The following is a 49,169-nucleotide window of genomic DNA, read 5'->3' on the forward strand; positions in this document are numbered from 1 at the left end:
CTGCAGATTACTTCATCACCAATTGTGAAGCTTTTATCTTTTACTTTTCCAGATATAGTGTATGAAACGGTATGATTTGTAGAATCAACAGTAACGTTGAATGTATCTACTGTTACGATATTACTGTCAAACATAGATGCACCAGTACCTGTTCCTGTAGCATTCTGGTAAACCCTTCTTATGATATTGTTGCTGTTTAAGTAATATTCAATTTTATATTTACATACCGGATTTGCGGTACTCCATGTTTGATTGTCACAATTGTTCGCAGTATCTGTATAGTCTATATAGTATATAGTTAGTGGATCGGTAGCACTTCCGTTTCCACTAACAGGTGTTATTCCTGCGGCAGCCACACCTCCATATCCTGCTTTTCTTAAATCTGAATCTATGATTTCTACAACATTAAATACAGATATGTTGCCCCTGGAGGTTTTCATGGTCGTATCAAGCTGCTTGTATCCATAAGAGAAAAAAATAACAGCAGCAGCCATAATGATGATGCCTATCACCATGGCTACTACAACTTCTAAAAGTGTAAATCCTGACCTTGAAGTTTTCATTACCAGTTTCCTTTTATATATTCTAATGTAACATTTCCGTGGTAGTTTTGGTATGAAAAATTGCTGATTACCTTTATCTTTTTGGTATTTGGATCCACTCCATTATCAACTATCCATTCGATATTGGCATCACCGCTGAATCCATCACAGCATGTATCAGGATCGTTGTCACAGGTCTCATCAGTTCCTACAGTTAGGCAGGGATCAGTATAGTTGAGGCTTGCAAGGTGTTCAAGAACTTTGTTGGCTTTATAGAGAGCCGCTTCTCTTTCCTGGTTTATTTTTGAGTATTTAATGTTGAATATAATAAGCATACCTATTCCGAGTATTGCGATAGCAAATATAGCCATTGCTATTAAAGTTTCAACGACAGTAAAACCTTCCTTTTTCAATTTATAACCTCTGCAAATAGATTCTTCCGCTCGTTTGATTTACGGTTATTCTATAAGATATTCCATATCCGGAAATGTCAATGTGCCCACTTGGATAAAGGAGTTTATTCCTTTTAAAAACAACGATAGGTAAAGCTGTTGGAAGAGTGCCATTGAAATCGTCTGTTATAGAAAGACTAAAAACAGGTGTTAGCGTTATTTCACTGGGGAGAGAGACCTGTTTTATCAATACAGGGGTGGTACCGGAACCATAAGGAGCGGCTATGTAATAAGCGTTGGTATCAAAAGCTACAGCACTTCCACCTTTTTCCATTGCAAGGCTTTGTGCCCACATTAAGTCAGAAGTAAGCTCTTCTGCAATTTGCTTAACTTTAATTTGGTGTATCCATGTACTTATTTGAGGAACTGCTATAGCTGATAAAATTAATACTACAGCAATGGCCACAATTAATTCAGTAAGGGTAAATCCTCTGTTTTTCATTTTTTTATCCTTTTTTATGCCGTGTTCTTTTTATGCATTTTATTCTCTATACTGAGGTTAATTAGTTCTATTATATATTATACTCTATACTTCATATCTGGAGAAATGTACGAATACGCTATAAGAAAGAAAACCTTTCGAAAATCTAATATTCCGGAAAGTTAGTTCCGAGTTAGGGTCTCTATACGACGTGCTAAAGAGTCTGTAGAAATAGGGACTGATTGAAAATTTCTGGATTATGGATGTAAGATTGGGAAAGTGCTACGGACTCACGGAGCTGGAAAGAGAAGTTCTGAAAGAGTTGAAGGATGGGATAACTCTCCTGAAAGGAGTAATTGAAAACCTTGAGGAGGTGGAAAAATGAACTACCAGATTAATTATCAGATTGCTGTTTCCATCCTTTCCATACTGATGGGTGTACTGCTCTACGCTTTCAGAAACACTCCCAATCCGTACATAGGTATAAGGATAGGGTACACGTACCTTTCAAAGGAAGCCTGGAGGAGGGCGAACACTTTCGCCGGTATTTACTGTATGGTATCCGGTTTTGTCCTCCTGGCAGTATCTTTAATCTTTCATCCCTCCAGATCCGTCTTTCTGGCGATAATCCTGATTCTGGCTGCAGTACTCGCAGTTCAGAGCTACAGAATAGCAAAGGAAACCTACAAAAGGGAAGGCCTGAAAACCCATGTAAGTGCTGCGAGACTGAAAAAGATGGAAGCAAAATCCACAGACGTGAAACTGTATCTGCTCGTCCAGCTAATTCCCGTCGTTGTTTACCTGATTCTCGCTTTGGCTCTGTGGAATAAACTTCCGGATACCGTTGCGATACACTTCAGTGCGAGCGGTAGACCTAACGGTTACGCCAGCAAGTTCTCCGGAGCTCTCACAATTCCACTCACTGTTATGGCTATAGTTCCGGTAATTACGGCAGTGTCCTTAAAGGAGCCGATGCTCGTCCGCTATCCGAAGGGAAGTCAGGTAGCAGTCTTTAAAGTTCTCACGGGTGTGCAGTTTATCGTTGCAACTGCTGTAACGCTTGCTCTGCTCTACAATGCGGGTATGATCTCAGGCAATTCAATTGTATTGCTCGTAACCTGTTTTATCGTACTGCTGATAGTCTGGATAGCATGGGTTTGGCGCTGCGAGGTGATTGCGTGATTTTGCAACTTTTCATTTTTAATCCACCTATTAACTAATGAGGTGTAAATAATCTTATTAACAATGGTTCGGTGATTAGCAAAATTTTCCTTGTCTGTAAATTTGTTTAAGTCAGGCCAAGTATCTAAAAAGTCGTTTTAAATTTCTTGACAATTTCATTCAAAAATCCTAAATTAACAATCAGAAGGAGGCGGTGGGAATGAAGGATGAACATACCCCAGTATATATGATAAGTGTTGTGGCTAAGCTTGCTGGAGTTCATCCCCAGACTTTGAGGTTTTATGAAAATGAGGGACTTTTAAAACCTTCAAGAACGGAAGGTAAAACAAGGCTTTATTCTGAGGCGGACCTTAAGCGGGTGAAGCGTATAGTTGCTCTTACTCGAGATAGAGGTGTTAATGTAGCGGGTGTTGAACTTATTCTTAATATGGAAGATGAGCTTAACCGTTTATTTAAACTTCTCTCTCAGCTTCTTGATGAAACGTTAAAACAGGCATTTGTTGAACGTCTTGAAGAGGAAGATTTTAAAGAGCTTAACGTGAAAAAGCTTATAGAAATTCTCTCTGAATAACTTGTGCGGACGGTTTTGGCTGCCTGAATTGTAAGGCGACGAATAAGAAAAAATTTTTCTACAGGGAGGTAGATTATGAACATCTGGGATCTTTTAAGCGGAAGGGCAAAAGATTCTATTATGCTTTCTCAGGAAATTGCAAGACAACTTGGCGAGAGGTATGTTGATACAGAGCATTTGCTGCTTGCTCTTGTTGAAATTCCGGGTTCACCTGTTGTGGATATTTTTACTATAGCTGGTTATGACCCGATAAAGGTTAAGAAGTTCATAAGAGAACATGTTGATAGGCTTGGAAGACTTGGACTCTCTACTGGTTACACTGGATATGAAGAGATTTACATTACGCCGACTCTTAAAAAAGTCCTTGATTCAGCAATAGATGAAGCGAAAAATATGAAAGCAAGAAACGTGGATGTTGAACATCTTTTCCTTGCACTGTTTAATGTTCCTGAAGGAATGGCTGCCAGAATTTTGAACAAGCTTGGTATGACCAAAGATGAAGCTGTTAAGGCGGTTGAAAAGTATAGATCTGGTAAGAAGAAACTCTCCAGGGATATTACTGGAAAGAAAGGTGGAAAGCAGCTTCCAGAAATTCTTCGCAAATACGCTATTGATCTCACGGGACTTGCAGAAGAGGGTAAACTTGACCCCGTAATTGATAGAGAAACAGAGATGAAAAGGGTTATTCAGATTCTTTCAAGGAGGACAAAAAACAATCCTGTTCTTGTAGGTCCTGCTGGTGTTGGTAAGACCGCAATTGTTGAAGGTGTCGCTCAAAAAATTGTTAACGGTGAAGTGCCTGACGATTTGAAAGATAAAAGGATAGTTACACTTGATATGGCGTCGCTTGTTGCTGGAACAAAGTATCGTGGAGAGTTTGAAGAGAGACTCAAGCAGGTGCTTGATGCTGTTAAAAATGAAGGCAACATTATTCTCTTTATCGATGAGCTTCATACAGTTATTGGCGCTGGTGCTGCAGAGGGTTCCATGGATGCAGCTAACATTATGAAACCGGCACTTGCAAGGGGTGAATTTAGGGTTATAGGCGCTACAACAACCGATGAGTACAGAAAGCATATAGAAAAAGACCCTGCCCTTGAGAGGAGATTTGCACCGGTTTGGGTTGACGAGCCGGATGTGGATACTGCAATTCTTATGCTTAAGGGTTTAAGACCAAAACTTGAAGAGCACCATAAGGTTAAGATAACCGATGAAGCTATAGAGGCAGCTGTTAAGCTTTCTAAAAAGTACATTCAGGGAAGATATCTGCCTGACAAGGCTATAGATGTTCTTGATGAGGCGTGTGCAAGGAAGAGAATTCAGGCTACTTATGTTTCACCTGAAATGCACGAGCTTAAGGAAAAGCTCCATGAGCTGAGAGCAGAGCTTGATGAAGCTGTTAAGAAAGAAGAGTTTGACAAGGCTGCAAAGCTCAAGGCTGAAATTAAGAAGATAGAAGAGAAGATCAAGGAGCTTGAAGAGAAGCAGGCCAAGATGAAAGAGGAGTCAAAAGGCGACAGGCCTGTTGTAACGGCAGAAGACATTGCAGAAGTTATCTCTGAAATGACAGGTATCCCTGCTTCAAAGCTTCAGGAAGAAGAGATACAAAAACTCTTAAGAATGGAGAAAGAGCTTCACGAAAGAGTTATTGGCCAGGAGAGAGCTATAAAGGCCATTTCAGAAGCTATAAGAAGGGCAAGAGCGGGACTTCAGCCTGCAAACAGGCCGCTTGGAAGCTTCCTCTTCCTTGGACCGACGGGTGTTGGTAAGACAGAGCTTGCGAAAACACTTGCAGAGTATCTCTTTGGCGATGAGACGGCAATTATAAGACTTGACATGTCTGAGTACATGGAAAAGCATGCAGTTTCAAAACTTATCGGTGCACCTCCGGGATATGTTGGTTACGATGAAGGCGGTCAGCTTACAGAAGCTGTTAGAAGGAAACCTTACAGTGTTATTCTTCTTGACGAGATTGAGAAAGCCCATCCAGATGTGTTTAACATCCTTCTCCAGATACTTGACGATGGAAGGCTAACAGATGCAAAGGGTAGAACTGTAGATTTCAGCAATACAGTGATAATTATGACCTCTAATGTTGGTTCTGAATATTTGATGCACCTTTCTAAAGAAGAGTTTGAGAAGAATTATGACAAGATTAAAGAGCAGATAATGAACGAGCTTAAGAAGAGGTTTAGGCCTGAATTCCTCAATAGAATTGATGAAATAATCATCTTCCATCCGCTTGCAGAGGAAGAGATTAAGCAGATTGTTGACTTGCTTATCAGGCAGCTTAACAGGAGACTTGAAGAGCGGGGTATTAAAATCAGGCTTACAGAAGAGGCCAAGAAAGAGCTTGCCAGGCGTGGTTATGTTCCCGAGTTTGGCGCAAGACCGCTTAAGAGAACGATACAGAGAGAAGTTGAGACACCGCTTTCTGTTGAGATACTGAAGGGCAACGTTCAGGAAGGTGACACCGTTAAGGTTGATTATGATAAGGAAAAAGGTGAATTTACCTTTAGCGTTGAAAAACCTGAACTTCCAGAGGCTACAAAAGCTGAGATAAAAACAGAAGGTGAAGAAGAGAAGAAAGCTGACGATGGCAAGGAAGAGGGTGAAGATAAAGAGTGATTGACGTTGTTCGTGAAAATTGAAAGGGGGCTTTAAAGCCCCCTTTTTTATTCTGAAATTACCATTTCTGCTGTTTTTAGTGAGTTATAGACACAATCGTTTACGCCAACGCCTCTGTAGGCGTTGGCGTTTAAAAATAACCCGCCATGGTTTGAAGCAAGTTTAAAGATTTCATTTACCTTTTCAACGTGTCCTACAGTGTAGTGGGGGATGCCCTTTGGATGTTTAAAAACGGCTGTCATAATAGGTCTGTGGCGAATTTTCATAATTCTTTTAATGTCTTTATAAGTCATTCTTGCTATTTCTTCTTCTCCTGCCAGTGCAAGGTGAGGTTGTCTTGCACCACCCACCATAGCCCTTATAAGTGCTTTTCCTTCCGGTGCTCTGTTCGGGAAAACACTTGAATCCCAGAGAACGCCTAATATTTTTCTGCCTTCAGATCTTGGAACCAAAAATCCAAAGCCATCAAGATTGTGTCCCAATCCTTTTTTTATGAACCCGAAAGCTATTACGGCTATCGGTGAATATTCTATTTCGTAGAGCTTCTCTGCAAGTTTTTCGTCAAAATTTTTAACAAGGGCTGCTGCAACGTAAGAAGGTGTTGATAAAACTACTTTATCAAAGCTTTCTTCAAAGATTTCATCATCCTTTTCATAAACAATTTTCCACTTTCCGTTTTCCGGTATCAGTTTTTTGACGGTAGTTCCAGGGTGAATTTCACCTTTTATGTTTGCAACGAGGGCGTCTATCAGGTCTTTAACGCCGCCTTTAAATGATGTCAGAACACCACCGGGCCCTGCCGTTGCATCTTTTTTTTCTTTTTTCATTGCTAAAAGACCCTTTATCAAGCCGCCGTACTTTTTCTCGAGATGCCATACGGCAGGGAAGGCTGCTTTTACACTTAGTTTATCGGGATCACCGGCGAATATTCCGGCAGCCATGGGGTCTATGAGTTTTTCAAGTGCCTCTTTGCCTATTCTTCTTTTAACAAACGATGAGAGGCTTTCGTCAGAATCGTCTTTTTTGGGAGGTATAAAGTATTCTGCCGCAAGTCTGAGTTTTCCTTTGAAAGACATGACGTAAGATGAAAGGAAAGCTATGGGATTTTCCGGAAGGCGAACCAGTTTACCGTTAACAAAAACAAAACGCTTTCTTGCCTTGTCAGAACTTCTATAAAGTCTATCCTCTATCTTTAAGTCTTTTACAAGGTCGAGTGTATAAGGTTTATTGTCTAAAAAGCCGTTTGGTCCTGTTTCTATGATAAACCTATCTTTTTGGACGGTTAACATTTTTCCGCCCGGCACGTTTTCCTTTTCAAAAATAGTTACTGAAACGTTATCACCGCCGAACTTTTCAATGTAAAATGCCGTTGAAAGTCCTGAAACTCCTGCACCTACGACTGCAACCTTTTTCATCTGTTAACCTCTTAAAAGTTTTTGGCACTCCTGCGATATGGCAGTTATCAGGTCTTTGTCGCGATGGTTTAGTGGTACTCTAATGTATTTTTCAATGCCTGCCTTTTCTGCCACTTCTCTATATTCTACATCAAGTTCAAACAGTGTTTCTATGTGTTCAGAGATAAAGCTTATCGGGAAAACAACCAACTCTTTAATGCCTTCTTTTCCTAACTTTTCTATCACTTCTTCCGTTGCTGGTTCGAGCCATTTTATTGGTCCAACTTTACTCTGGTAGGAGATGGAAAAAGGTATGTCAAGTCCTTTCATGACAAGGGAAACGGTATCTTCTATTTCTTTTATGTAAGGATCGCCTCTTTCAATCAGGTATGCCGGCAAGCTGTGGGCACTGAAGAGTATAAAGGGATTTTTCGTGTTTTTAAGGCTGTTTTCAAGCTGTTTTCTTATCCAGGTTATGTAGTGAGGATTTCTGCACCACGATTTTACGGTTTTCGCATTTTTGAAATGGTTTTTAACGTCTCTTACACAGGCGCCTGCCGTGGCAAAAGAGTAGTGAGGATACAGAGAGATAGCTGCAATCTCTGTGGCGCCATAATCTTTGATTTCTGCAGCAACCTCTTTAAGCAATGGAGCTGAATAGAGCATTCCTGTAAATGTCTTTACACCTGTTATTTCCTCAACAGCTTTTGCTATTTCAATGGCGTATTTAACGGTTGGTGAGCTTCCGCCAATTGCCTGGTAGTTTGGTGCTACTTTTTTCGAACGGATTGTGGCTATTATGTAGGCAAGAGGTTTCTGTAAAAATTCTGGAACACCAAAGTTTATAAGGTCTCTGTCGGAAAACAGACGGTACAAGAAAGGTTTGATCTCTTTTATATCGGAAGGTCCGCCCATGTAAACTATTAGATTTGCCTTCTTCAACACCTCACCTCTTGGAATCTTGAATAAGAGGAATGATAGCAGTTTTTAAGGTATATTTAAATGTAAGAGGTCTTGTTTTGGAGGGGCAATGAAATTTATAACAGAACCTGAAATTTATGAAATTCTTGGTAAAGTGGGACTGCCGGTGGTACGGCATAAGGTTTTTCACAGTGTGGATAGTCTTGATTGGAATTACTTTCCCGCTATAGTTAAGCCTGTCGTTAGAAAACCTATTCACAAAACGGAAGCTGGCGGAGTTATTGAATGTTCTGATGATAGAGCTGTGAAATAGGCCATTAATACTCTTTCAATGCGTTTTCCCGATGCAGAATGCTTTATAGTAGAGGAAAAAGTAGAAGGTATAGAGGCTTTTCTAACTCTTAAGAGAGATTCTTCTTTTGGTTTTGTTGGAGGTTTTGGAACGGGTGGTTTCTTCGTTGAGTTTTTAGATGATGTCGTTTTTCTGCCGGCGTTTGCCACACGTAGTGAGATTGGAAAGGCACTTAAAAAGACAAGACTTTTAAAACTCATTAAAGGATACAGGAATAAAAGAGGTAATGAAGAGCTTTTTATAGATTTTGTTTTTAATTTTTTAAAGATTCCCGGAATTTTCCCGGAGATAGAAGAAATTGAGATAAATCCCCTTTTTATAGGAGGGGATTTTGTCCTTCCTGCCGATGGTAAGGGCTTTATAGGGGATGTTTTTGAAAAAGAAAAAGAAGCAACGCCTGTTCCTTCTGATATCTTTTGTCCTGAGTCAGTTGCCGTTATAGGTGCTTCAAAGAGGGAAGGTTCTGTAGGCTATGCCCTTTTAAAGAATCTTTCAGATTTTTCGGGAAAAGTGTTTGCAGTTAATCCAAAGTATAGTGAAATAAATGGAAAAAAGTGTTTCCCGTCTGTTTTATCAGTCAAAGATAATGTGGACTGTGCTGTTATAGCTGTCCCTGCGCCTTTAGTTCCTGAAGTTTTGAGGGAGTGTGGTGAGAAAGGCGTAAAGCTTGCAGTTATCATTTCTGCCGGATTTGGTGAGAGAGGAGAAGAGGGAAAGCTACTTGAGAAAGAAATAAAGGATATAGCCAGAAATTACAGTATAAGGATTTTAGGTCCTAACACGCTTGGTTTTATAATTCCTTCTATTGGTTTGAATGCTTCATTTTCAAAGGTTATGCCCGAAAGAGGTAATGTGGCTTTTATATCCCAGAGTGGTGCAATCATTACCGCTATTTTGGATAAAGCACTTGAAGAGGATTTTGGTTTTTCTTCTGTTTTCAGCCTTGGAAATCAGGTTGATATTTCAGTTACCTCTTTGCTTCAGTCCCTTTCAGATAGTGAAAGAAACCGTGTTTTTATGGTCTACGTTGAAGAAATAAAAGACGGAGAGTTGCTGTTTTCCATTTTAAAGAGGAGACCGGTTGTTTTTATAAAAGCCGGTAGAAGTAGTGAGGGAAAAAGGGCTACATCTTCCCACACAGGTGCCCTTGCCGGTGATTATAGAGTTTTTAAAGATGTGGTAACGTTAAAGGAAGGTATTGTTGTTGATAGTGTTGATGAAGCTCTTGAGTGTTCACGAGTTTTATCATGTTATGGGAAATTAAAGGGTAATAGAGCGGTTGTTATCACTAATGCAGGAGGATTTGGGGCACTTCTTGCCGACTACCTTTCTTTGTATGGATTTTTGCTGATTGATATTGAACCGATTAAGAAAAAGCTTAGCTCTTTCCTTCCTAAAGGGTGGAGCCGCATAAATCCAATAGATATACTTGGTGATGCCACTTCTTTAAGGTATGAAAAAACGTTTAAAGCAGTTGAAAACCTTGATTGGGATGTTGCCTTTGTGGTTGTGACGCCTCAATACATGACCGATATCCACTTTATTGCACGTGAGATAGTAGATTTTCAAAAAAGGGTAGCTAAACCCGTTTTTCCCTGTTTTATAGGAGGATTTTCTGTAAAAAATGGCATAAAGTATGTTGAGAAAAACGGCATTCCCGCATTTACAGAGCCGCTTCTCATGGCGAAAGTGGTCTCTTTTTTAACAGAAAGGTAAAGCCGGAAAAAATTCCGGCTCTTATCTTATAAATTTCAAATTTTCAAGGTCTTCAAGGAGGGCCTGAAGGTCCTCTTCGTGTTCAACCTCATCGGTAAGTATTTGAAGGACAAGATTGTAAGTGATAGGATCTATATCCTTTGTAAATTTCAATATTTCACTGTAGGTATCAATTGCACACTGTTCTCCCCTTACGTTCTGTTCAAGGATTTTTCTCACAAACGGGTCATCGGGTGTTTCATATCCGCAGTTTGTCTTTTCAAACCATTCTTTTGGCGTTAATATCGGTGTTCCGCCGAGCTCAAGAATTCTTGTTACAAGCATATCGGCATGCCTTAGCTCATCGGTTGCGTGCTGAACCAACTCTGCTATTACTGCATCTTTCATGGGTCCCTTTACAACTTTTGAACCTATCCAGTACTGATAATAGGCAAGCCATTCATCACACAGGGCTTTGTTGAGCATTTCAACAATTTTGTCCGCATGTTCGCCAACAAGTGCTCTTCCTCTCGTTCCCATGATTCCTCCAGATTTCTTTTCTATTTTTAAATTTAAGATATCAGCTCGTATCCGCCAAGGAGTATAAGCACTAAATTTGCAGTGAACAGAATTTCTCTTTCAAATTTTGAAAGTTTATCAAGGACACGTTTGTTGCCAAAAAAGAGAGAAACCAAGTTCCACATTATGAAACTTGTTGCTACTATTTCCGCACCGAAGAGAAGTTTCACAGGCGCTGGTGTTTGAGGCGGTATTAGCTGGGTGAATATACCTAAAAGTATAAGGGGCAACTTGGGATTTAAAATGTTGCAGAAAAATCCTTCACGGAAATTTTTTCTGCTCGATGTTAAAGTTTTTTCACTTTTTATTTCAAATCTGTCTATTCTTTTTCTCATTTGAAGAAATCCCGATATGCCTATGTATATAAGATATAAAGAACCAGCCGATTTAACGATTTTAAACAGCGTCGGGTTTTGTGATAGAAGGCAGATACCAAATACTGCAGTAAGTGTATGGATGACAATACCTGTTGTAATTCCCAAAATTGTTAGAAAACCGTTTTTGTAGCCACCGCTGATGGTGTTTTTCATAACTAATATGAAGTCCGGCCCCGGTGTTAAGAGGAGCAGGGTCCAGACTATAAACAGAGTAGCTGCTATTTTTATCATTTTAATAACCTTTCACATTCTTTTATGGTTTTAAATACGTAGTCGGGACGAAGGTTCTCATCGATTGAGTTTAAAATGTCCGGTGAAGAGTACTTTCCGGAAAGGACGAAAACAGTTTTAAAGCCAACAGCTTCTTTTCCACCAGCAAGGTCCGAGAACGGGTCGTCACTTACCATATAGATTTTTGAAGGCTCCTTTATTCCTACAAGTTCAAATGCTCTTTCAAAGTAGAGTTTTGAAGGTTTTCCAAAGGATACAACGGGGCAGTTTCCCGCATACGAAAGGCAGGTCGCTATTGCACCGACACTTGGACTTACAAGGCCGTCCCTGTCAAGGATAATTCTGTTCATGTGATACGAGAAAAGCTTTGCGCTGTTTAAAACGATTGCCGATGTGGCCGTTTTTAGTTTTTTAAAGTCAACTTCTTTGTCCCTTCCAACTACCACTGCATCAACGTTGTAGTCATCTTTTACTTCAAAGCCGCTTTCTCTCAGGAACGATTTTATTTTTTCTGTGCCCAAGAAGTATATGGATTTTACGCCTTCCTTTTTCAATGTATCCACTGCAAGAAATGATGGCGATAAGAGTTTCTTTTCGTTTACGTTAAAACCTTTACTTTTCAGTATTTCTATTAGTTCTGAAGGTTTTTCGGTTGAGTTGTTGGTTGCGACTATCCATGGTATGCCCATGGAGTCAAGTTTTTCGGTGAATTCAAGAGCTTCAGGGAAAGGTGTATAGGATTTATCTTTTACAAGTGTTCCCTCAAGATCAAGCAGGAAGGCCACTTCCGCCATTGATAGTCCTCCGATTTTGAGAAGATGTATTGATTAAGTTAGTAATCTATCAGTTTGAGCCGCTCTTCGGGTGTTACAATCTGTGTTATTTTTATTCCGTATTGGTCTTCCACAACGTAAAGTTCACCTTTTGCAACTAACTTTCCATTAACCTTTATGTCAACTGGTTCGTTTATATGTCTGTCAAGTTCAACGATGCTGTTTGGGTGAAGGTTCAAAATATCTTCTAATGTCATCTCTGTGTTGCCCACTTCCACGGATATTTCAACAGGTATGTCTGCTAAAAGTTCCATCTTTTCAAGTTCCGGACAGGCTATTTTTTCAGCTTCCTGTTGTTCTGCTAAAGCTTGAGACCAGTCAGCCATTACGTCTTCAGCAGGTGTTTCCTTTGATGAAGAGTCTTCAGTTTCAGCAGATTTCTCTTTCTGCTCTTTATCCGCTTCCTGCTGAGAAAGAGCCTGCTCCCATTGCGCGGCAATTTCTTCTTGAGATAACTCACTCTGTTGATTCTGTTCCGTTTGATTTTGGTTCACTTCCTGTTGATTCTGCTTCTCCTCTGCCATTTCTGTTCCTCTCAATAGCTGTGTCTGTTATAAGTGCTGCGTATTTATCCTTTATTTTACCCATTTTTGCCCTAAATTTTGGTTTATCCTCCACGTAAAGTAAAATTTCATCGCCTTTTGTTACAGAAAGAAGAATCTTATCACCAGCTTTCCAGTTAACAAGTTCTTTGACTTTTACTTTTTTCTTTTCAAGTTCAAGGTAAAGATTGAGTTTAAGATGTTTTAACTTTCTTATAAGTTCTCTATCCCACACAGGATCTTTTTTGGTAAACCCTGTCTCTGAAAAGATCATGTCTTTTATGGGCAGGAACAAATCCTGTGGGAAACAGAAGAAAAAAGGTGCCTCGTAACCTTCTATATCCATGTTGCATTCTACAACTATAACTTTATCGTTAGGTGATACGATTCTTGCCAGAGTAGGGTTTAACTCTATTGATTTCAGGTCTATTTTTACAGGATAAAACTCTTTCCAGATGTCTTCAAATGTTTCAAGAGCTATATCAACGAAATCACTTATGATTTTTGTTTCAAGTCTTGTGAAATCTCTTCCTTCTACCTTGAATGGTTTTGCAGGGCCTCCGAACATTACACTTATAATTACGAAAACTAACCTTGAGTCAAGAACAAAGAGGAAATTTTCTTTTAATGGTTTCATGCTTACTATGCTGTAGCTTGATGGTAAAGGAATTTTTGACATAAAGTTGTCAAATTTTGTTATATAAATGCTGTTCTTGCTTACCATGGAGATTCTTGGTACTAAACCTCTTATTCTTTCGCTGAAAATTTTAATCCACCTTTCAAATATAAGTTCAAGGCCGGGGACATCTCCTTTCTTTATTTGTTCAAGTTCAGAAAAATCAAAGGGCCTTATTTTTTTGGCTTCGGTATTTTCTTCCTTATTATCTTTATCTTCCCCTAAAAGAGCATCTATCTCTTCCTGGGAGAGGAAATCTTCTGCCACGCTTCCTCCTTACACCAGTTCTTCAGAACCGCCGATGTCTATTTTACCTTCAGCTGCAAGCTGTTTTATGACCATAATAATCTTCTTCCTTGCTTTTTCAACGTCAGATTTTCTAACAGGTCCAAGTGCTTCCATGTCTTCCATAAGCATCTGGGCGGCACGTTTGGACATGTTGGACAGGAACTTGTTGACAATTTCTTCAGGTGCGCCTTTAAGTGCAAGGATAAGATCGTTTTTCTCAACTGCTTTGAGGATTTCAATAATTGCACGGTTATCAAGTTTAAGAATGTCTTCAAATTTGAACATTCTTTCTTCAATGGAATCTGCCAGACTTTCGTTTTCCTTCCTTATATCTTCAAGAATTTCGTTGGCAAGTTCTTTTGGAAGTGCGTTAACAATTTCTGCCGCTATATCAACACCGCTTAATGTCTGTTCTTTTCCAGCGCCCACTGTTATAAGTTCTTCTTCTAAAGCTTCAGTGACAAGCTTTAACGTGTTTGTTGATATCTTCTCAAGTGTTGCCAGTCTTTTTATTACTTCATCTCTAACGTTTGTAACACCCAGGCGTTTAGGAAGGTACTGGATAATTTCAGCTGCTTTTTGCGGTTTTATCTGGGACAGGACAATGGCAATTATCTGAGGGTGTTCTTTCTCTATCAGTTTTGCAATGAATTTCGGGTCAAGTTTTTCAAGTTCTTTAAACACCATCTTTTTGTTTTCAGAGAACATTGTGCTTTCAAGTAGTTCCCTGTACTTTTCAGGCGGTAACGCCTTTTCAAGCAGCTTCCTCAGGTTATCAGGAGCAACTTTTAGAGGGGCAAGCTGCGTAAGTTTACCGTAAGCTTCTTCAAGAACAAGTTTTACGAGTTCCTTGTTTACAGGTCCAAGGGAGAACATGGATTTTACTAACTTCTCTATTTCATGTTCTTTCATCTTTTTTAGAACGTTTGCCGCTTCATCTTCTGGCAGAGAAAGTATGAGAATGGCCGCTTTCTGCGCGCCTGTAATCCTCCCTGTTGACTTTATTTCTTTCTTTTCTGTGTTTTCTGCCATAAGCCACCCGGTGGTTGTTTTGAAACTGTTAGAAAAATATTATAACAATTAAATCAACCTTTGAAAGGTTTAGAAAGTGAAAAGTTTTCTGTCAGTCGTATATTAGAAGCATAAACGAATTTTTGCGAGAGGTGAAGATGCCAATTTTGATAAACGGTGTTACGGATGAGAAGAGACTCTACCGCGAACTTAAAAAGATCGGGTTAAGGAAGCATGATATAAAGAGTGTTTTCATAGCGAATCTGTCAGCCCTGGTCTATTTGAAGGATGAATCTTTAACGAAGGCTTATGAGGATTTTGTTCCTGACGAGGAGACAGAGCGGGAGATAAAGACAGTTCACAATTATGTTGAACATTTTAAATATCTTATAGATATAGAAAGACTTGCGGAGATGGAATTCCAGGAAGAAGAGATAAAGAGGTTATCTGGTAGAGAGAGAGAACTTTTGGGAAGGGCAATTTTAGACCTTAAAGGTGTTCGTGCCGGTATGAAGTTTCATCTTCATCTTGTCAGGTTTTACAGGGAGAAGTCTATAGATACGGAGATTGGAAACGGTGATATAGTCCTTGTTAGTCGTGGAAATCCGCTTAAAAGTGATCTTCTTGGAACAGTTATTAGAGTAACTGAAAAAACGATTACAGTCGCATTTGATAATAGGCCACCCCAGTGGGTTTATAAAAAAGGTGTCAGGCTTGACCTTTACGTTAACGATATCACATTTAAGAGGATGGAGGAGAATTTAGAAGAAGTTCGTCACGCTTTTGGGAGGAAGAGGGTATTAAGGAATATTATTTTGGGTTTAAAAAGACCTTCTCTGTCCGAAAGAGAGCCTTTTATTCCTGTTAATGAAAAGCTTAATGATTCTCAGAAGATGGCCGTTAGTGCTGCTCTTGGTTCACCGGACTTTTATCTTGTCCATGGCCCGCCGGGGACAGGGAAGACCAGTACAATAACAGAATTGATTGTTCAATTAGTGAAGAGAAAGGAAAAGGTGCTTGCCACAGCAGATTCAAACATCGCTGCAGATAATATTTTGTTGAACCTATCTAAATATTCAGATTTAAAACTTGTAAGAATTGGTCATCCTGCAAGGGTTCTTGAAGAGCTTGAGCGGTTTTCCATCTTTGCACTTTTTGAAGAACATGAGAAAAGTGAAGTTATAAGAAAAGGCTGGGAAAAAGTAAGAGAACTGATAGAAAAGAGGGATAACTTTTTAAAGCCTGTTCCTGCCTTAAGAAGGGGGATGAGTGATGAAGAGATTATCCATTTAGGAAAGAAGGGGAAGTCATTTAGAGGTGTGCCGGCAAAGAAAATCCGTTCTATGGCGAACTGGCTTTTGGTAAATTACGAGATAGACATCAGAATAAAAGCCTTGAAAGAGATGGAAGCGCAACTTTTTAGAGAGATTATTGCTGACGCGGATGTTGTTATTGCGACAAATTCAATGGTTAAGTCTGAACTGCTTGAAGGTTTTGAGTTTGATGTTGCTGTTGTAGATGAAGGAAGCCAACAAGTTGAACCTTCTACGCTTATTCCTGTTATGAGGGCTAAAAGGTTCTACATTGCCGGTGATCATAAACAGTTACCACCAACTGTTACCAGTGAGGATGCAAAAGAGTTGGAAAAGACGCTTTTTGAAAGACTCATATCGGAGCATAAGGACCTTTCCACCATGCTTACTGTTCAATACAGGATGAATGAAAAGATAATGGAATTTCCGTCAAAAGAGTTTTACGAAGGAAGACTTATTGCAGCTGATTCGGTTAAAAACCATACACTTGCTGATTTTAGAGTTGAGATTTTAAAAGTACCTGAATCTTACAGAAATATTCTGAATCCTGAAGAAGCTTTAACCTTTGTTGACACGTCTAAGATAAACGCGTTTGAATTTAAGCCAGAAGGGAGCACTTCTTATGAAAATTACGAAGAGGCAAGGCTTGCGGTTAGTCTTGTTTCTCATCTTGTTTATATGGGCGTGTCCAAGAAAGATATAGGAATAATTACACCTTACGCAAATCAGGTTAAACTGATAAAAGAGCTTCTAACGGAGAGAGATTTAAAAGTAGAAGTTAATTCTGTTGACGGTTTTCAGGGAAGGGAAAAGGAGGTAATAGTTATTTCTTTCGTTCGTTCCAATGAGAGTGGCGAGATAGGCTTTTTAAAGGATATGAGAAGACTAAACGTTGCTATTACAAGGGCCCGCAGAAAACTTATAGGGATAGGAAACAGTGAGACACTCTCTTTCCATCCTGTTTACAGGCGGTTTATATCTTACGTGAAAGATAGGGGCACTTTTGTTTCTACTGATTAGCAAGTTGGTTAAAAACAATTATTAATGTATTAAAATAATGATAATTGGCGTTCAGGAGACAGATTTATGGGTATTCAGGCGTTAATCCTATTTGCCTCTATTGCCGTTTTAATTTTTTTCCTTTATAAGGAAACATTTCATCCGGCCGCTTCGTTTACCATAGTTGTTTCCTTCCTTGTTGTAGTTGGAATCTTAACGCCCCATCAGGCGCTTTCCGGATTTTCTAATGAACAGATTGCCCTTATAGCGCTTTTACTTGTTGTTAGTTCTATAATTAAAAACTTCCGTATAACTGGCTACATTTTTAGCAGGTTGATGGATGAGAGTCTCTCTTATAAGAGATTTCTTTTACGTTTGATGGGAACGGTTTCCTTTTTTTCTGCATTTTTGAACAATACACCCATAGTTGCTGCGTTAATTCCCTACGTCTATAATTGGGGAAAGAAGAAAGGAATTTCACCTTCCAAATTGCTGATTCCCCTTTCTTACGCTGCGATTTTAGGAGGAACGGTTACCCTTATAGGTACCTCAACAAACCTTGTCGTTAATGGTCTTGCCGTTAATGCGGGATTGAAGCCTCTTAAAATTTTTGATTTCAGCTATGTGGGTATTCCTGCTGTTGTGGCTGGTATTGCTTATATGCTAATTTGGGGACACAGATTGCTTCCTGATAGAAAGGATGCCGTATCTGCGTTTCTTGAGAAGAAAAAAGAGTATCTTGTCGAGACAATTGTTCCGGAAGGTTCCAACATAGCCGGTAAAACGGTTGAAGAGGCAAGGTTAAGGAATCTTAAAGGGCTTTTCCTGGTTGAAATTATAAGGGAAAAAGAGAGAATAACACCTGTTTCACCGAAAGACGTCATAAAGGAGAACGATGTTCTTATCTTTGCCGGCGAAACAGAAAGAATAATTGAGCTTGTTAACGGTGAGAATGGATTCAAATTGCCGCCTGTCTGTTCTTTTGGCGACGATAAGGTGGAACTTGTTGAAGCTCTTGTTCCGCAGAATTCTTCTCTCATTGGTAAGAGGGTAAAGGAGACGAATTTTAGAGGGCGGTTTGATGCGGCAATTGTTGCTGTTCACAGGAATGGTGAAAGGCTAAAAGGTAAGATAGGAAACATTGTTTTAAAACCGGGAGATCTTCTTTTGATTCTTGCCGGGAAAAACTTCTGGGATAGGGTTTCCGATTCTGACGATATCTATGTGATTTCCAGGGTAAGAGAGATTGTTAACATTGATCAGAAAAAAGCCCTCCCTGTTCTTGTTGGTTTTTTCATTGCAATTTTGCTTTCCGCTTTGAGAATAATTCCACTTTTTGAATCGTTGTTGTTCCTTATTTCTATTTTTGTTGTTTTCAGGATAGCCACTTACAGTCAAATTAAAAGGAGCCTTGATCTTAACATTATTATCATTGCAGCTCTTTCTATTGCAATTGGTAAGGCGATGGTTGGGACAGGACTTGCCCAGGCTATAGCAGATGTTGTTGTTCCCTTTTCTGTTCCATTTGGAATAACATCCGCGTTACTTGTTATTTATCTTATAACAAACGTTTTGACGGAGTTTATAACAAACCTTGCTGCAGCTTCCATAACATTTCCAATAGCAGTATCGGTTGCCCGGAAACTTTCTGTTGAACCTAAAGCTTTCGTTTTAGCTGTCGCGTTTGCCGCTTCTGCCAGTTTTCTAACTCCAATAGGTTATCAGACCAACCTTTTAGTCTATGGTCCAGGTAACTACCGTTTTAGAGATTTTTTAAAAGTCGGCTTTCCGTTATCGTTAATATACATGTTTGTTACAATTGCCGTGTTGAAACTGGTGTTTTTATAAAAGTTTTTAGGAGGTAGTTGTGACTCAGAAATTTATTATTCCCCATAAGGGACGTATTACACGGGAAGATAGAGAGAAAATGAAGAGTCATAAGTCTTTTATACTCTGGTTTACGGGACTTTCAGGTTCAGGAAAATCAACACTTTCTCACCGTGTTGAAGAGAAACTTTACGAAATGGGTGTTCACACGTACGTTCTTGATGGTGATAATGTGAGGATGGGTTTGAACAGGGATTTAGGATTTTCTAAAGAGGATAGAAGAGAGAATATCCGCAGGATAGGTGAAGTTGCAAAGCTTTTTGTTGATGCAGGTGTTGTTGTTCTTACCGCTTTCATTTCCCCTTACAGGAGAGACAGAGATTTTGTGAGAGGGCTGGTAGGAGAAGGTGATTTTATAGAGGTTTACGTTAAGTGTCCCCTTGAGGTGTGTGAAAGTAGAGATCCGAAAGGTCTTTATAAAAAGGCAAGGGCCGGGATAATCAAAAATTTCACGGGTATTGATGATCCTTACGAGGAGCCTCTCAATCCTGAAATAGTTGTTGAAACAGATAAGGAGTCTATTGATAAGTGTGCAGATAAAATAATTTCTTATCTGATAGAGAGAAGATTGATAAAGGGAGGAGATAGATGATAGTACCGCACGGAGGAGAGCTCATAAACAAACTGCCAACACCAGAAGAGAGAAAAGAGCTTCTAAAAAAAGTTGAATCTTTACCAAAGGTTGTTGCCGGAAACAGATATGTTGGTCACTGTGAGATGATAGCGATAGGAGGCTATTCGCCGCTTGAAGGGTTTATGACTAAGGAAGAGGCTGAATCTGTCATTAGAGATGTTCATCTTCCCAACGGTCTTTTGTGGTCAATTCCTGTTGTTCTCCCGGTTCCGGAGGAACTCTGGAAGAGCGTGAAACCGGGTGATGAGATAGCCATTTACGATGTTCATAATAGACCTATAGCCATTGTGGTTGTTGATGATAAATATACTCTTGACCTTGACTTCTACTGTCAGAATGTTTTTAAAACTACTGATGAGAACCATCCTGGTGTTGCTTTTATAAAGAGTGCAGGTGATAAATTTATCGGTGGTGAAATAGTAAGGCTTTTGAACAGACCTGTAAGAGAAGGTATTGATGAACGCTACTATCAGGATCCTGTTGTTGTGAGAAAGATTATTGAAGAGAAAGGCTGGAAAAATGTTGTTGCTTTTCAGACGAGGAATCCTATCCATAGAGCTCATGAGTACATAATAAAGTGTGCTCTTGAGACGATGGATGGTGCACTTATCCATCCACTTGTCGGTGAAACAAAGAAAGATGATATTCCTGCGCCTGTTAGGATGCAGTGTTATGAGGTTCTTATAGAGAATTACTTTAATAAGAATCGCATTCACCTTTCTGTTCTTCCGGCGCCCATGCACTATGCTGGTCCGAGGGAGGCGGTTCACCACATGCTTATGAGGAAGAATTACGGCTGTACTCACATGATAATAGGTAGAGATCATGCAGGTGTCGGGGATTATTATGGCACTTATGAAGCACAGGAGTTTGTTGAACAGTTTGTGGATGAACTCGGTATCAAACCTTTAAAGTTTGAACACGCTTTTTACTGTGTTAAATGTGAGAACATGGCAACGGCAAAAACATGTCCCCACTCCAAAGAGGATCACATCCATTTAAGTGGGACAAAGGTTAGAGCAATGCTCAGGGAAGGTAAGAAACCGCCCAAGCAGTTTTCAAGGCCTGAGGTTGCTGAGGTTCTCATAAAGTGGGCTACGAACGCCTGATATACTCTCTCTTTTTGGTTGTAAGCGGTTGAAGGCGGCTTTTAAGCCACCTTTTTTTATAATAAAGCAATGTTTTTTTGGGGAGGTTTCCGTGAAAACGGCCATTTTTCATAATCTCTGCCCCAACTGTCAGGGGGATATAGGAAGTGATAGATTAGAGATGGGGCTTCCCTGTGTGATGTGCCTTTCAGATGTTGATGAACCAAATTCACGGGAAAAAATATGTGAATTACTTAAAGAAAAGGGCAATCTTAAGTATTTCAAAATTGTCTGCGACGTTCTCCATTTTACTGAAAAGTTCGCCTCTTTCTTTAGAGAAAAAACCGGTTTTATTCCCTGGTCGCTTCAGGTTACTTGGGCTAAAAGGGTTGCCCTCGGTCGTTCCTTTTCTTTAATTGCACCTACCGGTATTGGAAAAACGACATGGGGAATAACAACAGCCGCTTTTTTGAAAGGTAAATCTTACATTGTCGTTCCAACGCGTATTCTTGTTCAGCAGGTCTATGAAAGAGTTAAAGAAATAACAGATAGAGAAGTTGTAGCCTATACAGGAAAGAAGAAAGAGAAAGAGAGAATCTTTTCCGGCGATTTTGAGATTCTTATTACTACGACGAGCTTTCTTTATAAAAACTGGGAACAGATCCCTTCGGGTTTTGAGTTTGTTTTTATTGATGATGTTGATTCTATTTTAAAGAGCGGAAGAAACATAGATAAAGTTTTGAGGGTTGTTGGGTTTAGCGAAGAGGCTTTATCTACTGCCATGGAAATTGTTGATGTTAAGCGAAAACTTGTTGCAGTTTCTTCTGACAGATTTAAGGAGCGCCTCCTAAGGAGATTGAATTACCTTGAAAGAAGGTTGAAACCTTTAAAAGAATCTGTGAAAACGGTTCTGGTTGTTTCTTCTGCTACAGCATCTCCCCGTTCAAGGAGGATAAAACTTTTCAGAGAGCTTCTTGATTTTGAGGTTGGAAAGACAGGAACTTCTCTGAGAAACGTTGAAGACGTGGCTGTTTTCACAGAAGCTTCTCCTTTAGATGAAGCTTTAGATCTTATTAAAACTTTTGGGAAGGGTGTCTTTGTTTTTGTTTCTGAAGCTTATGGGAAGGAGTTTGTTGATGATGTCGTTTCTTACTTTCGACGGCAGGGTATTTCAGCCCTTTCGTATGAAGATTTTTCGGTTGACAGGTTTGATGAGTTCAGGAAGGGTAATATAGAGGCAGTTGTTGGCATTGCAAGTTACAGAAATCCTCTTGCCAGGGGAATAGACATACCTGACGCTGTAAGGTATGCTGTTTTCATAGGTGTCCCGAGGATGAAGTTCCCCTTTGAGGTTTCTCTTTCTCCGTCCCGCCTATTTACCTTCATTTTGGTGTGCCGCGAATTTCTTGAACAGGATAAAGTGACTGTCTATCTTCCTTTTTTAAAAAAGTATCTCACTCTTACAGAGGAAAAACTTGACAACTATCCATCTGTTAAGAAGAAGGTTGAAGAGATTGCGGAATATTTGAGGCAGAAGCTTTCTGACAGAGATTTTATTGAAAAGATAAAGAAAAGTGATTCGGTGTTTTTGGAAGAGGAAAACGGAAGGCTGTTTCTTGTTGTTGGCGATTCTGCTGGTTATATTCAGGCTTCTGGCAGAACGTCAAGGATGTTTGCCGGTGGTCTTACAAAAGGTGTTTCCTTCCTTATAGTTGATAGTATGAAAGCGTTTAACTCTTTGCGAAAGAGATTGCTTCTTTTCCTTGAAGATGTCAATTTCAGAGTGCTTGAAACCGATAAAGGAAAAGAGATAGCTTCAAAGAAAGGTTTTGGGCTAATTACTGTTGGAGAACTTAAAAAAATCTTCGAACAGGTTGACAGGGATAGGGAACGTGTTAAAGCCATTCTTGAGGGAAAAATAAAGGTAGAAGTGGGAGAGCTTGTCAAACCGACTCTTGTCGTTGTTGAATCACCTCATAAGGCCAGAACAATTGCGTCATTTTTTGGCAATCCTATAAGAAGAATTAACGGTGTTGATGCTTACGAAGTTAATGCTGGCGACAGGCTTTTCATCATAACCGCGTCTAAAGGTCATATTTTTGACCTGACAATAAAGGACGGTGTATGGGGTGTTGTTTCAGAAGGTGGAATGTTTATTCCCGTTTACGGGACAATAAAGCGGTGTTCTCGCTGTGGTTATCAAGGAGTGGAGCCATTCTGCCCCCGCTGTGGGAAGCCTATGGACGTTGATAAGATGGAAATTGTTTCTGCTTTAAGGTCACTTGCCGTTGAGGTTGACGAAATCTTTGTTGCGTCTGATCCGGATACAGAAGGGGAAAAGATAGGGTGGGATGTTGCCCTTTCTTTAAAACCTTATCAAAAAAACATAAAACGTGCTGAATTCCATGAGATTACAAGGAAGGCCTTCAATAATGCTGTGGCAAAGCCAAGGGAGATTGATGAAAACCTTGTGAAAGCTCAAATAGTCAGGAGAATAGCCGACAGATGGGTTGGGTTTTCATTGAGCCAAAATCTTCAAAAATTCTTTGGTAAAAAGTGGCTTTCGGCTGGAAGGGTTCAGACGCCCGTTTTAGGCTGGGTTATAGAAAGGGAAAGAAAGAGCAGGGAGAAAAAGACTTTTTTAGAAGTTTTTTCCGACAGGGGTGTTTTTGAATTTTTAGCTGAAGGAATTGATTTAAAAAAAGTTTCCGGTCTCAAGCTTAAATATAAGGTGTTGAAAAGAGAGAATGTGGATAAGAATCCGCCCCCGCCTTTTAACACGGCAGATATGATAAAAACGGCTTCTTTTGAGCTTAATTTTTCTGCAGAGAAGGTTATGTCCCTTGCTCAGGAACTTTTTGAAGGCGGTTTCATAACGTACCACAGAACAGATTCGGTAAGGGTTTCTTCTGCAGGTATTGAAGTTGCCAGAGAGTTTATTTTGGAAAAGTTCGGTGAGGAATTTTTCAAACCAAGAAAGTGGGGTGAGGGTGGTGCCCATGAGTGTATCAGGCCCGTCAGACCGATGACCGCTGATACACTCAGAGCCTCTATGTCTGTTACAGGGGGTAATCTTTCTGAAGACCATGTGAAGCTTTATGACCTTATTTTTAAAAGGTTCATGGCTTCTCAAGTGGTTCCGTTTACCGTTGAGGTTTTTAGATTGACTTTAAGTCTTGAACCGCCTGGTTTGAGCGAAGAAAAAGAGTTTTATGGAAAGATTTTAAAAGATGGCTGGAATCTTATCCTTCCAATTTCGTTGCTTTACATGCCTTTTGAATCGGAGGAAGGAGAAGTTGAAGTTAAAAAGGTTAATGTTAAAAAAGTGCCGGTTATTTATCCTTTTACCCAGGGAGAGCTTGTTGAGGAGATGAAGAGGAAAGGTATCGGTCGGCCATCAACGTACGCAAAGATTGTTCAAACGCTTCTTGATAGAAACTATGTGGTTGAAAAAGGAAAGTTTCTATATCCAACCTCTCTTGGAAAAACGGTTTATAGGTATCTTTCAAAGAATTTTAGTTCTTACGTTAGTGAATCTTTTACCAGAGAACTTGAAAGGTTGATGGATATGGTTGAAGAGGGAAAAGTGGATTATCAGACAATTATAGATAGTTTAAAGGATGTTCTGAAATTTGCCGATGCTGGCGTTGAGGTTGCCGTTAACGAAGGAGAGGCTTGATGGAAAAAGAAGTTATTTTGGGTTTTAGCGGTGGCGTTGATAGTTTTTACTCGGCTTACCTTTTAAAGCAGCAGGGATTTAAAGTTTTTCCCGTCCTTTTCCGTCTTTCAGGGAAAGAAGATATTAAAAAGGCAGAAAAGAGCGCAGAACTTCTTGGATTGAAGTTAACGGTCATTGATTATAGAGAGCTTTTTAGGAAAGTTGTTGTTGACTACTTTATCAATTCTTACAGGAAAGGAATTACGCCAAACCCGTGCGTTGTTTGTAACCGAGAAATAAAGATGAAAAAACTCTATGAACTTTCATTAAAGACGGGGATTCCGTTGGTCGCTACCGGTCATTATGCAAGGTGTGTCTATTCGGCAGATTTTTCTCAGAAAGTTATCGTTAGAGGAGTGGAGAGGAATAAAGAGCAGTCTTACTTCCTTTCAATGGTGAGTAGGGATATTGTTGATAGATTGATTCTACCGCTTGAAAATTTGACGAAAAATGAAGTTATAAATGGTGCGGAGTCTCTTGGGTTTAATTTCAGCGGTGAAAGTCAGGATATCTGTTTTATAAAGGGGAGTCTCTATTCCTTTCTACGAAAGCATATAGGGAAAAGGAAAGGGATTTTTGTTCTTTCTGATGGCACCGAGATGGGAAAGTTTAACGCTTTTTACAGATACACCGTTGGTCAAAGAAGAGGGCTTGGCATCTCTTACAGGCATCCTCTATATGTTTTAAAAATTGATGTTGAAAACAATAAAATAATACTTGGTTCGAAGGACGAACTTTTGAAAGACAGTTTTTATGTAAAAGATCCTGTCTGGCAGGTTTCGCCAGAGAAGTTTAGAAGCAAACCTGTTGAGGTTCAGGTGAGACACAGAGGTAAAACGGCGGCAGTTAAAGAGTTTATACTATTGAAAAATGGCAGAATTTTTGTAAAATTACAGGCAAGTTTAGAGGCACCTACTCCGGGGCAGGTGTGTGCCTTTTACAGCGGTAACACACTCCTTGGAGGAGGAGAGATAACTACACTGTGAGAGGGGTTAGGCTATGGAAGGAAATATTGTAAGTCTCAACGCAACGGTCATCATTCAGATGATCAACTTTCTTGTTTTTATGGTGATTATGGACAAAGTCCTGTTTAAACCTATGATTACCCATCTTGCTAAAAGGGATGAAGAGCTTAATGTCCTTAAAATTGAAGCGGAAGAGTTGCGGAAGAACGCAGAGAAATTCCTGCAAGAATATCAAGCCGTAATAGCTGAAGCGAAAGGGAAGGCGAAAGAGATTCTTAACGCTGCTCTTAAAGAGGCCAAGGAAGAGAAAGAAAAGATAATTGCGAAAGCTCAGGAAGAAATGCAGGCTAGGGTTGAAAAAGCCAAAGCTGAAATTTGGGCCTCTTTCGAGAAGGAGAAAGAGAAACTTGCTGAAAGAGTTGATGAAATTGCCAATGAAATTGTTGAGAAGCTTCTCAAAAAAGCAGCTTAAGGGGGGTTAGATGGATTCTATGCTTATATGGAGGACAATTAACACTATCATTCTTGTAGCACTCCTTTATAAAGTTTTAAGGAAGCCAGTTGGAAATATGCTTACGGAAGGTGTTAATGGTATTATTGGTAAATTTGAAGCTGTTCAGAGAGAAAAAGAAGAAGCGCTTCAGCTTTTAAAGGAAGCGGAAAAGAAAGCAAAAGAGGCTAAAGCAGAAGCCGAGGAGATTATTAAACACGCTGAAGAGGTTGCAGAAAAGCAGAAAGCTCAGGTGATTGCTGAAGCGAAAGAAATGGCAGATAGTATTCTTTCTGCTGCTGACGAAGAGATTGAAAGAGAAGTTCTTAAAGCCAAAAAGGAGCTTCAGGCTTATGCCGCTGCTCAGGCTGTGGAACTTGCTAAAGAAAAGATTAAAGGTCAGGTTGACGAAGAGTTCAACAAGAAAGTTATCAAAACAAGCCTTTCCCAAATCGCTAAGGAGGGAGTGCTTTGAAAAAGGATGTGAGAACGGCTAAAAAGTACGCTAAAGAGCTTGTGAACAAGCTTTCAAAACAGGAGCTTGAGGAAGTACACGAAGAGCTTTACGAAGTCGCCTCTCTTTTTGATGAAAAAGCCATAAAGTATCTTGCAAGTCCTGCAGTTGACAGGAAAGAGAAGTTTGAGTTTGTTAAAAAGATTCTGGATAAAATTGATGTAACCATCGAACTTAAAGAAGTGCTTCTTGAAATGGCCGAGAAAGGACATTTCCATCTCATCAAATTAGTTGAAAAAGAGTTTAAGAAATACGTTGATTTCATTCTTGGAAGAGTGCAGGGTGAGCTTATAAGTACAACAAAACTTGATAGGGAAACAATCAGATTTGTTAAAAAGCAGGTGGAAAAACTTTCAGGGAAAAAAGTTAGCCTTGAAGTTGTTGTTGACCCTTCAATTATAGGTGGCTTTATAGTGAGAGTTGGTGACAGGGTTATTGATGCTTCCATAAAGACTCAGCTTGAAAACCTGAAAAAAGAACTTGCAGAATAATATAGAGAGGTGAAGGGATGCAGGTAAGAGCAGAAGAAGTTTTAGAGTTAATAAAGAAGCAGATTGAAGAGTTTGAGTACTCCATAGAGTTTGAGGAGACCGGTATAGTTATTAAAATTGGTGACGGTGTTGCGAGGGTTTATGGACTTGAGGGCGTAGAGTACGGAGAGGTTGTTGAATTTGAAGACGGCACAGAAGGAATTGCTTTTAACCTTGAAGAGGACAACGTAGGTATTGTTCTTTTAGGTGAAGGAAAGGGCATTGTCGAGGGTGGAAAAGTAAAGAGAACAGGTAGGATACTTGACGCTCCTGTTGGTGACGCTCTTATAGGAAGGGTAGTCGATGCTCTTGGCAATCCAATAGATGGAAAGGGCGATATAGACTATGCAGAAAGAAGAGCAGTTGAAAGGATTGCACCGGGTATCATTACAAGAAAGCCGGTTCATGAGCCTCTTCAGACAGGTATTAAAGCTATCGATGCCCTCATTCCTATCGGTAGAGGACAGAGGGAGCTTATCATTGGTGACAGACAGACAGGTAAAACAACTGTTGCGATAGATACGATTCTTAACCAGAAGAGAGAGAACGTTATCTGTGTTTACTGTGCTGTTGGGCAGAAAAGATCAACGGTTGCTCAGACAATAGAGCTTCTCAGAAGATTTGGTGCTCTTGATTACACAATTGTTGTGTCTGCTACAGCATCAGAGCCGGCTGCACTTCAGTATCTTGCACCATTTACAGCAGTAACAATTGCTGAATACTTTAGAGATACAGGAAGAGCTGCTCTTATCATATATGATGATCTTTCAAAGCAGGCAGTTGCATATAGAGAGATGTCACTTCTCTTGAGACGTCCTCCGGGTCGTGAAGCTTATCCTGGTGATGTTTTCTACCTTCACTCAAGGCTTCTTGAAAGAGCCGCCAAGCTTAATGATAAGTTTGGTGCAGGTTCTCTTACAGCTCTTCCGGTTATTGAAACAAAAGCCGGTGACATTTCAGCGTACATTCCGACAAACGTTATCTCTATTACTGATGGTCAGATTTTCCTCGAAACAGATCTTTTCTATAAAGGACAAAGACCGGCTATTAATGTTGGTCTGTCCGTTTCAAGAGTTGGTGGTGCTGCCCAAATTAAAGCTATGAAGCAGGTTGCTGGTAAGCTTCGTCTTGAACTTGCAAGATACAGAGAGCTTGAAGCTTTTTCTCAGTTCGCTTCAGACCTTGACCCTGCCACGAGAGCACAGCTTGAGCGTGGTAGAAGAATGATGGAGCTTCTCAAGCAGCCCCCTTACAGTCCTATTCCTGTTGAGAAGCAAATTGTTGCTTTCTTTGCAGCTGTCAATGGTTACATTGATGACATTCCAGTGGAAAGCGTTACGAAGTTTGAAAGAGAGCTTTACGCTTTCATGGATGCTGAGCATCCTGAGATTCTCAGTGAAATTCTTGAGAAGAAGAAGATTGATGAAGAGCTTGAGAAGAAACTCCACGATGCTGTGAAGAAGTTCAAGGAGATATTTGAAGCCTGAGAGAGGTTATAACAATGCCAAGTATGAGAGACATTAAAAATAAAATTAAGAGCTTAAAAGGAACAAAGCGAATAACATCTGCTATGAAGGCAGTATCCGCTGCCAAACTTCGTAAAGCACAGGGAGAGCTTTACAGGATTCGTCCCTATGCAGAAGTTATGAAAAAGATGATTCAAAACGTTTGTTTCAGAGGTAACGTTGTTGAGCTTCCAATTCTTGCAAAGAGGCCGGTTTTCAGAATAGAGCTTGTTCTTATAGGTTCTGATAAAGGTCTCTGTGGTGCTTTTAATTCAAACATTATAAGGGAAGTGAGGAAATTTGCTAAAGAGAAAAAGAAGGAGGGAATAACTCTCAGTCTAACTACGGTTGGTAATAAACTTTCCCAATTTTTTACGAGACATTCAAAACTCAAGGTACGTAAAGAGTACAGGGACATTTTTAGAAGGATAGGTGCACCTCTTGCAGAGGAGATAGCAGAAGAGCTTTACACTGGATATGTTACGGAATACTGTGATGAAATCTACCTTGTTTACAACAGGTTTCTAAATCCCCTCGTTCAAGAAGTGACATTTGAAAAATTACTTCCTCTTGAGCCTGAGGAAACAGAATTTAGGACAGAAGGTGAGTATTACATGGAGCAGGATGAGTCTGTAATTGATGATGCTGTTAAGGCTTACATTAAGGCAGCTGTTTTAAGGGCTCTTAAAGAGTCTGAAACTTCTGAACACGCTGCACGTATGACAACTATGGACAACGCTACAAAGAATACTGAGGATATGATTCATAAGCTTACGCTTTCATTTAATAAAGCAAGGCAGGCGGCAATTACTAAGGAGCTTATTGAAATTACAACAGCTATTGAGGCAATGAAATAGGGAGGATAGGAATGGCTGAGCACAGAGGGAAAATTGTTCAGATTGTAGGACCTGTTATAGATGTTGAGTTTGCTGATGGAAAATTACCTGAACTTTACCATGCACTCTACATTCCTGATGTAAAGCAGGTTACATGGGATGGTAAGGTAACAAGAGGAAAGCTTTTCATGGAAGTTCACCAGCACCTTGGTGATAATAAAGTTAGATGTGTTGCTTTTGGTGCTACTGAAGGTCTTAAGAGAGGAATGGAAGTTATTGATACAGGCGACTATCTAAAAGTTCCTGTTGGACATGCTACAAGGGGAAGAATCTTTAACGTTGTTGGTGAGCCTATTGATGCTGCAGGACCTGTTGAGGCTGAAGAATATTGGCCTATTCATAGAGAGACACCACCTCTCACTGAGCAGAAAGCTACAGCTGAGATTTTTGAAACTGGTATTAAAGTTATTGATCTGCTTGAGCCTTACGCAAAAGGTGGAAAGACAGGACTGTTCGGAGGTGCTGGTGTCGGTAAGACGGTTCTTCTTATGGAGCTTATCCACAACGTTGCTATGAAACACGGTGGTTTTTCAGTGTTTACCGGTGTTGGTGAAAGGACAAGGGAAGGTACAGATCTCTGGCTTGAAATGAAGGAGTCAGGCGTTCTTCCAAATACGGTTCTTGTTTATGGTCAGATGAACGAGCCTCCAGGAAACAGATGGCGTGTTGCTATGACCGGTATTACAATGGCTGAGTACTTCAGAGATGTTGAAGGAAGAGATGTTCTCTTTTTCGTTGACAACATGTTCAGATTTATTCAGGCAGGTTCAGAGGTTTCTGCTCTCCTGGGCAGGATTCCTTCTGAGGTTGGTTATCAGCCAACACTTGCTACAGAGGTTGGTAAGATTGAAGAAAGGATTACTTCAACTTCTAAAGGTTCTATTACGTCAGTTCAAGCCATTTACGTTCCTGCTGACGACTTTACAGACCCGGCTCCATTTACACTGTTTGCCCACCTTGATGCTACAACTGTTCTTTCAAGGGCCCTTGCGGAGCAGGGTATTTATCCTGCTGTTGATCCTCTTGAGTCAACATCAAGAATGCTTGCGCCAGAGTATGTTGGTGAAAGACATTACAGAGTTGCAAGAGAAGTCCAGAGATATCTTCAGAGATATAAAGAGCTTCTTGAAATTATTGCTATTCTTGGTATGGAAGAGCTTTCAGAAGAGGATAAACTTGTCGTTCACAGAGCAAGAAGGATTCAGCTCTTCCTAACCCAGCCGTTCCACGTTGCTGAGGTCTTTACAGGTATGCCAGGTAGATACGTAACAGTTGAAGAGACAATTGAAGGTTTTGAAAGAATTATCAGCGGTGAGCTTGATCATCTTCCAGAAAACGCTTTCTACATGGTTGGTAACATAGAAGAGGCTGTAGAAAAAGGCGAAAAGCTCATGAAAGAAGCAGAAGCTACTAAAGCTTAAACAAGGAGCTGATTGATGGCAGCTAAAAATACACTAACAACGGTAGAGGTTCGTGTAGCGTCTCTTACGGGCAAACACGTATCTGGTATTGCTAAAGAAGTGTATGTAGATATGGATAATTCAGCCATTGGTGTTCTTCCCGAACACCAGCCTGAGTTTTATAGATTTGCCGCAGCGATAGTTACCTTCATTACACCTGATGGTAAAGAAGAAAGATTTTATGCTTATGACGGATTTCTTGAAATTGAGCAGGATCAGGTTTTGATTGCTGTAAGAGACATCTTTCGTCCCGGAGAGATAGCACCCGAGGATGTAGAGAAAGAGATAAAAGAACTTGAGAAAGAGCTCAAGAATCTTCCAGAAGAAAAAGTAGAGAAAAAAGTCAAGCTTGAAAAAGAAATAGAAAAGAAGACTTACCTTTTAAGAAAGCTTTCTTCCTTTAACCGGTAAGCTTCATATTAGTGATTTTTAAGCTCTGAGGCCCCACACAATCGTGTGGGGCCTTTTAATTTTGGTTATATAAGGGTAGTTATTTGCTTTTTTTCTCTTGAGTCTCTTATGCTATGAGGGTAAAATAGAAGGTGCAATTTAATTAATGAGGAATGAGATGTTCCAGCTCCTGTTTGTTTATGGAACGCTTATGTCTGGGTTCTCAGCTAACGTTTTTCTCTCTGACAATCAGTTTATTGGATATGGTGTTTTGTATGGTGCACGATTGTTGCATCTTGACGAGGGTTATCCTGCGGTTGTTGATGGAGATGGTAGAGTGTTTGGTGAACTGTACCAGGTGGATACTCTAACTCTGAAAGCCATAGATTTTTTTGAGGCTTTCCCGGAGAAAAGTCTTTACATAAGGACTATAAGACCTGTCAGGCTTTTGCCCTATGGCGATTTTGTTGATGCATGGGTATATATTCTGAATCCCTGCTTCATTGATAGTAAAAGTTACATTGAGATACCGGGAGGTAACTGGAGGGATTTTCTTAAGAAATTATTAATGCTATAATGTACATATACTAGAATCTTTGAAAACCTCTTGTTGATGTTTAACGATGAAAATAAAAAACGGAGAGGAGTATTTATGTTTGGTTTTCTAAAAAAATTTTTCAATGTTGAGGAAAAAAAGATAAAAACCATTGCGGAGCTTTTTGAAAAAAAATCTGAAGAAATAGAGACAGGTGAATGGATAGGTCACGCAATTGTTTCCTCAGAAGGCCTTACTATTTATTCAAAAGTGAAAAATCCTTACTATAAAATAGAGAGGCTTTTCCCTTATTGCGTTAGAATTTACGATACCATTTTAAAGTTTCATGAAAAATCCAATGCTTCTTTTAAAGATAGGCCTTTTAAATTGCCAGAAGTTGTTGCTTATAGAACCGAATCGATGGAAGAAATTTTTATTTTAAAAAGAGCTTGTTTGGATTTTGACATATATCTTATATGGATATGTGACCCGACAGCGACTTCCTCAAACTTCTCCACCGATAAGATGATGACCAAGCTTTCTTTCTGGTTAAAGTCTGTTGCCGGAGAGCTTGAAACTATTTTAGAGAAGAGGAAAGAGCGAAATGAAACTTGAAGAGATACTCTTCGGTCTTATAGGGACTGGCGGGAGCTGGCAGATTTATCTTAAGACTGCTAACGGTAAAGGTACTATTGCTGTAAAGAATGGTTCTATCGTATCTGTAAAGTATTCAGATGCAGTTGAAGACCTTGTTGGTGAAGAAGCGTTGAAAGAAATAATAAAAGAAGCAGACATTGTTCAAAGCCTCGATCTGCAGCCCCTTAAAGGTAGAGTTGATGAAAACATTGATTGTGATTTTTCGAAGCTTATGTCTATTTTTGAAAATCTTCAAATAGAGAGAGAGGCAGTTCAGGAGGTTATGGCGAACCTTTCCAAGATAAAATCCGGAGAAAAACCTTCCGTTTCAAATTTTAAAGAACTTTTAGAGACCTGTTCTCGTATTTTTTCAGAGGGTGCCATTGATGCAATCTTTCTTTTTGACAAGGACGGCGTTTTTAAAATAGAGGGTAGTGTTGAGGATATTTCAATTAACCTGAAGGATTCTTTTGATGTGTTTACAGAATCTGTGCTGGCTATTTGTGGTGATACCTTTGTGGATATGATTATTAATATGGGCGTGAAGTTTATCTACGCTGTTTACAATTTAAGTTCAGAATCGGCTATTATTGCGGTAGTAGATAGTAAAGAGAGGGCTAATTTCGAGCTTGATCAGGATGAGATTAAAGAGGCGTTTACGGAGACGCTCAAAAAGATTTAGCGGAGGTAGCTATGATTCCTTTAACAACTTACCTATTTCAGAAAGCTGTTGAAAACCCGGCTATAGACGACAACCTTGTTTTGGTAGTTAACGAAATAGCCTCTGCGGCAAAGACCATTTCAGGAAAGGTGAGGAAGGCGGCACTGCTTGACATTCTTGGTTCGGCTCAAAAAACTAACGTTCAGGGTGAAGAGGTTCAGAAACTTGACAAGCTTGCCAACGAGATTATTCTTGAAACGCTTAAATGTACGGGAAAGGCGTGCATGCTTGCCTCTGAAGAGGTTGAAGACTGCCTTGTCCTTTCGGATACCGGCTATTCCATAGCTTTTGATCCTCTTGACGGTTCTTCAAACATTGATGTTAACGTTAGCATAGGCACTATCTTTTCCATTCAGAAGGAAGATGTTAAAAAGCCGGGAAGGGAACAGATAGCGGCCGGTTACGTTATATATGGACCAAGTACGATGCTTGTCCTTGCCTTTAAAGGTTTCGTTTCTGTTTTCTGCCTTGATCCTGAAAGTGGTAACTTTATCCTTGTTAAGGATAACTTTAGAATGCCTGAAAAGGGAAAAATTTACTCAATAAACGAAGCAAACTACCACAAGTGGACAGAAGATGGCCTGAGAAAGTTTATAGATTCTCTTAAAAATCAGAAATATACTTTAAGATATGTTGGTTCAATGGTTGCCGACGTTCACAGGACGCTTTTTAAAGGCGGTATATTTATCTATCCTGCCGATGTTAAAAACAGGAATGGAAAGCTGAGACTTCTTTATGAGGCTAATCCTATGTCCTTTATAGTTGAAAATGCCGGTGGATTAGCAACGACCGGCAGAGAGCCGATACTTGATGTTGTTCCTCAGGAGCTCCATCAAAGAGTTCCTGTTATTCTTGGTAGTAGATGGGAAGTAGAAGAGTGCCTTAAATACCTGAATGGATGATGATTTGAAAAGTGTAGCTGTTATTGATATAGGTTCAAACACTATAAAACTTGCCGTTTATAGAGTTGATGTTGGGAAGAAGAAGTTTAAAGAGGTTTACAAGGAGTCGGTTTACGCCCGGCTCCTTAATTGTGTTGATGAAAGTGGCTATCTTACAGAAGAAGGCTTTTTAAAAGCACGTATTGCCCTTGAATCTTTTAAAGAGAAAATTTCTTTTTTCCAGCCGGATGAGACTATAGCTTTTGCCACTTTTGTTATAAGAGCGATAAAGAATCGTCAGGAATTTCTTGAAAGGATGAAAGACCTGTTTGACATAGAGATTCTTTCGGGAGAGGCAGAGGCTTACTATTCAACTCTTGGTGCACTTGCTGATGTTAAGTATAAAACTTTTCTCACGTTTGATATAGGCGGTGGAAGTCTTGAACTCTGCAGAATAAAAAATCGCCATATAGAAAGGTGCAAAAGTTATCTCCTTGGAACACTTGAATTTAAGGACTGCCTCTCTCAAGAAACCGGAAAGTATGATATTAAATGTATAAGAGAAAAGGTTAAAAGAGGCGTTGCGCCAGATAAAAGCCTTTTTGGAGAATCATCAAGGCTTGTCGGGATTGGCGGAAGCATAAGGGCGATAAAAAAAATAACAGGAAAAAGAAAAGTAAAAAAGAAACTTTTAAAAGATGCTGTGAAGGAAATAAAAAAATTGTCTCCTGCAGAGCTCGCCTTTAAATACAAGATTTCCATTGAGAGAACGAAAACGGTCTTAACGGCTTCCGTGGTTGCTTTGCAGATTATGGATATATTTAATTGTAAAGAGCTTGTAATTTCAAAATACGGTATCAGAGAAGGAATAATTTACGAAAGGGTGATAAAAGGTGAGAAAAGAAATAGACCTGTCAAGTCCGAAGTTACTGATAAACAGGGAGTTAAGCTGGCTTGAGTTTAATCGCAGAGTTCTTGAAGAGGCTGAAGACGAAACAAATCCACTTCTTGAAAGGCTGAAGTTTCTCGCAATATTTTTCACAAATCTTGATGAATTTTTCATGATAAGAGTTGCCGGTTTAAAGCAGCAGATTTCTGCAGGTATTAATCGTCCGTCACCTGACGGTTTGACACCGAAAGAGCAGTTAAAGAAAGTTTCTGCAAGAACTAAAAGTTTGTTAAAAAGCGTTGAGGTTCAATACAGGAAGCTTGTCAGGGAGCTTAAAGGCAATTCTATCTACTTTCACTGTTACGGAAAGCTCAACAAAACCTTAAAAAAATTTGCAGACAGATACTTTTACGAGTTTGTCTATCCTGTTTTAACACCACTTGCGGTGGACATAACCCACCCGTTTCCTCACCTTTCAAATTTAAGCTTTAACGTTATCGTTGAAATTCACGAGGAAGAGTTAAAGTTTGGTCTTGTTCCCGTGCCGAAGAATTTGCCGAGATTTATAAAACTAAAAGAGGACGATAAGGAGATTCATTACGTTCTTCTTGAAGATTTGATTATCCATCACATAGAAAGCTTATTTCCTGAACAGAATATTGCAGATGTTGCAACAATAAGGATTACAAGGGATGCTGACATCGTTATTCAGGAAGACGAAGCAGATGACCTTTTGGAAGAGGTAGAAAAGGGAATAAGAAAGAGGCGTTTTGGAAAGCCTGTTAGACTTGAGATAAACAACTGTTCTGAGTATATGCTTAATTTTTTAAAAGATGAGCTTGAACTGAACGAGGAAGATGTATTTTCACTTAACATTCCTCTTAACCTTTCCGATCTCTGGAGCGTTTACGAAACCATTGACAGGCCGGAGCTTAAGTTTCCAATATATACGCCGTTTTATCCTGGTGCTTTTAATATTGATATCTTTTCTGCTCTGAAGATGAAAGAATTTGTTCTTTTCCATCCTTACGAATCGATAGATCCTGTTGTTGAGCTTGTTGAAGAGGCGGCAGAAGATCCCAACGTTCTTGCTATTAAGCAGACTCTCTACAGGGTTGGTAAAAATTCGCCGATAGTTGAAGCCCTTAAAAAAGCTGCGCAGAACGGAAAAGAGGTGGTTGCCGTTGTTGAGATAAAGGCGAGATTTGATGAGGAGAGCAATATTACGTGGGCTAAACAGCTTGAAGAGGAGGGCGTTCATGTAGTTTATGGAATTCCGGGACTTAAAACTCACGCTAAACTTTTGATGATAGTGAGGCGGGAAGATGATACACTCAAACGTTACGTTCACATAGGAACAGGCAACTACAACGTTGCCACGGCCAAAATCTATTCAGACATTGGTTTTCTCACCACTGATCCTGTGATTGGCGAGGATGTTTCAAAGCTTTTCAACGTTATAACCGGCTACTTCCATCCGCCGGAACTTAGCAAAATTTACATGTCTCCCGTTACTCTTAAAAGAAAAATCCTTCAGCTGATAGAGAGAGAAGCGGAGGCAGGAAAAGAGGGAAGGATCGTTGCAAAGATGAACTCTCTTGTGGACCCTGAAGTTATCAGGGCGCTTTACAGGGCTTCTCAAAAAGGTGTGAAGATAGACCTTATCGTCAGGGGAATCTGTTGCCTGAAGCCGGGAATAGAAGGTGTAAGTGAAAACATAAAGGTAATAAGTATTGTGGGCAAATACCTTGAACATGCAAGAATCTTTTACTTTAAAAACGGTGGTAATGAAGAGATATACATAAGCAGTGCTGACTGGATGCCCCGGAACTTCCACCGTAGAATAGAAACGATGGTGGCAATTGAGAATTCGGAGCTTAAATCTTTCCTTAAAAAGATTCTTGAAATCCAGCTTAAAGATACGGCAAAGGTCAGGATACTTACGCCAACAGGTGATTATATCCGTCCTGAAAAGAGAGACTTTAACTCTCAGGAGTATTTTGAGAAGTGGATAAGGGAGGTTAAAGTATGAGGGAGATTTTTCTGATAAGGCATGCAAAGGCTGTTGATAGAGAAAACTGGAAAGGCGATGACTGTGACAGGCCTTTGAAGGAAAAGGGACGGAAAGAATTCAGGGCATTTGCTGAAAGGATAAAGAATCTGTTTCCGGAAAAACTTACAATTGTTTCAAGTCCCTGCGCAAGGGCACTTGAGACGGCACAGGTACTTTCCGATGTTATCGGAGCAGATGTTAAAACAACGGAGCTTCTGTTTCCCGATGCCGATGTTGACGATTACTTGAAGGTTTTGAAAAAGTTTGACGGAGATATTGCTATCGTTGCACATCAGCCTGACCTTTCCATCTTTTTAAATGAGCTTGTCTGTATAAATCCTTCCCGGATAAAGTTTAAAAAGGGTGGTGTTGTAAAGGTTGTTAAAAAGGATGGGAGGTTCTTTTTAGAGTGGTTCATGACACCTTTAGCTGTTGAAGATATTGAATGAGCGGTGAATGAAAAGGATAAAACTTTTTATAGGTAAGGGCCTTTATCCCTATCAGCTTTCTTTCCTGCTTACAGTTCCTTTCAGGAAGTTTTTCATTTCGCCTGTTGATATTGCCAGCTTTCTTGATTTGAAAGAGGATTCATCTGTTCTTGAGATAGGATGTGGTCCCGGATATTTTACATCTGAAGTAGCAAAGCGTATTGGTGATTCGGGATTTTTCTGTGCTGTTGACATTCAAAAGGAAATGGTGGAAAAGGCGAGAGATAAATTGAAAAGAATGAACGTTGATAACGTTTCTTTTAAAGTTTGTGATGCTGTTTCCCTTCTATTTCCTGAAAACAGTTTTGATATTGTGTTTTGTGTTGCCGTTTTAGGTGAGGTTCACGATAGAGAGAAACTTTTTTCTTCGGTATGGAAAGTTTTGAAGCCCGGTGGAAGATTTGTTGTCGTTGAACAATCGGGGGATCCTGATAGTTTGTCGGGAGAAGAGCTTTTAAGTTTGTCGGAAGAGAAATTTATATTGAAAGAAAAGATAAAAAGGCGGTTCTATGTTGTCTATAAATTTGTGAAGCATATAAATTAAGTGTTTTAGGATTGAAAAAGGTTATTACTCGGCCTGTAAATTTTCCAGTGTATCTGGATTTAATGTTAGGGATCTTTCTTTTTCGTTTTCCTCTTCAAATTCCACCACTTCGTAGAGTTTTTCTTCATAAATCTTCCTCACAAAGGCAGCGTTTAGTGCGTGTCCCGTTTTATAGGCTTCTATATCTGCAAGTAGAGGATGTCCAAGTATGTAGAGATCGCCAACCAGGTCAAGTGTTTTGTGCGCCACAAATTCGTTTTCCATTCTCAATCCTGTTGGGTTAAGAATATCGTACTTGTCTATCACTATCGCGTTGTCAAGGCTCCCGCCTCTTGCAAGTCCTTTTGATTTAAGCCATTCAACTTCTTCAACAAAGCAGAAGGTTCTTGCCTTTGATAGTAGTTTTTCAAAGTTTTTAAGTGAATGAACGTACTCTATTGTCTGGTAACGAACTTTTTTATACGTATGGTTGAAAGATATTGTGTTCTTTATTGATAAAACATCTGAAGGCTTTGCAGTTATGTATTTGTCTTCGTGTTTTACTTCTACGTGTTCTTTTAGCTTCAGGTACTTTCTTTTTCTGTTCTGCTTTCTTATGCCTGCGTTTTCAAACAGGTATATGTAAGGTGCGGAACTTCCGTCAAGTATCGGTACCTCTTCGCTATCAATGTATATGTAAAGGTTATCGATGCCGAAAGCAGAAAGAGCTGCAAGGAGATGTTCTACGGTTTTGACGATAACACCGTCCTTTTCAAGGTTTGTGGCATAAAAGAGCTGCGTTGTGTTTTCAGGTGAAACCTTTATTTCAGGTAGGGAAGGGATATCATTCCTGACGAAAATTATTCCCGTGTTGACGGGAGCCGGAACGATTCTTACATTTACCTTCTTTCCCGTGTGAAGGCCGATACCACTAAATGTTATTTCTCTCTCTATAGTTTGCTGGTAAATCTGCATTCTCTTATCATCTCCTTGCGTTTTTACTCCCTGAATATATAGCAATTTGCATGCCACTATTAACGGTTTTCTTTAACATAGATTAAATACCTTATTTTCATTGCCTTAACAATTCTGACATCCTTCCGGCTCCCTCTAAGTTTTTGCATTTGTGCAAAATTTCAAAATCTTACACTTATCTCTGCAGAGAAAAGTCTTTCTACTTTTCCATCTTTTTCAACAATCAGGCAGCCTTCTCTATCAATACCGAGGGCAGTTACCTTTTCTATTCCATCCTGTTTTTTAACAATTATCCTGCTGCCCGGTTTTACAATCGATAGAGATTCAAACTCCTTCGTTTCAAACGTTCCTTTTACAGTTTTATCAAAATAGTTTACGACGCTTTCCACTAAACTGAGGGTCAGCGTTTCTCTATCAAAGTCAACCTCTTCAAGTTTTAGAGAGGTTGCAGGATATTCTGTTTCTTTCAGTTCTTCTCTTGAGTGTAAAAGATTCACTCCTATCCCTACGATGATTCTGTTTCCTGAGAGTTCCGGCAGGATACCGCACACCTTTTTGCCGTTAAATAGAATATCGTTAGGCCACTTTATCCTGAAACCTTTCTTTAGAGTGTTCAACGTTTTTGCAACTGCAACGGCCGTTGATAGACTGACTATTTGAACGTTTGAGAAGTTTTTTGGCTTTTCAAATAGGAACGATACGTAAAGTCCTTTTCCCGGCGGTGATATCCACTTTCTGCCTCGCCTTCCCTTCCCGCCGGTCTGGTGATTAGCGGTAACGACAGTAATAGGTTTGTGACTTTCCCTTTTCAAATACTCATTTGTGGAATCTATCGTTTCAAGGCTTATAATCTTTATGTTCATAATTTTTACCTCTTAAGGAGGAAGTTTTGGAAGTTATAGTTACGACGGAAAAGAGACCTTCATTAGAGATTATAGAGGAAGCTAAAAAACTTGCAAGGAAGTTTGAAACTTCTTACGTAACCAGGCGCCACAATACTATCGAAAGTTTTAAAAAGCGCTATGGGAAAAATGTTCTCGTTGTAACATCAGAAGGCCTTGTTCTTCATACGCTTAAGGGCAATAAACTCTTTTTCCATCCGGGCCTTTTGAAGATACGCCTTTTAAATTACCTGAAAACAGGTAAGGAAGCAATGATTGAGGCAATGGATTTAAAAGAGGGTGATACTGTCCTTGATTGTAATCTTGGTCTTGCTCAGGATGCTGTTATTTCTGCTTTTGTTTCCGGGGAAAGGGTCGTTGGTGTAGAGAAGGATCCAGTAATAGCAGAGATTGTCAGGAGGGGACTAAAAACTTACGTACCGAAAGGTAAGCTTTCGGTTGCCGAAAGAGCTTTCAGGAGGGTTGAGGTAAACGTCGGAGATAATAGAGAATTTCTTAGAAATTTGCCGGATAAATCGTTTGATATTGTCTATTTTTCGCCGATGTTCATAAAGCCGAAATGGAAATGTGACGTTATGCAGCCTTTTAGGGAAGTTGCGGTTAAAGATTTTATTGAACCGGAAACGCTAAGAGAGGCTGAAAGGGTGGCAAGGAAAAGGGTTGTGGTAAAGATAAACAAAGGGATTAAAGATCTCTTTCCTTTTTTGAAAGATTACATTCTTCAGGAAAGCGCGACGAATGTGGAATATATTTATAAAAAAGTAGATTGATAGCGGGGGAAAACCATGGGGGATTACTTCAGAGAAAGAGAACCGCAGGTTATGAAGGATAACGTTTATCTTCTGAAGGAAGCGATGGAAAAGGCGCCTGAATTAAAAGGTGTTCCAACAGGTGTTAAGGGGCTTGATGACCTGTTCTTTACCGTTGAATGGAAAGAAGGAAAGCCTGTTAAAAAGTCCCTTGGAGGTATTCCTGAATACTGCGTCGTAAACCTGACAGGCATGCCGGATACAGGTAAGAGTTTAATTGCTGAACAGTTTACTATAAAACAGGCTTCTTTGGGACAGAAGGTTTGCTTTATTACCGTTGAAAGTCCTGCCTCTTTTGTTGCTGCTTCTCTAAAAGAGAGGTCTGCAGCAATGGGCGTTGAGTTTGAAGAAATAGAGAACAACATTATCCTTATAGATGCTGCAAGTAACTCAAGATTGAGGGATGACATTCCTACTATGCTTGATACCCTCGCCTACGTTTATAGAACCTACAAGGTTCACAGGACAGTTATAGATTCAATTACGGGACTTTTTGAGTCGAAAGAGATGCTGGCAAGGTCTGTTGTGAGAGCGTTTTTTAACTTTATGAAAAAATGGTATCAGACTGCGATATTTGTTTCCCAGAAAAGGAGCGGACACGAAGAACTTTCTGCAGAGGCTGCCGGTGGTTACGCCGTTGGGCATATTGTTGACTGCACGATGGTTCTTTCAAAAGAGATTGTTCTTTCAAAAACGAGGGCTCAGAACTATAAAGTTGAATTTGGCGATATTGTAAGGTTGTTCAGAATAGACGGTTGCAGAATGTGTGGTCACGATACACGCATTCACGTGATGAATATTACGGAACTTGGACTTGTTGAGGTGGGTCCTGCCCTTGTTGATATTATAAAAGGCAAAGCCTGATGTAACAGGTTTTTAAGGTTTCAGCCCTTTCCCTTATAAGCCCTTGACAGCTCAGTCTTCTATTCTTAAATTTTTATATAGATTGCCGCTCAATCACTTGTCCCGATTTTTAGAAAATCCTTTTTGAAGGAGGTCAATTTGAAAATACCGGGATTTTCATTTCTTGAGGAGATAGAGTCCCGATTTGGCGTTACTTTTGAGAACAAAGGTAAACTTAAAAAGATTATTGAAAAGCATCCTATGTTTATTTCCTCTTATTACGCTGAGTTGATAGACTGGAATAATCCAGACGACCCTTTGAAAAAGATAGTTTTTCCGTCAGTTGATGAACTTAACGTTTCAGGTTCCTATGACACCAGTGGTGAGAAAGAGAACACAGTAATTACAGGTCTTCAACACAAGTATCGAGAAACTGCTCTTTTGCTCGTTACAAACAGATGTGCAGGCTACTGCAGACACTGTTTCAGAAAGAGGATGGTTGGTATTCCCACGGAAGAAACGGTCAAAATCTTTGATATGGCCGTTGATTATATAAAGGAGCACGGAGAAATAACAAATGTTCTCATTTCTGGTGGTGACCCTTTAACACTTCCCACAGAAGTTATTGATTACTTTTTGAAGGAACTAAAAAAGGTTCCTCACCTGAAATTTGTAAGGATTGGAACTCGCATTCCTGTTTTTTACCCGGAAAGAATTTACGACGATAGTAAACTACTTTCTATTTTTGATAAGTTTTCAAAAGAGAAAGCCCTCTACGTTGTTACTCACTTTAACCATGAGAGGGAAGTTACCGAGGAAGCGGCACAGGCCGTTAGAGTACTGACTCGTTCAGGTGTCGTTGTCAGCAATCAGACAGTTCTTTTAAAGGGTGTTAATGATGATCCAGAAATTTTCTCTTCACTGATGAAGTCTCTTGTTTCTATAAATGTTCTCCCCTACTACGTCTTTCAGTGCCGTCCTGTTAAGAGGGTTAAAAGCCATTTTCAGGTGCCTCTTAAAGCCGGATACGAAATTATTGAAAAGGCAAAACAAAAACTTGACGGTTTTGGAAAGCGTTTTAAGTACATTATGTCCCACAAAACGGGGAAAATAGAGATAGTCGGTATAATCGGGAAAGAGATATATCTTAAATATCATCAGGCAAAGGATTACAGAAAGGTTGGAAAACTTTTCAAAAGGATTCTTACGCCCAGTGCAGGGTGGCTTGACGATTTAAAGAGACCTGAAAAAGAAAGAGAGTTTGTACTTTGAAGGGCGGCAGTGCCGCCCTTCAGCTTAACCTTTTTTGGTTTTTGCCAATTTAACTTCGCCGTCTGCGTATTCTATTCGTGGGAAGAGTATTTCAGGCTTTCCAATCTCTTTTCCAGCTTCCAATCCTCCCCACTTTGTGAATTCTTCAACAGATAATTCGGAAGCTTTCTTGCCGAGGTTTAGCATGGTTGCCATCTTTTCAGCTGATGAAGGCATATAGGGATATACAAAAGCGGTTATGAACCTTAAAGCTTCAGCCATGTTGTAGAGGACTCTGTCAAGTTCTTCTTTGCCCTCTTTGTTGAGACTCCAGGGTGCTCTTCTGTCTATATATAAGTTAACAAAGTTTATAAACTGCCATATCTCGTCTAAAGCTTTTGTGAGTTCGCCTTTAGGTATAAATTCCTTCAGTTTTTCAACTGTTGCAACTGCCTTTTTTCCAATTTTTGTGTCGAGGTCATCTTCATTTCCTGAAGGTTCTGGAATAATGCCGTTTCTGTATTTTATAATCATAGATAATGTTCTGTTGAAAAGGTTGCCAAGGTCATTTGCCAGCTCTCCGTTTATTCTTGCAACGAGCTTTGAGTATGAAAAGTCTCCGTCTAATCCGAATGTTACCTCTCTGAACATGAAGAATCTCACCTGATCAACACCGAACTTTTCAACCAATTCGTAAGGGTTAACAACATTTCCCTTTGATTTACTCATCTTTTCGCCTTCAACAGTCCACCATCCGTGAGCAAAGACCTCTTTTGGAACGTCAAGACCTGCTGACATGAGAAATGCGGGCCAATAGACGGTGTGGAATCTCAGGATGTCCTTTCCGACAAGGTGAAGGTCTGCCGGCCAGTAGCGGTTAACCCTTTCCATGTTATCAGGGTAGCCGACGGCCGTCAGGTAGTTCGTGAGGGCATCGAACCAGACATATATAACATGCTTTTCATTTACAGGCACGGGAATGCCCCACGTGAAGCTGGTTCTGCTTATAGAAAGGTCCTTTAATCCCTGCTTTACGAAGTTTATTATCTCGTTTCTTCTAAAGTCCGGCTTGATAAAATCGGGATTTTCTTCATAAAGTTTAAGCAGTTTGTCTTCATATTTTGATAGACGGAAGAAATAGGATTCCTCTTTTACCTTTTCAACCGGTCTTTTACACATAGGACAGAGGTTACCTTCAAGGAGATCTTTTTCCGTGTAGTAAGTTTCACACGGAACACAGTACCATCCTTCGTATTCGCCAAGATAAATGTCACCGTTTTCGTAGCACTTCATGAATATGTGCTGAACGGCTTTTATGTGATCTTCGTCGGTTGTTCTGATAAATCTGTTGTAGGAAATGTTTAGTTTTTCCCAGAGTTCTTTAAATCTTGGAACGAGAGAATCAACAAACTCTTTTGGTGATAATCCTTTCTTTTCAGCAGCTTTCTGAATCTTTAACCCGTGTTCGTCTGTGCCTGTGAGGAAAAAGACGTCTTTTCCGCAGAATCTTTCAAATCTTGCGATTATGTCTGCAGCTGTTGTGGTATATGCGTGTCCCAGGTGTGGAACGTCGTTAACATAATAAATAGGGGTTGTTACATAAAACTTTTCTTTCATTCTGGACTCCTCACGTCAAATTTTAGCCATACTATTTTACAATTTTATCCTGCTTTCTATTATCCTTTTCACATACTTTCCTATAATGTCAAATTCAAGGTTTACAACTGTTCCCGGCCGTTTAAACTGGAGAGTCGTTTCACTGAAGGTTGTTGGAATGACGGCAACGGAAAAGCTGTCAGGATAAAGGTCTGCAATTGTAAGACTGATGCCGTCAATGCCTATTGAGCCTTTTTTGACAACAAGATGCTTAAATTCCGGTGGAAGCTTGAACGTGAACAGATAACTTCTTTCTACCTTTTTTACGGATAAGACTTTACTTACGGTATCAACGTGTCCCTGAAGTATATGTCCTCCGAGTCGGTCGTTCACTTTCACCGCCCTTTCAAGGTTTACAGGATCGCCGGCTTTCAGGTATTTAAAAGATGTTTTATTTATCGTTTCGAAAGAGACATCAAAAGAGAGCTCGTTGTTTTTTATTTCCGTTACGGTAAGACAGATACCGTTTACCGCTATGCTGTCTCCCTCTTTTGTTTCCTCAATTACTTTTGAGCACTTTACCGTTAGTATTGCATCCTTACCTGAGCGCTTGACCTCTTTTATTTTTCCAATCTCTTCAACTATTCCTGTAAACATTTTTCTTTCTCCTCGTGGTAAAATTGCAAGACACCTTTAAATTATATCGTTTGCGGGGATAAGATTGAGAATAGCCACAATAGACATAGGAACGAACTCAACGCGCATTCTTATTGCAGAAGTGAAAGACGGCACCGTTGAGACCCTCTATAAAACAGGAAAGGTCACAAGGTTGGGACAGGGAGTTAAACAGACCGGCTATATAAGCAAAGAGAGCATGGAGAGAACGGTTGCTGCCCTTAAAGAGTTTAAGCGAAAAATAGAAGAATTCAGCGTTGAAAAGGTTGTTGCCGTTACAACGGAAGCTGCCCGTCTTGCTAAAAATGCAGATGAGTTTTTAAAGCAGGTAAAAGCTTTAGGTATTGATATTGAAATTCTTTCAGACAGAGAAGAAGCGGAGCTTGTTTATATAGCCAATGTTTCGTACTTTAAGCCTTCCGTTCCGGCTATTACAGTTGATCTTGGCGGTGGGAGTACAGAAATAGCTTATGGGAAAGGTGAAGAGCTTATCTACTATGAGAGTTTAAAGTTTGGCGTTGTCGTTCTTCTTGAAAAGTTTATAAAGAGTGCCCCGCCTGCTAAAGAAGAGCTCCTGTCCCTTGAAGTATTTATTGAAGAGCAGCTGAAAGGTTTTAAGAAAAGGGCTGGCATAGAGTTTCCCTTTGAGGTTTTTGGCGTTGGTGGTACGATTACTTCTGTTGTTGCAATGGAAGAGGCCATGACTGTTTACGATCCAGAAAAGGTTCACGGTTATCCTGTAACCTGTGAGCTTATAGATAAGTGGTATGAAAGGGTTTCTTCTGTTTCTGTTGAGGAAAGAAAGAAAATTGTCGGTCTGGAAGAAGGAAGGGCAGATGTTATAGTTCCCGGTCTTGCGTTTTTTAAAGTTTTCTGCAGAGTGTTTGGGGTAAAGAAAATAACCGTTAGTGAACTTGGGCTTTTATACGGATTAGCTTTAAAGGAGGCTAAAAGATGTCAAAAAGGATAGCGGTAATTGGAACTGGTTATGTCGGTCTTGTATCCGGTGCGTGTTTTGCCTACTTAGGACATAAAGTGATAGGACTTGATATTGACCCGTATAAGATAGAGAGGCTAAAAAAGGGGGAAGTTCCCATATACGAACCGGGTCTTGATAAAATTTTGAGGCAGGCAATAGACAATGGAAATATTGAGTTTACAACCGATTATGCTTATGCTGTTAAAAATTCAGATTTCATATTTATTGCAGTTGGCACACCGTCACGGGAGGATGGTTCGGCAGATCTTTCGTACGTTGAAAGCGCCTACAGAAGCATAGTTGAGCAAATAGAGCAAGATGATTTTAAGATTATCGTTAATAAGTCAACCGTTCCCGTAGGTACTGGAAGGTGGGCTAAAAAGTTTATAGCAGACCTTTTAAGGGAAAAGGGAATAGAAGAGCCTGAAAAACGGTTTGAGGTTGTTTCCAACCCTGAGTTTTTGAGGGAAGGCAAAGCAGTGGAAGACTTTATGAAACCTGACAGGGTCGTTGTTGGTGCCGATAACAGAGATTACGCCGGCATGGTGGCATCTCTTTATGAAAAGCTTCAGCCTGCAATGATTATTACAGACCTTCCGACTGCTGAAATGATTAAGTACGCTTCAAACTCATTTTTAGCTACGAAGATATCTTTTATCAATGAGATAGCCAACATTTGTGAAAGAGCCGGGGCTGACGTTACTGTTGTTGCAAGGGGTATGGGACTTGACCACAGAATTAGTCCACACTTTTTAAATGCCGGTTGTGGTTTTGGCGGCAGTTGTTTTCCAAAAGATGTTAAGGCTCTTGTTTATACTGCCAAGCAACTTGATGTTGAACCTGAACTTCTTGAGGCTACTCTTGATGTAAATGAGAGACAGAAGCTAATACCTGTAGAGAAGCTTAAAAAGTACTATCCTTCTCTTTCAGCTTTAACTGTTGCAGTTTGGGGGCTTGCCTTTAAGCCGGACACCGACGATATGAGGGAAGCGCCATCAATTCCAATTATCAGAAAGATTCTGTCAGAAGGTGCCACAGTTAAGGCTTACGACCCTGTTGCTATCGAAAACGCTAAAAAAGTTTTTAAAGAGGAACTACAAAAATATCCTGAAAAGCTTATATTTGTAGAGGATAAATATGAAGCACTTGATGGTGCTGATGCTCTGTTGCTTGTAACAGAGTGGTTAGAGTTTAAAGACGTTGATTTTGAAAGGTTCAGGAATAAGGTTATAATTGATGGAAGGAACCTATGGGAACCTTCCATAGTAAGAAGATACACAGAAAAGTATGAAGGTGTAGGAAAACCGTAAAAAGAGGCAGTAAATAATGAATATAACAAGCAAAAGAGATGTGTTGAAGAAACTGTACTCGCCGTTTGGGTATGCCTTTGCGAAGGCAAATGTTCATCCCAATGTTATTACGCTTGCAGCGCTGATATTGGGAACGATAGCCGCTTTTGTCTATTATAAGGGCCATCCTGTTATTGGTGCTTTTCTGCTTTTCTGTTCAGGTATTCTTGACCTGTGTGACGGTTACGTTGCCGTTAACAACAGGAAGGCAACAAAGTTTGGTGCCGTTTTTGACTGGATTGCAGATAAGTGGGTTGATGGATTTGTACTTGGCAGCGTTGCTTTAAAGTACGCAGGCAACTGGATAGCCCTGTTTGTGGTTGTTGTATCAATGCTCCACACGTTTATTAAACCTGTTGTTTATTCGGAGATCGGGTATCAGGTGAGGGAGACAGGGAAGATAAAAGATCCCCTTGAGAGCACAGGATTTTTTGGGAGACCGGAAACGTTTATAACACTCTTTATCGCTTCCATCCTTTATCCGTTTAACCACGCTGTTTTAAAGTACGGGATTGAGTTTATTGGTGTTATGAGCTTTATGTCACTTATACAGAGGATTCTTTACCTTTACAAACACTACGGAAGAGAGTACGAGGAGTAAATTATGGAAAGACCTTACGTTATGATAGTTTCTGAAGTTACTATTGATGGAAAGTTAACCCTTGATGAGGGCGTTTCAAGTAAAGAGATAATGAAGTTGATGGACGAAGAGGCAAATAGATACCTTCACGAGATAAGAGCAGAATGTGATGGTATTATGGTTGGTTCCAATACCGTTAGAATAGACAATCCAAACCTTACGGTAAGGTATGTGGAAGGTGAGAATCCCACGAGGATTATTCCCGCTTCAACTGCTGATATCCCGCTTGATTCAAACGTTTTAAACGTTGAGAAGGCACCTACAATCATTGCTGTAAGTGAGAGGGCACCTAAAGATAGGGTAGAGGCTATTAAGGCTAAAGGTGCTGATGTGATAGTTGCAGGAAAAGATAAAGTTGATTTTGTGGCACTTCTGCCAGAACTTTACAGACACGGTATTAAAAAGTTGATGGTTGAAGGTGGTTCAAAGGTTAACTGGGAACTTATTAAAAATGATCTTGTTGATGAGATAAGGCTTATTCACCTTCCTGTTGTTGTAGGCGGTGATAACGTTCCTTCCCTTGTTTCCGGTGAAGGTTTTAAAAAGCTTGAGCTTGTTAAAAAGTATGAAATTAAGAGAGTCTTTCAGTGTGGCAATCAGGTAGTAACAGAATACGTTAGAAAGTAACTTTCGGGGCTTCTGCCCCTTCTTAAGGTTTAAGGATGGTTAAATACATTTTAAAGAGGCTTCTTCACCTGATACCTCTTATCCTTGGAATGACTTTTGTTTCTTTTCTCATTATTAAACTTGCCCCTGGTGATTTTTTAACCTCTTTGAAGATGAATCCTTCCATTTCAAAAGAGACTATTGAGGCTCTTAGAAAAAGCTACGGTCTTGATCAGCCTGTTATTAAACAGTACTTCTTCTGGCTGTGGAACGCCATTCACTTTAACCTTGGGTACTCTTTTGCGTACCACAGACCTGTTATTTCTCTCATTGCCGGTAGAATTGGTAACACCCTGTCTCTTACAGTTACGGCCTTTTTTGTTACCTGGATGCTTGCTGTACCCCTTGGAATAATTGCTGCTTTTTACAGGAACAAAATTTTGGACAGAATTATAACTTCGATTTCTCTTGTAGGACTCTCAATTCCAAGTTTCTTTGTTGCGTTTCTTCTAATGTTTTTCGCTGCTAAGACAGGGCTTCTTCCTATTGGCGGTGTTGTTTCTCAAAATTACGATAAGCTCAGTTTAGCAGGAAAGATACTTGATAGATTGAAGCATATGGTGATTCCCCTTACGGCAATGGTTGTCGGCAATATTTCGGGTCTTGTTCGTTTAGTGAGGGGAACCGTGATTGATGAACTTGAGAAAGATTATGTTAAACTTGCCGTTGCGAAG

General features: G+C 39.9%; 49 protein-coding genes. 34 read left to right on the forward strand and 15 right to left on the reverse strand.

All coding sequences use genetic code 11. The features are described from left to right. The 3 genes from MV676_RS08515 to MV676_RS08525 all read right to left on the reverse strand — a co-directional run. Positions 1-563: prepilin-type N-terminal cleavage/methylation domain-containing protein (locus tag MV676_RS08515; RefSeq protein ID WP_297446770.1), on the reverse strand; the 563-nt coding region annotated here is incomplete at its 3' end. After that, positions 563-955 carry a prepilin-type N-terminal cleavage/methylation domain-containing protein gene (locus MV676_RS08520; protein WP_297446772.1) on the reverse strand — a complete coding sequence of 131 codons (393 nt, stop codon included), beginning with the start codon at positions 953-955 and terminating at the stop codon, positions 563-565. The genes MV676_RS08520 and MV676_RS08515, both read right to left, overlap by 1 nt. A gap of 1 nt (position 956) precedes the next feature. Continuing rightward, on the reverse strand, positions 957-1,436 hold the full coding sequence (locus MV676_RS08525; protein WP_297446775.1) for a prepilin-type N-terminal cleavage/methylation domain-containing protein: 480 nt from the start codon (positions 1,434-1,436) through the stop codon (positions 957-959). Between the two features lie 360 nt (positions 1,437-1,796). Between MV676_RS08525 and MV676_RS08530 the strand changes: the two genes are divergently transcribed. The 3 genes from MV676_RS08530 to MV676_RS08540 all read left to right on the forward strand — a co-directional run bounded on the left by MV676_RS08530 (position 1,797) and on the right by MV676_RS08540 (position 5,796). Continuing rightward, a complete protein-coding gene (locus MV676_RS08530; RefSeq protein WP_297446777.1) occupies positions 1,797-2,597 on the forward strand; it encodes a DUF1648 domain-containing protein in 801 nt (266 codons plus the stop codon). A gap of 199 nt (positions 2,598-2,796) precedes the next feature. Next, positions 2,797-3,168 carry a helix-turn-helix transcriptional regulator gene (locus MV676_RS08535; RefSeq protein WP_297446780.1) on the forward strand — a complete coding sequence of 124 codons (372 nt, stop codon included), beginning with the start codon at positions 2,797-2,799 and terminating at the stop codon, positions 3,166-3,168. A gap of 75 nt (positions 3,169-3,243) precedes the next feature. Continuing rightward, entirely contained in the window at positions 3,244-5,796 is a 2,553-nt protein-coding gene (locus MV676_RS08540; RefSeq protein ID WP_297446782.1) for an ATP-dependent Clp protease ATP-binding subunit, read from the forward strand. A 47-nt stretch (positions 5,797-5,843) separates the two neighbouring features. Here the strand turns inward: MV676_RS08540 and hemG are convergent, their stop codons facing one another. Continuing rightward, complete coding sequence (gene hemG / locus MV676_RS08545) at positions 5,844-7,211, reverse strand: protoporphyrinogen oxidase (protein ID WP_297446784.1); 1,368 nt, start codon at positions 7,209-7,211, stop codon at positions 5,844-5,846. A 3-nt stretch (positions 7,212-7,214) separates the two neighbouring features. Further along, positions 7,215-8,135 (reverse strand): ferrochelatase, encoded by a 921-nt coding sequence (gene hemH, locus MV676_RS08550; RefSeq protein ID WP_297446786.1) that lies wholly within the window; start codon positions 8,133-8,135, stop codon positions 7,215-7,217. 85 nt (positions 8,136-8,220) lie between these two features. Here hemH and MV676_RS08555 point away from each other — a divergent pair, with 85 nt between their 5' ends. Together MV676_RS08555 and MV676_RS08560 are read left to right on the forward strand one after the other, a co-directional pair. Beyond that, positions 8,221-8,424: a hypothetical protein gene (locus MV676_RS08555; RefSeq protein WP_297446788.1), complete on the forward strand. Its 204-nt coding sequence runs from the start codon at positions 8,221-8,223 to the stop codon at positions 8,422-8,424. A gap of 18 nt (positions 8,425-8,442) precedes the next feature. Then, a complete protein-coding gene (locus tag MV676_RS08560) occupies positions 8,443-10,179 on the forward strand; it encodes a CoA-binding protein (RefSeq protein ID WP_297446791.1) in 1,737 nt (578 codons plus the stop codon). A gap of 21 nt (positions 10,180-10,200) precedes the next feature. Here MV676_RS08560 and MV676_RS08565 read toward each other — a convergent pair whose 3' ends face one another. Genes MV676_RS08565 through fliG form a run of 6 tightly spaced genes read right to left on the reverse strand, consistent with a single transcriptional unit; the run spans position 10,201 to position 14,716 of the window. Then, a complete protein-coding gene (locus MV676_RS08565; RefSeq protein WP_022846290.1) occupies positions 10,201-10,698 on the reverse strand; it encodes a ferritin-like domain-containing protein in 498 nt (165 codons plus the stop codon). Between the two features lie 32 nt (positions 10,699-10,730). Further along, positions 10,731-11,345, reverse strand: coding sequence for a LysE family transporter (locus tag MV676_RS08570; protein WP_297446795.1), 615 nt, complete (start codon positions 11,343-11,345; stop codon positions 10,731-10,733). Next, complete coding sequence (locus MV676_RS08575) at positions 11,342-12,139, reverse strand: HAD-IIA family hydrolase (RefSeq protein ID WP_022846292.1); 798 nt, start codon at positions 12,137-12,139, stop codon at positions 11,342-11,344. Before MV676_RS08575 ends, MV676_RS08570 begins: the two co-directional genes overlap by 4 nt. A gap of 38 nt (positions 12,140-12,177) precedes the next feature. After that, entirely contained in the window at positions 12,178-12,702 is a 525-nt protein-coding gene (gene fliN / locus MV676_RS08580) for a flagellar motor switch protein FliN (protein WP_022846293.1), read from the reverse strand. Beyond that, positions 12,635-13,663 (reverse strand): flagellar motor switch protein FliM, encoded by a 1,029-nt coding sequence (gene fliM / locus MV676_RS08585; RefSeq protein ID WP_297446800.1) that lies wholly within the window; start codon positions 13,661-13,663, stop codon positions 12,635-12,637. The genes fliN and fliM overlap by 68 nt, the downstream gene beginning before the upstream one ends. A gap of 9 nt (positions 13,664-13,672) precedes the next feature. After that, a complete protein-coding gene (gene fliG, locus MV676_RS08590) occupies positions 13,673-14,716 on the reverse strand; it encodes a flagellar motor switch protein FliG (RefSeq protein ID WP_022846295.1) in 1,044 nt (347 codons plus the stop codon). Between the two features lie 137 nt (positions 14,717-14,853). Here fliG and MV676_RS08595 point away from each other — a divergent pair, with 137 nt between their 5' ends. From MV676_RS08595 to MV676_RS08695, 21 genes are all read left to right on the forward strand, one after another. Beyond that, positions 14,854-17,028 (forward strand): IGHMBP2 family helicase, encoded by a 2,175-nt coding sequence (locus tag MV676_RS08595; RefSeq protein WP_297446803.1) that lies wholly within the window; start codon positions 14,854-14,856, stop codon positions 17,026-17,028. Positions 17,029-17,094: 66 nt separating this feature from the next. Continuing rightward, positions 17,095-18,855 carry an SLC13 family permease gene (locus MV676_RS08600; RefSeq protein WP_297446806.1) on the forward strand — a complete coding sequence of 587 codons (1,761 nt, stop codon included), beginning with the start codon at positions 17,095-17,097 and terminating at the stop codon, positions 18,853-18,855. A gap of 19 nt (positions 18,856-18,874) precedes the next feature. Then, positions 18,875-19,486, forward strand: a complete 612-nt coding sequence (cysC, locus tag MV676_RS08605; RefSeq protein WP_297446809.1) for an adenylyl-sulfate kinase — start codon at positions 18,875-18,877, stop codon at positions 19,484-19,486. Next, the gene (gene sat / locus MV676_RS08610) at positions 19,483-20,637 is read left to right on the forward strand and encodes a sulfate adenylyltransferase (RefSeq protein ID WP_297446813.1); all 1,155 of its coding nucleotides are present in this window, start codon (positions 19,483-19,485) and stop codon (positions 20,635-20,637) included. Before cysC ends, sat begins: the two co-directional genes overlap by 4 nt. Before the next feature lie 91 nt (positions 20,638-20,728). Further along, positions 20,729-24,295 (forward strand): reverse gyrase, encoded by a 3,567-nt coding sequence (gene rgy / locus MV676_RS08615; RefSeq protein ID WP_297446815.1) that lies wholly within the window; start codon positions 20,729-20,731, stop codon positions 24,293-24,295. Beyond that, positions 24,295-25,320 (forward strand): tRNA 2-thiouridine(34) synthase MnmA, encoded by a 1,026-nt coding sequence (mnmA, locus tag MV676_RS08620; RefSeq protein ID WP_297446819.1) that lies wholly within the window; start codon positions 24,295-24,297, stop codon positions 25,318-25,320. Before rgy ends, mnmA begins: the two co-directional genes overlap by 1 nt. Before the next feature lie 13 nt (positions 25,321-25,333). Then, positions 25,334-25,771 carry an ATP synthase F0 subunit B gene (locus tag MV676_RS08625; protein ID WP_297446822.1) on the forward strand — a complete coding sequence of 146 codons (438 nt, stop codon included), beginning with the start codon at positions 25,334-25,336 and terminating at the stop codon, positions 25,769-25,771. A 10-nt stretch (positions 25,772-25,781) separates the two neighbouring features. After that, a complete protein-coding gene (gene atpF, locus MV676_RS08630; protein WP_297446825.1) occupies positions 25,782-26,264 on the forward strand; it encodes a F0F1 ATP synthase subunit B in 483 nt (160 codons plus the stop codon). Further along, complete coding sequence (atpH, locus tag MV676_RS08635; RefSeq protein WP_297446828.1) at positions 26,261-26,794, forward strand: ATP synthase F1 subunit delta; 534 nt, start codon at positions 26,261-26,263, stop codon at positions 26,792-26,794. The genes atpF and atpH overlap by 4 nt, the downstream gene beginning before the upstream one ends. 17 nt (positions 26,795-26,811) lie before the next feature. Further along, positions 26,812-28,320, forward strand: a complete 1,509-nt coding sequence (gene atpA / locus MV676_RS08640) for a F0F1 ATP synthase subunit alpha (protein WP_297446831.1) — start codon at positions 26,812-26,814, stop codon at positions 28,318-28,320. A gap of 14 nt (positions 28,321-28,334) precedes the next feature. Further along, complete coding sequence (atpG, locus tag MV676_RS08645; protein ID WP_297446833.1) at positions 28,335-29,195, forward strand: ATP synthase F1 subunit gamma; 861 nt, start codon at positions 28,335-28,337, stop codon at positions 29,193-29,195. 11 nt (positions 29,196-29,206) lie between these two features. Further along, on the forward strand, positions 29,207-30,655 hold the full coding sequence (gene atpD / locus MV676_RS08650) for a F0F1 ATP synthase subunit beta (RefSeq protein ID WP_297446836.1): 1,449 nt from the start codon (positions 29,207-29,209) through the stop codon (positions 30,653-30,655). 15 nt (positions 30,656-30,670) lie between these two features. Next, entirely contained in the window at positions 30,671-31,105 is a 435-nt protein-coding gene (locus tag MV676_RS08655) for an ATP synthase F1 subunit epsilon (RefSeq protein WP_297446839.1), read from the forward strand. A gap of 157 nt (positions 31,106-31,262) precedes the next feature. Continuing rightward, positions 31,263-31,661 (forward strand): gamma-glutamylcyclotransferase family protein, encoded by a 399-nt coding sequence (locus MV676_RS08660; RefSeq protein ID WP_297446841.1) that lies wholly within the window; start codon positions 31,263-31,265, stop codon positions 31,659-31,661. Positions 31,662-31,736: 75 nt separating this feature from the next. Further along, the gene (locus MV676_RS08665) at positions 31,737-32,234 is read left to right on the forward strand and encodes a hypothetical protein (RefSeq protein WP_022846979.1); all 498 of its coding nucleotides are present in this window, start codon (positions 31,737-31,739) and stop codon (positions 32,232-32,234) included. Continuing rightward, entirely contained in the window at positions 32,224-32,937 is a 714-nt protein-coding gene (locus MV676_RS08670; RefSeq protein WP_022846978.1) for a hypothetical protein, read from the forward strand. The genes MV676_RS08665 and MV676_RS08670 overlap by 11 nt, the downstream gene beginning before the upstream one ends. A gap of 11 nt (positions 32,938-32,948) precedes the next feature. Beyond that, complete coding sequence (fbp, locus tag MV676_RS08675; protein WP_297446846.1) at positions 32,949-33,878, forward strand: class 1 fructose-bisphosphatase; 930 nt, start codon at positions 32,949-32,951, stop codon at positions 33,876-33,878. A 4-nt stretch (positions 33,879-33,882) separates the two neighbouring features. After that, entirely contained in the window at positions 33,883-34,815 is a 933-nt protein-coding gene (locus tag MV676_RS08680; RefSeq protein ID WP_297446848.1) for a phosphatase, read from the forward strand. Next, a complete protein-coding gene (gene ppk1 / locus MV676_RS08685) occupies positions 34,751-36,778 on the forward strand; it encodes a polyphosphate kinase 1 (RefSeq protein WP_297446852.1) in 2,028 nt (675 codons plus the stop codon). Before MV676_RS08680 ends, ppk1 begins: the two co-directional genes overlap by 65 nt. Further along, positions 36,775-37,248 (forward strand): phosphohistidine phosphatase SixA, encoded by a 474-nt coding sequence (sixA, locus tag MV676_RS08690; RefSeq protein WP_297446855.1) that lies wholly within the window; start codon positions 36,775-36,777, stop codon positions 37,246-37,248. The genes ppk1 and sixA overlap by 4 nt, the downstream gene beginning before the upstream one ends. 7 nt (positions 37,249-37,255) lie before the next feature. Then, on the forward strand, positions 37,256-37,831 hold the full coding sequence (locus MV676_RS08695; RefSeq protein ID WP_297446857.1) for a class I SAM-dependent methyltransferase: 576 nt from the start codon (positions 37,256-37,258) through the stop codon (positions 37,829-37,831). A 24-nt stretch (positions 37,832-37,855) separates the two neighbouring features. Here the strand turns inward: MV676_RS08695 and lpxC are convergent, their stop codons facing one another. Both lpxC and MV676_RS08705 read right to left on the reverse strand, forming a co-directional pair. Continuing rightward, entirely contained in the window at positions 37,856-38,785 is a 930-nt protein-coding gene (gene lpxC, locus MV676_RS08700; protein WP_022846973.1) for a UDP-3-O-acyl-N-acetylglucosamine deacetylase, read from the reverse strand. Positions 38,786-38,946: 161 nt separating this feature from the next. After that, positions 38,947-39,648, reverse strand: a complete 702-nt coding sequence (locus MV676_RS08705) for a biotin--[acetyl-CoA-carboxylase] ligase (RefSeq protein WP_022846972.1) — start codon at positions 39,646-39,648, stop codon at positions 38,947-38,949. A 26-nt stretch (positions 39,649-39,674) separates the two neighbouring features. Here MV676_RS08705 and MV676_RS08710 point away from each other — a divergent pair, with 26 nt between their 5' ends. The 3 genes from MV676_RS08710 (at position 39,675) to MV676_RS08720 (ending at position 42,611) form a co-directional block, all read left to right on the forward strand. After that, on the forward strand, positions 39,675-40,457 hold the full coding sequence (locus MV676_RS08710) for a class I SAM-dependent methyltransferase (protein WP_022846971.1): 783 nt from the start codon (positions 39,675-39,677) through the stop codon (positions 40,455-40,457). Positions 40,458-40,472: 15 nt separating this feature from the next. After that, entirely contained in the window at positions 40,473-41,360 is an 888-nt protein-coding gene (locus tag MV676_RS08715; protein ID WP_022846970.1) for a KaiC domain-containing protein, read from the forward strand. Positions 41,361-41,498: 138 nt separating this feature from the next. Continuing rightward, positions 41,499-42,611: a KamA family radical SAM protein gene (locus MV676_RS08720; protein WP_297446864.1), complete on the forward strand. Its 1,113-nt coding sequence runs from the start codon at positions 41,499-41,501 to the stop codon at positions 42,609-42,611. Positions 42,612-42,635: 24 nt separating this feature from the next. Here MV676_RS08720 and metG read toward each other — a convergent pair whose 3' ends face one another. Continuing rightward, complete coding sequence (metG, locus tag MV676_RS08725; protein WP_297446867.1) at positions 42,636-44,207, reverse strand: methionine--tRNA ligase; 1,572 nt, start codon at positions 44,205-44,207, stop codon at positions 42,636-42,638. A gap of 36 nt (positions 44,208-44,243) precedes the next feature. Further along, complete coding sequence (locus MV676_RS08730) at positions 44,244-44,843, reverse strand: riboflavin synthase (RefSeq protein WP_297446869.1); 600 nt, start codon at positions 44,841-44,843, stop codon at positions 44,244-44,246. Between the two features lie 64 nt (positions 44,844-44,907). Between MV676_RS08730 and MV676_RS08735 the strand changes: the two genes are divergently transcribed. The 5 genes from MV676_RS08735 to MV676_RS08755 all read left to right on the forward strand — a co-directional run. Continuing rightward, positions 44,908-45,831, forward strand: a complete 924-nt coding sequence (locus MV676_RS08735; RefSeq protein ID WP_297446872.1) for a Ppx/GppA phosphatase family protein — start codon at positions 44,908-44,910, stop codon at positions 45,829-45,831. Beyond that, a complete protein-coding gene (locus MV676_RS08740) occupies positions 45,816-47,150 on the forward strand; it encodes a UDP-glucose/GDP-mannose dehydrogenase family protein (RefSeq protein ID WP_297446875.1) in 1,335 nt (444 codons plus the stop codon). The genes MV676_RS08735 and MV676_RS08740 overlap by 16 nt, the downstream gene beginning before the upstream one ends. A gap of 16 nt (positions 47,151-47,166) precedes the next feature. Continuing rightward, the gene (locus tag MV676_RS08745; protein WP_297446878.1) at positions 47,167-47,790 is read left to right on the forward strand and encodes a CDP-alcohol phosphatidyltransferase family protein; all 624 of its coding nucleotides are present in this window, start codon (positions 47,167-47,169) and stop codon (positions 47,788-47,790) included. A 3-nt stretch (positions 47,791-47,793) separates the two neighbouring features. Next, complete coding sequence (locus tag MV676_RS08750; RefSeq protein ID WP_022846963.1) at positions 47,794-48,456, forward strand: dihydrofolate reductase family protein; 663 nt, start codon at positions 47,794-47,796, stop codon at positions 48,454-48,456. Between the two features lie 35 nt (positions 48,457-48,491). Continuing rightward, the coding region (locus MV676_RS08755; protein WP_297446880.1) for an ABC transporter permease at positions 48,492-49,169 on the forward strand (678 nt) is incomplete at its 3' end.

The organism is Desulfurobacterium sp., from assembly GCF_027028515.1.
Classification (GTDB): domain Bacteria; phylum Aquificota; class Aquificia; order Desulfurobacteriales; family Desulfurobacteriaceae; genus Desulfurobacterium_A.

What these genes read in the sequence shown, in the direction of transcription:
- MV676_RS08560 (WP_297446791.1), top strand. Translation starts at nt 8,443, where the DNA reads ATGCGTTTTCCCGATGCAGAATGCTTTATAGTAGAGGAAAAAGTAGAA.
- MV676_RS08660 (WP_297446841.1), top strand. Translation starts at nt 31,263, where the DNA reads ATGTTCCAGCTCCTGTTTGTTTATGGAACGCTTATGTCTGGGTTCTCA.
- MV676_RS08705 (WP_022846972.1), bottom strand. Translation starts at nt 39,648, where the DNA reads ATGAACATAAAGATTATAAGCCTTGAAACGATAGATTCCACAAATGAG.
- atpF (WP_297446825.1), top strand. Translation starts at nt 25,782, where the DNA reads ATGGATTCTATGCTTATATGGAGGACAATTAACACTATCATTCTTGTA.
- MV676_RS08750 (WP_022846963.1), top strand. Translation starts at nt 47,794, where the DNA reads ATGGAAAGACCTTACGTTATGATAGTTTCTGAAGTTACTATTGATGGA.
- fliG (WP_022846295.1), bottom strand. Translation starts at nt 14,716, where the DNA reads ATGGCAGAAAACACAGAAAAGAAAGAAATAAAGTCAACAGGGAGGATT.
- MV676_RS08730 (WP_297446869.1), bottom strand. Translation starts at nt 44,843, where the DNA reads ATGTTTACAGGAATAGTTGAAGAGATTGGAAAAATAAAAGAGGTCAAG.
- MV676_RS08555 (WP_297446788.1), top strand. Translation starts at nt 8,221, where the DNA reads ATGAAATTTATAACAGAACCTGAAATTTATGAAATTCTTGGTAAAGTG.
- lpxC (WP_022846973.1), bottom strand. Translation starts at nt 38,785, where the DNA reads ATGCAGATTTACCAGCAAACTATAGAGAGAGAAATAACATTTAGTGGT.
- metG (WP_297446867.1), bottom strand. Translation starts at nt 44,207, where the DNA reads ATGAAAGAAAAGTTTTATGTAACAACCCCTATTTATTATGTTAACGAC.
- MV676_RS08695 (WP_297446857.1), top strand. Translation starts at nt 37,256, where the DNA reads ATGAAAAGGATAAAACTTTTTATAGGTAAGGGCCTTTATCCCTATCAG.
- MV676_RS08600 (WP_297446806.1), top strand. Translation starts at nt 17,095, where the DNA reads ATGGGTATTCAGGCGTTAATCCTATTTGCCTCTATTGCCGTTTTAATT.
- MV676_RS08530 (WP_297446777.1), top strand. Translation starts at nt 1,797, where the DNA reads ATGAACTACCAGATTAATTATCAGATTGCTGTTTCCATCCTTTCCATA.
- MV676_RS08595 (WP_297446803.1), top strand. Translation starts at nt 14,854, where the DNA reads ATGCCAATTTTGATAAACGGTGTTACGGATGAGAAGAGACTCTACCGC.
- MV676_RS08535 (WP_297446780.1), top strand. Translation starts at nt 2,797, where the DNA reads ATGAAGGATGAACATACCCCAGTATATATGATAAGTGTTGTGGCTAAG.
- fliN (WP_022846293.1), bottom strand. Translation starts at nt 12,702, where the DNA reads ATGGCAGAGGAGAAGCAGAATCAACAGGAAGTGAACCAAAATCAAACG.
- atpD (WP_297446836.1), top strand. Translation starts at nt 29,207, where the DNA reads ATGGCTGAGCACAGAGGGAAAATTGTTCAGATTGTAGGACCTGTTATA.
- MV676_RS08665 (WP_022846979.1), top strand. Translation starts at nt 31,737, where the DNA reads ATGTTTGGTTTTCTAAAAAAATTTTTCAATGTTGAGGAAAAAAAGATA.
- MV676_RS08525 (WP_297446775.1), bottom strand. Translation starts at nt 1,436, where the DNA reads ATGAAAAACAGAGGATTTACCCTTACTGAATTAATTGTGGCCATTGCT.
- sixA (WP_297446855.1), top strand. Translation starts at nt 36,775, where the DNA reads ATGAGGGAGATTTTTCTGATAAGGCATGCAAAGGCTGTTGATAGAGAA.
- MV676_RS08575 (WP_022846292.1), bottom strand. Translation starts at nt 12,139, where the DNA reads ATGGCGGAAGTGGCCTTCCTGCTTGATCTTGAGGGAACACTTGTAAAA.
- MV676_RS08655 (WP_297446839.1), top strand. Translation starts at nt 30,671, where the DNA reads ATGGCAGCTAAAAATACACTAACAACGGTAGAGGTTCGTGTAGCGTCT.
- MV676_RS08540 (WP_297446782.1), top strand. Translation starts at nt 3,244, where the DNA reads ATGAACATCTGGGATCTTTTAAGCGGAAGGGCAAAAGATTCTATTATG.
- hemG (WP_297446784.1), bottom strand. Translation starts at nt 7,211, where the DNA reads ATGAAAAAGGTTGCAGTCGTAGGTGCAGGAGTTTCAGGACTTTCAACG.
- MV676_RS08740 (WP_297446875.1), top strand. Translation starts at nt 45,816, where the DNA reads ATGTCAAAAAGGATAGCGGTAATTGGAACTGGTTATGTCGGTCTTGTA.
- fbp (WP_297446846.1), top strand. Translation starts at nt 32,949, where the DNA reads ATGATTCCTTTAACAACTTACCTATTTCAGAAAGCTGTTGAAAACCCG.
- MV676_RS08715 (WP_022846970.1), top strand. Translation starts at nt 40,473, where the DNA reads ATGGGGGATTACTTCAGAGAAAGAGAACCGCAGGTTATGAAGGATAAC.
- mnmA (WP_297446819.1), top strand. Translation starts at nt 24,295, where the DNA reads ATGGAAAAAGAAGTTATTTTGGGTTTTAGCGGTGGCGTTGATAGTTTT.
- atpG (WP_297446833.1), top strand. Translation starts at nt 28,335, where the DNA reads ATGCCAAGTATGAGAGACATTAAAAATAAAATTAAGAGCTTAAAAGGA.
- MV676_RS08570 (WP_297446795.1), bottom strand. Translation starts at nt 11,345, where the DNA reads ATGATAAAAATAGCAGCTACTCTGTTTATAGTCTGGACCCTGCTCCTC.
- MV676_RS08565 (WP_022846290.1), bottom strand. Translation starts at nt 10,698, where the DNA reads ATGGGAACGAGAGGAAGAGCACTTGTTGGCGAACATGCGGACAAAATT.
- MV676_RS08745 (WP_297446878.1), top strand. Translation starts at nt 47,167, where the DNA reads ATGAATATAACAAGCAAAAGAGATGTGTTGAAGAAACTGTACTCGCCG.
- atpA (WP_297446831.1), top strand. Translation starts at nt 26,812, where the DNA reads ATGCAGGTAAGAGCAGAAGAAGTTTTAGAGTTAATAAAGAAGCAGATT.
- MV676_RS08625 (WP_297446822.1), top strand. Translation starts at nt 25,334, where the DNA reads ATGGAAGGAAATATTGTAAGTCTCAACGCAACGGTCATCATTCAGATG.
- sat (WP_297446813.1), top strand. Translation starts at nt 19,483, where the DNA reads ATGATAGTACCGCACGGAGGAGAGCTCATAAACAAACTGCCAACACCA.
- MV676_RS08670 (WP_022846978.1), top strand. Translation starts at nt 32,224, where the DNA reads ATGAAACTTGAAGAGATACTCTTCGGTCTTATAGGGACTGGCGGGAGC.